This window comes from Pseudomonas mosselii, from assembly GCF_005796105.1.
Lineage (GTDB): Bacteria > Pseudomonadota > Gammaproteobacteria > Pseudomonadales > Pseudomonadaceae > Aquipseudomonas > Aquipseudomonas mosselii_C.
This window is the reverse complement of the sequence record NZ_VAUO01000002.1, coordinates 455117-512660: the sequence shown is the minus strand read 5'-3', so window position 1 is coordinate 512660 and position 57544 is coordinate 455117. Positions and strand designations below refer to the sequence as shown.

48 protein-coding genes and 2 pseudogenes (2 of these 50 cut by a window edge) are annotated in these 57544 nt (G+C 63.3%); 34 read left to right on the top strand and 16 right to left on the bottom strand.

Annotated elements, in window-relative coordinates:
• The 4 genes and pseudogenes from guaB to FEM01_RS07300 form a co-directional block, all read left to right on the top strand.
• A protein-coding gene (gene guaB / locus FEM01_RS07310; RefSeq protein WP_138218759.1) for an IMP dehydrogenase crosses the window boundary here: on the top strand, nucleotides 1-1300 show its 3' portion. Its footprint begins 170 nt before the window's first position; only the last 1300 of its 1470 coding nucleotides appear in the window; its start codon lies off the left edge, out of view; the stop codon is at nucleotides 1298-1300.
• Between the two features lie 127 nt (nucleotides 1301-1427).
• A complete protein-coding gene (gene guaA, locus FEM01_RS07305) occupies nucleotides 1428-3005 on the top strand; it encodes a glutamine-hydrolyzing GMP synthase (protein WP_138218757.1) in 1578 nt (525 codons plus the stop codon).
• 350 nt (nucleotides 3006-3355) lie between these two features.
• Nucleotides 3356-3829, top strand: a pseudogene (locus FEM01_RS24690) (MCP four helix bundle domain-containing protein); the annotation flags it as partial.
• A gap of 36 nt (nucleotides 3830-3865) precedes the next feature.
• Nucleotides 3866-4996: pseudogene (locus tag FEM01_RS07300) on the top strand (methyl-accepting chemotaxis protein); the annotation flags it as partial.
• A gap of 63 nt (nucleotides 4997-5059) precedes the next feature.
• On the opposite strand, the gene FEM01_RS07295 reads toward FEM01_RS07300, so the two are convergent.
• On the bottom strand, nucleotides 5060-6922 hold the full coding sequence (locus FEM01_RS07295) for an LTA synthase family protein (protein ID WP_138218753.1): 1863 nt from the start codon (nucleotides 6920-6922) through the stop codon (nucleotides 5060-5062).
• A 207-nt stretch (nucleotides 6923-7129) separates the two neighbouring features.
• On the opposite strand from FEM01_RS07295, the gene FEM01_RS07290 reads away from it, so the two are divergent.
• Both FEM01_RS07290 and tadA read left to right on the top strand, forming a co-directional pair.
• A complete protein-coding gene (locus FEM01_RS07290; RefSeq protein WP_138218751.1) occupies nucleotides 7130-8512 on the top strand; it encodes a multicopper oxidase family protein in 1383 nt (460 codons plus the stop codon).
• The gene (gene tadA / locus FEM01_RS07285) at nucleotides 8512-8991 is read left to right on the top strand and encodes a tRNA adenosine(34) deaminase TadA (RefSeq protein WP_138218749.1); all 480 of its coding nucleotides are present in this window, start codon (nucleotides 8512-8514) and stop codon (nucleotides 8989-8991) included. The genes FEM01_RS07290 and tadA overlap by 1 nt, the downstream gene beginning before the upstream one ends.
• A gap of 8 nt (nucleotides 8992-8999) precedes the next feature.
• Here the strand turns inward: tadA and FEM01_RS07280 are convergent, their stop codons facing one another.
• A complete protein-coding gene (locus tag FEM01_RS07280) occupies nucleotides 9000-11978 on the bottom strand; it encodes a membrane-targeted effector domain-containing toxin (RefSeq protein WP_138218747.1) in 2979 nt (992 codons plus the stop codon).
• A 164-nt stretch (nucleotides 11979-12142) separates the two neighbouring features.
• Nucleotides 12143-13600, bottom strand: a complete 1458-nt coding sequence (mltF, locus tag FEM01_RS07275; protein WP_138218745.1) for a membrane-bound lytic murein transglycosylase MltF — start codon at nucleotides 13598-13600, stop codon at nucleotides 12143-12145.
• Nucleotides 13601-13889: 289 nt separating this feature from the next.
• Between mltF and purL the strand changes: the two genes are divergently transcribed.
• Both purL and FEM01_RS07265 read left to right on the top strand, forming a co-directional pair.
• Nucleotides 13890-17789, top strand: a complete 3900-nt coding sequence (gene purL / locus FEM01_RS07270; protein WP_138218743.1) for a phosphoribosylformylglycinamidine synthase — start codon at nucleotides 13890-13892, stop codon at nucleotides 17787-17789.
• 3 nt (nucleotides 17790-17792) lie between these two features.
• Nucleotides 17793-18104, top strand: coding sequence for a YqfO family protein (locus FEM01_RS07265; RefSeq protein ID WP_138218741.1), 312 nt, complete (start codon nucleotides 17793-17795; stop codon nucleotides 18102-18104).
• Between the two features lie 257 nt (nucleotides 18105-18361).
• Here FEM01_RS07265 and FEM01_RS07260 read toward each other — a convergent pair whose 3' ends face one another.
• From FEM01_RS07260 to FEM01_RS07250, 3 genes are all read right to left on the bottom strand, one after another.
• On the bottom strand, nucleotides 18362-20386 hold the full coding sequence (locus tag FEM01_RS07260) for a PhoX family protein (protein WP_138218739.1): 2025 nt from the start codon (nucleotides 20384-20386) through the stop codon (nucleotides 18362-18364).
• Nucleotides 20387-20667: 281 nt separating this feature from the next.
• Complete coding sequence (locus FEM01_RS07255; RefSeq protein WP_138218737.1) at nucleotides 20668-21231, bottom strand: L,D-transpeptidase family protein; 564 nt, start codon at nucleotides 21229-21231, stop codon at nucleotides 20668-20670.
• Nucleotides 21232-21250: 19 nt separating this feature from the next.
• Nucleotides 21251-21805, bottom strand: coding sequence for an NUDIX hydrolase (locus FEM01_RS07250; RefSeq protein ID WP_138218735.1), 555 nt, complete (start codon nucleotides 21803-21805; stop codon nucleotides 21251-21253).
• A 127-nt stretch (nucleotides 21806-21932) separates the two neighbouring features.
• Between FEM01_RS07250 and FEM01_RS07245 the strand changes: the two genes are divergently transcribed.
• The 5 genes from FEM01_RS07245 to purT all read left to right on the top strand — a co-directional run bounded on the left by FEM01_RS07245 (nucleotide 21933) and on the right by purT (nucleotide 25285).
• On the top strand, nucleotides 21933-22532 hold the full coding sequence (locus FEM01_RS07245) for a CoA pyrophosphatase (RefSeq protein WP_138218733.1): 600 nt from the start codon (nucleotides 21933-21935) through the stop codon (nucleotides 22530-22532).
• A 46-nt stretch (nucleotides 22533-22578) separates the two neighbouring features.
• Nucleotides 22579-23103: a gamma carbonic anhydrase family protein gene (locus FEM01_RS07240; RefSeq protein ID WP_138218731.1), complete on the top strand. Its 525-nt coding sequence runs from the start codon at nucleotides 22579-22581 to the stop codon at nucleotides 23101-23103.
• The gene (locus tag FEM01_RS07235) at nucleotides 23096-23302 is read left to right on the top strand and encodes a DUF1289 domain-containing protein (protein WP_138218729.1); all 207 of its coding nucleotides are present in this window, start codon (nucleotides 23096-23098) and stop codon (nucleotides 23300-23302) included. The genes FEM01_RS07240 and FEM01_RS07235 overlap by 8 nt, the downstream gene beginning before the upstream one ends.
• 217 nt (nucleotides 23303-23519) lie before the next feature.
• Nucleotides 23520-23990, top strand: coding sequence for a VUT family protein (locus tag FEM01_RS07230; protein WP_138218727.1), 471 nt, complete (start codon nucleotides 23520-23522; stop codon nucleotides 23988-23990).
• A 113-nt stretch (nucleotides 23991-24103) separates the two neighbouring features.
• Nucleotides 24104-25285 (top strand): formate-dependent phosphoribosylglycinamide formyltransferase, encoded by a 1182-nt coding sequence (gene purT, locus FEM01_RS07225; protein ID WP_138218725.1) that lies wholly within the window; start codon nucleotides 24104-24106, stop codon nucleotides 25283-25285.
• A 75-nt stretch (nucleotides 25286-25360) separates the two neighbouring features.
• Here purT and FEM01_RS07220 read toward each other — a convergent pair whose 3' ends face one another.
• The 3 genes from FEM01_RS07220 to FEM01_RS07210 all read right to left on the bottom strand — a co-directional run bounded on the left by FEM01_RS07220 (nucleotide 25361) and on the right by FEM01_RS07210 (nucleotide 28912).
• A complete protein-coding gene (locus FEM01_RS07220; protein ID WP_138218723.1) occupies nucleotides 25361-26665 on the bottom strand; it encodes an MFS transporter in 1305 nt (434 codons plus the stop codon).
• A gap of 240 nt (nucleotides 26666-26905) precedes the next feature.
• The gene (locus FEM01_RS07215) at nucleotides 26906-28093 is read right to left on the bottom strand and encodes a transporter associated domain-containing protein (RefSeq protein ID WP_138218721.1); all 1188 of its coding nucleotides are present in this window, start codon (nucleotides 28091-28093) and stop codon (nucleotides 26906-26908) included.
• A gap of 9 nt (nucleotides 28094-28102) precedes the next feature.
• Nucleotides 28103-28912, bottom strand: a complete 810-nt coding sequence (locus FEM01_RS07210) for a cytochrome C assembly family protein (RefSeq protein ID WP_138218719.1) — start codon at nucleotides 28910-28912, stop codon at nucleotides 28103-28105.
• Nucleotides 28913-29276: 364 nt separating this feature from the next.
• On the opposite strand from FEM01_RS07210, the gene ffh reads away from it, so the two are divergent.
• The 12 genes from ffh to FEM01_RS07150 all read left to right on the top strand — a co-directional run bounded on the left by ffh (nucleotide 29277) and on the right by FEM01_RS07150 (nucleotide 39250).
• Nucleotides 29277-30653: a signal recognition particle protein gene (ffh, locus tag FEM01_RS07205; protein ID WP_138218717.1), complete on the top strand. Its 1377-nt coding sequence runs from the start codon at nucleotides 29277-29279 to the stop codon at nucleotides 30651-30653.
• A gap of 232 nt (nucleotides 30654-30885) precedes the next feature.
• On the top strand, nucleotides 30886-31137 hold the full coding sequence (rpsP, locus tag FEM01_RS07200; RefSeq protein WP_008094480.1) for a 30S ribosomal protein S16: 252 nt from the start codon (nucleotides 30886-30888) through the stop codon (nucleotides 31135-31137).
• A gap of 5 nt (nucleotides 31138-31142) precedes the next feature.
• Entirely contained in the window at nucleotides 31143-31679 is a 537-nt protein-coding gene (rimM, locus tag FEM01_RS07195) for a ribosome maturation factor RimM (RefSeq protein ID WP_138218715.1), read from the top strand.
• A 2-nt stretch (nucleotides 31680-31681) separates the two neighbouring features.
• Nucleotides 31682-32434 carry a tRNA (guanosine(37)-N1)-methyltransferase TrmD gene (gene trmD / locus FEM01_RS07190; protein ID WP_054895625.1) on the top strand — a complete coding sequence of 251 codons (753 nt, stop codon included), beginning with the start codon at nucleotides 31682-31684 and terminating at the stop codon, nucleotides 32432-32434.
• Nucleotides 32435-32476: 42 nt separating this feature from the next.
• Nucleotides 32477-32827: a 50S ribosomal protein L19 gene (rplS, locus tag FEM01_RS07185; RefSeq protein ID WP_011535315.1), complete on the top strand. Its 351-nt coding sequence runs from the start codon at nucleotides 32477-32479 to the stop codon at nucleotides 32825-32827.
• Nucleotides 32828-32971: 144 nt separating this feature from the next.
• Nucleotides 32972-33379: an acyl-CoA thioesterase gene (locus tag FEM01_RS07180; RefSeq protein WP_138218713.1), complete on the top strand. Its 408-nt coding sequence runs from the start codon at nucleotides 32972-32974 to the stop codon at nucleotides 33377-33379.
• Nucleotides 33380-33431: 52 nt separating this feature from the next.
• Nucleotides 33432-34328: a site-specific tyrosine recombinase XerD gene (gene xerD, locus FEM01_RS07175; RefSeq protein ID WP_138218711.1), complete on the top strand. Its 897-nt coding sequence runs from the start codon at nucleotides 33432-33434 to the stop codon at nucleotides 34326-34328.
• 153 nt (nucleotides 34329-34481) lie between these two features.
• The gene (locus tag FEM01_RS07170; protein WP_138218709.1) at nucleotides 34482-35231 is read left to right on the top strand and encodes a DsbC family protein; all 750 of its coding nucleotides are present in this window, start codon (nucleotides 34482-34484) and stop codon (nucleotides 35229-35231) included.
• Between the two features lie 82 nt (nucleotides 35232-35313).
• Entirely contained in the window at nucleotides 35314-36618 is a 1305-nt protein-coding gene (locus tag FEM01_RS07165; RefSeq protein WP_138218707.1) for a homoserine dehydrogenase, read from the top strand.
• Nucleotides 36619-36780: 162 nt separating this feature from the next.
• On the top strand, nucleotides 36781-38190 hold the full coding sequence (gene thrC, locus FEM01_RS07160; RefSeq protein ID WP_138218705.1) for a threonine synthase: 1410 nt from the start codon (nucleotides 36781-36783) through the stop codon (nucleotides 38188-38190).
• 264 nt (nucleotides 38191-38454) lie between these two features.
• Nucleotides 38455-38829 (top strand): histidine kinase, encoded by a 375-nt coding sequence (locus tag FEM01_RS07155; RefSeq protein WP_138218703.1) that lies wholly within the window; start codon nucleotides 38455-38457, stop codon nucleotides 38827-38829.
• A 133-nt stretch (nucleotides 38830-38962) separates the two neighbouring features.
• Nucleotides 38963-39250 (top strand): DUF3509 domain-containing protein, encoded by a 288-nt coding sequence (locus FEM01_RS07150; protein WP_138218701.1) that lies wholly within the window; start codon nucleotides 38963-38965, stop codon nucleotides 39248-39250.
• Between the two features lie 134 nt (nucleotides 39251-39384).
• Here the strand turns inward: FEM01_RS07150 and FEM01_RS07145 are convergent, their stop codons facing one another.
• The gene (locus FEM01_RS07145; RefSeq protein WP_138218699.1) at nucleotides 39385-40272 is read right to left on the bottom strand and encodes a TIGR02285 family protein; all 888 of its coding nucleotides are present in this window, start codon (nucleotides 40270-40272) and stop codon (nucleotides 39385-39387) included.
• Between the two features lie 19 nt (nucleotides 40273-40291).
• Complete coding sequence (locus FEM01_RS07140) at nucleotides 40292-41491, bottom strand: CaiB/BaiF CoA transferase family protein (RefSeq protein ID WP_138218697.1); 1200 nt, start codon at nucleotides 41489-41491, stop codon at nucleotides 40292-40294.
• 151 nt (nucleotides 41492-41642) lie between these two features.
• Between FEM01_RS07140 and FEM01_RS07135 the strand changes: the two genes are divergently transcribed.
• The 3 genes from FEM01_RS07135 to FEM01_RS07125 all read left to right on the top strand — a co-directional run bounded on the left by FEM01_RS07135 (nucleotide 41643) and on the right by FEM01_RS07125 (nucleotide 45240).
• Nucleotides 41643-42185: a YaeQ family protein gene (locus tag FEM01_RS07135; RefSeq protein WP_138218695.1), complete on the top strand. Its 543-nt coding sequence runs from the start codon at nucleotides 41643-41645 to the stop codon at nucleotides 42183-42185.
• Between the two features lie 30 nt (nucleotides 42186-42215).
• Complete coding sequence (recJ, locus tag FEM01_RS07130; RefSeq protein WP_138218693.1) at nucleotides 42216-43925, top strand: single-stranded-DNA-specific exonuclease RecJ; 1710 nt, start codon at nucleotides 42216-42218, stop codon at nucleotides 43923-43925.
• Between the two features lie 208 nt (nucleotides 43926-44133).
• Nucleotides 44134-45240 carry an NADH:flavin oxidoreductase/NADH oxidase gene (locus tag FEM01_RS07125; RefSeq protein WP_138218691.1) on the top strand — a complete coding sequence of 369 codons (1107 nt, stop codon included), beginning with the start codon at nucleotides 44134-44136 and terminating at the stop codon, nucleotides 45238-45240.
• A 116-nt stretch (nucleotides 45241-45356) separates the two neighbouring features.
• Here the strand turns inward: FEM01_RS07125 and FEM01_RS07120 are convergent, their stop codons facing one another.
• The 5 genes from FEM01_RS07120 to ydcS form a co-directional block, all read right to left on the bottom strand.
• Nucleotides 45357-46781: a gamma-aminobutyraldehyde dehydrogenase gene (locus FEM01_RS07120; RefSeq protein ID WP_138218689.1), complete on the bottom strand. Its 1425-nt coding sequence runs from the start codon at nucleotides 46779-46781 to the stop codon at nucleotides 45357-45359.
• A gap of 17 nt (nucleotides 46782-46798) precedes the next feature.
• Complete coding sequence (locus tag FEM01_RS07115; protein ID WP_138218687.1) at nucleotides 46799-47605, bottom strand: ABC transporter permease; 807 nt, start codon at nucleotides 47603-47605, stop codon at nucleotides 46799-46801.
• The gene (locus FEM01_RS07110; protein ID WP_138218685.1) at nucleotides 47595-48539 is read right to left on the bottom strand and encodes an ABC transporter permease; all 945 of its coding nucleotides are present in this window, start codon (nucleotides 48537-48539) and stop codon (nucleotides 47595-47597) included. Before FEM01_RS07110 ends, FEM01_RS07115 begins: the two co-directional genes overlap by 11 nt.
• Nucleotides 48536-49561, bottom strand: a complete 1026-nt coding sequence (locus tag FEM01_RS07105) for an ABC transporter ATP-binding protein (RefSeq protein WP_138218683.1) — start codon at nucleotides 49559-49561, stop codon at nucleotides 48536-48538. Before FEM01_RS07105 ends, FEM01_RS07110 begins: the two co-directional genes overlap by 4 nt.
• 187 nt (nucleotides 49562-49748) lie before the next feature.
• On the bottom strand, nucleotides 49749-50888 hold the full coding sequence (ydcS, locus tag FEM01_RS07100; RefSeq protein ID WP_138218681.1) for a putative ABC transporter substrate-binding protein YdcS: 1140 nt from the start codon (nucleotides 50886-50888) through the stop codon (nucleotides 49749-49751).
• A 203-nt stretch (nucleotides 50889-51091) separates the two neighbouring features.
• Between ydcS and FEM01_RS07095 the strand changes: the two genes are divergently transcribed.
• The 6 genes from FEM01_RS07095 to FEM01_RS07070 form a co-directional block, all read left to right on the top strand.
• Nucleotides 51092-51775 (top strand): tellurite resistance TerB family protein, encoded by a 684-nt coding sequence (locus FEM01_RS07095; RefSeq protein WP_138218679.1) that lies wholly within the window; start codon nucleotides 51092-51094, stop codon nucleotides 51773-51775.
• Nucleotides 51776-51903: 128 nt separating this feature from the next.
• Entirely contained in the window at nucleotides 51904-53526 is a 1623-nt protein-coding gene (locus FEM01_RS07090) for a methyl-accepting chemotaxis protein (protein WP_138218677.1), read from the top strand.
• Nucleotides 53527-53531: 5 nt separating this feature from the next.
• Nucleotides 53532-54047 (top strand): chemotaxis protein CheW, encoded by a 516-nt coding sequence (locus tag FEM01_RS07085; RefSeq protein WP_138218675.1) that lies wholly within the window; start codon nucleotides 53532-53534, stop codon nucleotides 54045-54047.
• The gene (locus FEM01_RS07080; RefSeq protein WP_138218673.1) at nucleotides 54044-55282 is read left to right on the top strand and encodes a CheR family methyltransferase; all 1239 of its coding nucleotides are present in this window, start codon (nucleotides 54044-54046) and stop codon (nucleotides 55280-55282) included. The genes FEM01_RS07085 and FEM01_RS07080 overlap by 4 nt, the downstream gene beginning before the upstream one ends.
• Entirely contained in the window at nucleotides 55279-55947 is a 669-nt protein-coding gene (locus FEM01_RS07075; protein ID WP_138218671.1) for a chemotaxis protein CheW, read from the top strand. Before FEM01_RS07080 ends, FEM01_RS07075 begins: the two co-directional genes overlap by 4 nt.
• Nucleotides 55944-57544, top strand: partial view of a hybrid sensor histidine kinase/response regulator gene (locus tag FEM01_RS07070; protein WP_138218669.1) — the 5' portion only. It continues 682 nt past the right edge of the window; 1601 of the gene's 2283 nt are visible here — the first part of the coding sequence; it begins with the start codon at nucleotides 55944-55946; the stop codon falls past the right edge of the window. The genes FEM01_RS07075 and FEM01_RS07070 overlap by 4 nt, the downstream gene beginning before the upstream one ends.

Below are 57544 nucleotides of genomic sequence, written 5' to 3'. Positions count from 1 at the left end.
GGCCATCGCCATGGCCCAGGAAGGCGGTATTGGCATCATCCACAAGAACATGACCATCGAGCAGCAGGCCGGCGAAGTTCGCAAGGTCAAGAAGTTCGAGGCTGGCGTGGTCAAGGATCCGATCACCATCGACGCCGACGCCACCGTGCGCGACCTGTTCGACCTGACCCGCCTGAACAATATCTCGGGTGTTCCAGTACTGGCCAACGGCGACCTGGTCGGCATCGTCACCTCGCGTGATGTGCGCTTCGAAAGCCGCCTGGACGCCAAGGTCCGCGACGTGATGACGCCTAAAGAGCGTCTGGTCACCGTTCGCGAAGGCGCCAACAAGAACGAAGTCCGCGAGCTGCTGCACAAGCACCGTCTGGAAAAAGTCCTGATCGTCGACGACAAGTTCGCCCTCAAGGGCATGATGACCGTCAAGGACATCGAAAAGGCCAAGGCCTACCCGCTGGCCAGCAAGGACGACCAAGGTCGTCTGCGCGTCGGCGCTGCGGTCGGCACTGGCAAGGACACCGGCGAGCGCGTTGCCGCCCTGGTTGCAGCCGGCGTTGACGTGGTGGTGGTCGACACCGCCCACGGTCACTCCAAAGGCGTGATCGACCGCGTTCGCTGGGTCAAGGAAAACTACCCGCACGTGCAGGTGATCGGCGGCAACATCGCCACTGGCGCTGCTGCCAAGGCCCTGGCCGAAGCTGGTGCTGACGCCGTCAAGGTCGGTATCGGCCCAGGCTCGATCTGCACCACCCGCATCGTCGCCGGTGTCGGCGTGCCGCAGATCAGCGCCATCGCCAACGTCGCCGCCGCCCTTGAAGGCACTGGCGTGCCACTGATTGCCGACGGCGGTATCCGCTTCTCCGGTGACCTGTCCAAGGCCATCGTCGCGGGCGCCTCGTGCGTGATGATGGGTTCGATGTTCGCCGGTACCGAAGAAGCGCCGGGCGAAGTCGAGCTGTTCCAGGGCCGCTCGTACAAGGCCTACCGCGGCATGGGCTCGCTGGGCGCCATGGCGCAGGCCCAGGGCTCGTCCGACCGTTACTTCCAGGACTCCTCGGCCGGTGCCGAGAAGCTGGTGCCGGAAGGTATCGAAGGCCGCGTGCCCTACAAAGGCGCCCTGTCGGCGATCATCCACCAGCTGATGGGTGGCCTGCGTTCGTCCATGGGCTACACCGGCAGCGCGACCATCGAAGAGATGCGTACCAAGCCTGAGTTCGTGCGTATCACCGGTGCTGGCATGGCCGAGTCCCACGTGCACGACGTACAGATCACCAAAGAAGCCCCTAACTACCGGGTTGGCTAACGCCTCCAGCGGTCAGTTACAAGCTTCTAGCTTCAAGCGGTAGCTGCCCAGCAGCAGCTACCGCGTTTCCCCCCGATCAACTTGCAGCTTGCGGCTCGAAGCTCGCAACTGCATCAGAGATTGAGTCATGGCCCTCGACATTCACGCTCACCGCATCCTGATCCTCGATTTCGGTTCCCAGTACACCCAACTGATCGCCCGCCGCGTGCGCGAGATCGGCGTGTACTGCGAACTGCACCCGTTCGACATGGACGATGAAGCGATCCGCGCCTTCAACCCACGCGGCATCATCCTGGCCGGTGGTCCCGAGTCGGTCCACGAAGCCAACAGCCCGCGCGCGCCGCAGGCGGTGTTCGACCTGAATGTCCCGGTCCTGGGCATCTGCTACGGCATGCAGACCATGGCCGAGCAGATGGGCGGCAAGGTCGAAGGTTCCGAGCTGCGTGAGTTCGGTTACGCGCGTGTCGACGTGGTCGGCAAGAGCCGCCTGCTCGATGGCATCGAAGACCACGTCGACGACGACGGCGTGCTGGGCCTGGACGTGTGGATGAGCCACGGTGACAAGGTCACCCAGATGCCGGGCAACTTCAACGTGCTGGCCAGCACTCCGAGCTGCCCGATTGCCGGGATGTACGACGATGCGCGCGGCTACTACGGCGTGCAGTTCCACCCGGAAGTGACCCACACCAAGCAAGGCGGTCGCATCCTGTCGCGCTTCATCCAGGACATCTGTGGCTGCGAAGCGCTGTGGACGCCGTCCAACATCGTCGAAGACGCGATTGCCCAGGTGCGCGAGCAAGTGGGTTCGGCCAACGTCCTGCTGGGCCTGTCCGGCGGCGTCGACAGCTCGGTGGTCGCTGCGCTGCTGCACCGCGCTATCGGCGACCAATTGACCTGCGTATTCGTCGACAACGGCCTGCTGCGCCTGCACGAGGGCGACCAGGTGATGGCCATGTTCAAGGAGAACATGGGCGTCAAGGTGATCCGCGCCGACGCTGAAAAGCAGTTCCTCGACAACCTGGCCGGCGAAGCCGACCCGGAGAAGAAGCGCAAGATCATCGGTCGCACCTTCATCGATGTCTTCGATGCCGAGGCCAGCAAGCTGGAAAATATCCAGTTCCTCGCCCAGGGCACCATTTACCCTGACGTGATTGAGTCGGCTGGCGCCAAGAGCGGCAAGGCCCACGTGATCAAGTCGCACCACAACGTCGGTGGCCTGCCGGAGGAGATGAACCTCAAGCTGGTCGAGCCGCTGCGTGAGCTGTTCAAGGACGAGGTGCGCAAGATCGGTCTGGAGCTGGGCCTGCCGTACGACATGGTCTATCGCCACCCGTTCCCAGGCCCGGGCCTGGGCGTGCGTATCCTGGGTGAAGTGAAGAAGGAATACGCCGACCTGCTGCGTCGTGCCGACCACATCTTCATCGAAGAGCTGCGCAAGGCCGACTGGTACCACAAGACCAGCCAGGCCTTCGTGGTGTTCCAGCCGGTCAAGTCCGTGGGTGTCGTCGGCGATGGCCGCCGCTACGCCTGGGTCGTGGCACTGCGCGCCGTCGAGACCGTAGACTTCATGACCGCACGCTGGGCGCACCTGCCGTACGAACTGCTTGAGACCGTCAGCGGGCGTATCATCAACGAAATCGAAGGCATTTCGCGGGTGACCTACGACGTATCGAGCAAGCCGCCTGCCACTATCGAGTGGGAATGATCCCGTGTCCGGCATAGACCGGCAGCGAGTGGCAAGAAACACCCCGGAAGCCCGCATCATTGCGGGCTTTCGGCTTTTCGGGCCATGCAAACCATTGGGGTGTCGTGCAGCGCCCTGTACGGTCACCACGTCATACCAATGCCAAGTGCCGCTGGTACCTTGCAGGTAGCGCGTCAGCCAATGACGAATCAAGTACCTGTACAGACATGTACGGGGCTCCTTGCCCTGTTGGATGGCTGCCCTGAAATATTTTCCCCGCGCCCTTAAGGCCGCGTTACCTCAGTCGATAACGCGAAGGCGCACACTCGTTCGGTGGGGCGCCAACTCCTTCTTTCGGTGCAGGCCCGTCTATGAATTGGTTCTACGATGCAAAGCTTTCGACCAAGTTGTACCTTGCGTTCGCGCTTTGCGCTTTCATCACATTGATCGTCGGGATGCTGGGTAGCCAAGGCATCAGTTCGTTGTCGTCGAGCTTGCAGTCGGTGTTTGCTAACAACCTTGTGTCGGTGGCCAAGACCGCCGATGCTCGTAGCAATGCCATTTCGCAAAGCCGAGATCTCTACCGCTTGCTCGCCGCCGCGAGCGCAGGCGCCGATGCTGCTGAACGCAACACCATCCTCACCTCGCTGAAAGACAATCGCCAGGCCAGTGAGCGCGCTTTCGCCCTTTACCGCACCACCCCGTTGGCTGACGACGAGCGGGTCGCTGGCGACCGTATGGAAAAAGACTGGCCGCTCTATCAGGCGATCATCGACCGTACCATCGCCGCTATCGAGCGTGGCGATTTGGTCGCTGCCAAGCAGTTGATGTCCGGTGAGCTGCACGAAGCCTACCGCACCATCATGGGCGAGTTGGACATCATGGTGCAATCTAACAACCGGCAGATCGGCGAAGGTGCCGAGGACGCTCGTACGACCGAGGCCGCTGCCAAGCTCAATCTGTATATCGGTATCGGTGTAGCCTTCGTCGCAGCGCTGCTGCTGGGTATGTTCATCAGCCGGGCGATCAGTACGCCGATCGCGTTGGCGGTGCGCAACGCCGAGCGTATTGCCGGGGGTGATCTGACCAAATCCATCGAACGCGGCCACGCCGATGAAGCCGGCCAGTTGCTGACAGCGCTTGGGGCTATGCAAAACGGTCTCAAGAGCACCATCCAGCAGATTGCCAGCGCCGCCGACCAACTGGCGTCGGCTGCCGAAGAACTCAATTCGGTCACCGAAGAAAGCAGTCGTGGGTTGACTCGTCAGAACGATGAGATCCAGTTCGCGGCAACGGCCGTCACCGAAATGACTGCGGCTGTGGAAGAAGTGGCACGCAACGCCACCTCGACCTCCGAAGCCTCTCGCCATACCAGCAAAGAAGCGGCCAATGGCCGTGATCAGGCGCGAGAGGCGGTCAAGGCGATCTCCAGCGTGAACGATGAGATTGGCCAGTCGACCGTGATTGTCGATGAATTGGCGGGCAGCGTGCGCGATATCGCCCAGGTCCTAGACGTGATTCGAGGCATCGCCGAGCAGACCAACCTGCTGGCGCTCAACGCCGCCATCGAAGCGGCACGTGCGGGTGAGCAGGGCCGTGGTTTTGCCGTGGTGGCCGATGAGGTAAGAGCCCTGGCAGCTCGTACCCAAGCCTCGACCGGGGAAATCGAGGCGATGATTGCCAGTGTGCAATCGCGCGCCGATGAAGCGGTCAAGGCCATGGGCAACAGCCGCACCCTGGCTAACAGCACTCAGGAACTTGCCCAGGCCACCGGTGAGTCCCTTGAGCGCATTGCGCTGAACATCGCCGAGATCAACGACCGTAACATGCTGATCGCGACGGCTTCCGAAGAGCAGGCCAGCGTCGCACGTGAGGTCGATCGCAACCTGATCAATATCCAGGATCTTTCCACGCAGACCGCTGCCGGTGCGCACCAGACCAGCGCGTCTAGCCAGGAGTTGTCGCGCCTGGCGGTATCGTTCAACAACTTGGTCAGCACCTTCAAGCTTTAAGCATCCACGCGCATCGCGCAGGGCGGATCCCCATCCGGCCTGCCGCGAAGTGCGCGTTTCGCATCATTCCGCGCGCTCGGGCCTGTGCTCGAACCAGTCCCGCTGGTAGCGGTCGTACGACAGCAGCCGGTGCTTGGTCGCCGTGAATTCGTCGCCGGAGACTGTCTGCGGATCGCGCTCCTGCGGGTCTTCGGCAAGGTTATATTTGACCAAGGTGTCCGAGCTGTATTCGTACACGTACTTGTGCGGGTATTCCACCAAGGCCGAGGCCAGGTGGTCGAAGAACGTCGACATGAAGAACGCCCGTTTGCCATGTGGTCTGAGCAAACTGACGCCTTGCACCTCGATTGCCGCATCGCTTAATCCGAAGAAGTCGGCAAGTGTCGGGGCAATGTCGGTCTGCTGACTGAGGGTCGATTGCAGTTTGGGCAGCGGCGTACCCTTGGCCCAGAAAATCAGCGGGACACTCACTTCCTCCTCGTGCATGGACGAGTTGTGGATGAATAGGCCATGCTCGCCGAACGACTCGCCATGGTCGCCCACCAACACGAACAGCGTCGAATCGAGCAGGCCGGCCTTGTCGAAGCCCTGTAGCATCTGTCCGATCAGCGCGTCGGTGGATTCGATGCAGCTTTCGTACTTGTCCAGCTCCGAGGTGGGCACCGTGCTGCCTGGGCAGTCGTAGGGGTAGTGAGCCGCACTGGGGAAGTACAGGGCGATGAAGCCCTTGCCCGACTGCTGGATGGCTTGCAGCGTAGGGATGCTGGGCAGGAACAGGTGCTCGTCGTTGGTGCCGAAGCTGCTGCCTTGTGTGGCCGATAGCGTGTCGGCGACCGCGTAGGTCTTGTCCACCCCGATGGAGCGCAAGAAACCATCCAGGTTCTCGAATTGCAGGAACAGCGAGCTGAACGCCACGGCCTGCATGTTGCGCTGCTGCTTCAGGGCATGAATCACGCTGGGTTGTTGCAAGGGCATGGCTTCTTTGATTTCCACCCCCGGGTATGCGTGCAGGCCGGTGAAGATCGAGAAGTACCCCTTGGACGAATGGGGCACGCTGACGTACGCCTTGGACAGCCAGCCTTCCTCGGCGAGCCTGGCCAGGGTCGGGTAACGTTGTACGGTGTCCACGCCGGGACCGAAGGTGCTGTTCCAGCGCACCGACTCCATAACGATGTACACCAGGTTCTTCACGCCAGGCATCGGGTTGGGGCGGCTGCTGTCGGGCAGGCGCGACAGCGAATAGGCGGGTTGCTCGAAGGGCAGCAGGTTTTGCGGTGTAGCCTGGCCGCCCAGGCCTGCGCTGCGTAGCGCCGTGACCAGTGTGCCAGCCACGATGTTCTGGTTCAGGTTATAGCGGGCGTCCTGGGTCAGTGCCGCGGCGCCGAGCAACCCTATCAGCAGCACCCCGGGTCCGAGCAGGCTGGCACGGCTCGGGGCGGCGTAGGGGCGATGGTGCGCGCGGTACGTCGCCACGCCCAACAGTGTCCAGCTGGCCATCCACGCCAGCCCCATGAGCAATACGATGAAGCGAAAGGTCAGGCCAAAACCGGCCAACTGATTGAAAAACACCGGTGCGCCGGAGGCCAGGTCGCCGGCATGTCGCAGGCTGTATTGCACCAGGGCCCAGTCCAGTGGCTTAAGCCACAACTGACGCACGCGCATGTCGATCAGCAGCATCAGCAGCAAGGTGCCGGTCAGCAGGCCGAGCGTGACGAAACTGGCGCGGTAGCGCGGTAGCAGGGCCCTTGCGATCAGGTAGAGCGCCGTGGCCAGCAGCAGGTCTTGCAGTAGGTAGCGTGCAAGGCTTGCCGGGTCGGTGTCGATCCAGCGGCTAGCGAAATACTGGATCAGGATGATCTTCGGGATCAGCAACAGTGCGACGGCCAGCACCAGGCTGGCCGTCAGTAAACGATTGTTTGGCTGCATGGTGCTGCGCCTCCCCCGAGTCCTTGGCACCTGACTGGCTCACTTAAGCAGCGACTGAGCGTTTGGGCAAGCATGTCGTCGTGCCAGGCCCTAAGGGCTGCGGCAAGACTTCACTTAATATTTCGCAAATGCAGGTGTATCGTATTCGCCCTTCATCGCCAGCCGCTGCTGGCAGACTGATTGCGCGAAAACGAGGTACCCGCACCGATGTCCTTTACCCGTCGACAAATGCTCAAGGGCCTGACCGGCCTGGTGGTGGTAGGCCTGGGCGCCGGAGGCGCGGCGCGTTACTGGCTGGGCAAGGTCGAGGACGAGAACGCCGGGCATGACTACGAGCTGATCGCCGCCCCGTTGGACGTTGAACTGGTCCCCGGCTTCAAGACCCAGGCCTGGGCTTTCGGCCCGTCGGCACCGGGTACTGAGTTGCGGGTGCGCCAGGGTACCTGGCTGCGGGTACGCTTCATCAATCACCTGCCGGTAGAAACCACCATCCACTGGCATGGCATCCGCCTGCCATTGGAAATGGACGGCGTGCCCTACGTATCGCAATTGCCCGTCAAACCGGGCGAATACTTCGACTACAAGTTCCGCGTGCCGGATGCCGGCAGCTACTGGTATCACCCGCATGTGAGCAGTTCCGAGGAGCTGGGCCGTGGCCTGGTGGGGCCGTTGATCGTCGAGGAGCGCGAGCCGACCGGCTTCCAGCATGAGCGCACCTTGAGCCTGAAGAACTGGCACGTGGATGAGCAAGGCGCCTGGCTGCCGTTCAGCATCCCGCGCGAGGCGGCGCGCAACGGCACGGCAGGCCGATTGATCACCATCAACGGCCAGGCCGATGCAGTCACTGAACTGCCAGCCGGGCAGGTGGTGCGCGTACGCCTGCTGAACCTGGACAACACCTGGACCTACCGCCTCAACCTCAAAGGCAACTGCGAGGCGATGATCTACGCCCTGGACGGCAATCCCGTGACGCCGCGTGCACTGGATGACGAATATTGGCTAGGCCCTGGCATGCGCATCTGCCTGGCGATCCGCATCCCCGAGGCGGGCGAGGAGATCTCCCTGCGTGATGGTTTCGTGCGCCTGGGTACGCTGCGCGCGGTGGCCAGCAACCAAGCGCCTGGCGACTGGCCCAAGCGACTGCCGGCCAACCCGATTGCCGAACCGGATCTGGAGAAGGCCGAGAAGCTCAACTTCAATTTCGAGTGGGTCGGCAAAGTGTCGGTGAACACCGACAATGGTAAGCCGCCGAGCCTGTGGCAGATCAACGGTCAGGCCTGGGACATCACCGACAAGACCTGCGCCGACCGCCCCATCGCCACGTTGAAACAGGGTAATAGCTACATCTTCGAGTTGAAGAACATGACCCAGTATCAGCATCCGATCCACCTGCATGGCATGAGTTTCAAGGTAATCGCCTCCAATCGCCGCAAGATCGTCGAGCCTTGGTTCACCGACACCTACCTGTTGGGCAAGAACGAACGCGCCCAGGTGGCGCTGGTGGCCGATAACCCAGGCACCTGGATGTTCCACTGCCATGTCATCGACCATATGGAAACCGGTCTGATGGCCGCGATCGCGGTGGTGTGATGCGCCCGCAGATCATTGATCGCAGCCGCGACCAGGAATTCATGCGCTTGGCCCTGGATCTCGCCGCCCAAGGGGCGGCGCTGGGTGAGGTGCCGGTGGGCGCGGTGTTGGTGCAGCATGGCCAGGTGCTGGGCCAGGGCTTCAACCGGCCGATCCTGGACAGCGACCCCAGCGCCCACGCCGAAATGGTCGCCATCCGTGCCGCTGCGGCGGCGGCGAGTAACTACCGGCTGCCGGGTAGCACCCTGTACGTGACGCTTGAGCCATGCAGCATGTGCGCGGGACTGATCGTGCATGCGCGGGTGGCACGCGTGGTGTTTGGCGCCCTGGAGCCCAAAGCGGGTATCGTGCAGAGCCAGGGGCAGTTTTTCGGCCAAGGCTTTCTCAACCATCGAGTCATGGTGGAGGGGGGCGTGTTGGCCGAGGCGTGCGGGGCGATCCTCAGCGAGTTTTTCAAGGCGCGGCGGGCCAAGCGCTGACGCGCACGTTAGAGTCTCACGTAGTTCAGGCCGTGTTGCTGCATCATGTTGCGCAGCTCCGCCAGGTTGCGCAGGCGGCGTTCGCTGATCCATGGCCAACTCGGCCTGTAGATGTAGAACCGCGGGCCCTCCCTGAGAATCGGGGTGTACAGCAACTCGCCGGTGTTGCTGCGGTGGATCAGGCACGGTTCATTTTCGCGAACATCGATCGTGAAGTTGCCGCGGCGCCAGAGTGCGGCCTCCAGGTCAGCCCCCAGCGGCGGGTGCGTACGGACTGGCACTTGCAGGCGCAGATCGCTTTTTACCTGGCGTAGCGACATGTCGTTGTCGAGCGTGGTGAACCCCGGATCGACCTCGATGCTGGCGGCTTGGCCGATGAGAATGTCCTGTACACGCAAACCGATGGCGCCTTCGAGTTCGCTTACCCCCAGCACGCCTTCGAAGGTATTGGCGTGGGAATTGCCGACCAGCGCGATCCAGCGCCCCGGCGCTCGCGCCTGATCGGCCGCGATCACCTCATGGGCATAGAAATTCATCATCTGCTGGCGGATCACCGGTGAAGGCGCCGGGTCCCAAGCCTGCCTGTAGCTGGCCATGCAGTCGATGGCTTGCACGCGGATACCATTGCGCTGCGCTTCGATCAGCACGTTTTCGAAGGTGTAGCGACCAGTGCGATCCAAGCCGAACCCAGCGTCCAGATTCCGGGCGTAAGCCCTCAAGTCGGCGGGCATCCTCCCGGTACGGTTGAATACATCGAGATCTGCCTGATGGAAATCGGTCATGAAGTGTTCCAGATAGAGCACCTTGACCTTCTCTCGACGTAGCAGCTTCATATTGTCGATCAGTAACTGCTTGCTACCGAGCTGTGAATGCCCTTCGCCGATCACCACGCCGTCACTGTTCTCCAGCAGCGCACGCAGGACCTGCTTGGGCGGTGCATCGCTCGGCAGTTCGGGGAGCGCAGGCCTGGCAGGAGGTTGCGCGGCGTCGAGAAACGCCTGGGCATCGCTGGCCAGTTTGTCACGCAGGCTGCGAAACGTGGCGTAGCTGTTTTCGATCTGCTCATCCAGGCTGGCCAGACCGCCGCTCAGTGCCAAATCCTGATGTGGCGAGTTGGCCGCAGCCTTGAGTGTGGGGCGCATCTCGAGGGGAATTTCGTAAGCGTTGGCCGCAAGTGGTGCCGGTAGGCCACGGGGCGCCACCCGGCCCCAGAGGTTCAGTAGCTTGCGCGGTATCATGCCGCCTTTGAGGGCTGCGCGTTCAAGGGGTTGCCACTGCCCTTGCGCGTTCATCGCGATCGGGATATGGCGGTAGAAAGACCAAGGGTTTTCCGGGTCAACCACCACCCAGGTTTGCATCTCCTTGACATAGCGTACTTGGTAAGGCTGTTGGTCGATCAGCGCATAGAAGTCGCCGCCCTGCAGGTAGATGCCTAGCTCGCCACCACTGTCTGGCGAGGCGCTGAGGATCACATTGGTTTGGTACGGGACCAGCACTGTTTGTGGAGGTTCGGGCCTGAACGGGGAAGGGACCCAGGATTCGATCTCCGCGTGGCTAGCCGGTTCGTCTTCGCGGGCATCGTACTGCGCATCGGTGGTGTCATCCTCAGTGGGTATCGGCTCCAGCGGCGCCGGTTCATCGGCAGGCACTTCGAGCCCCGGCTCACGCACAGATTCGACATCGACCGTGGCTGCCGCGTTGGCGAGCATGGCGGCATTGAACAGGGTGTCGATGGCCGCGAAGATCGCCTGGGTGACGCCATGCTTGCGCTCGCCAGTGGTGTGGCCGTTGACCGCCTGGTCGATGCTCAAGCCCATGTCGGCAATCCCGGCCCCCACCGCGGCGAGTGCGACGGGCCAGTCTAGTGCTGCCAGTGGCCCGCTGATGCTGGCGAAGGCTTCCAGGTAACCGATCCAAAGCTGTTTGCGCAAGTCGCCGTTCGAGCGCAGGGCAAAGTGCGCATCATCGCGCATGCGCTGTTGGGCCGCGTCGCGCAGGTGGCTGAAGGCGTCTGTCTCGACGGTGGTGTCGAGCTGGTTCAGGCACTGATGATCATGGCCGCCCCAGTTGAAGAACAGCAGGTCGATCATGTGGTTGAGCTGGGTGTTCGGCGCTGAATTGTCGTTGGCCGATAACGGGAAGTGGCTCATGAAGCGCGTGCGGTTGTCGGCGTAGTTGGTGTGGTTGAGCACCCACCAATACAGCTCGTGGGTGCCTGCGAACAGTTGCAGCGCGGTCTCCTCGCCCGGCGTGTACAGCAACTGGCGGCCGTCCTGCATTTCGATGCGCAGCCAATCGCTGGCCACGTAGCCGGCGATGTCCAGGGTGCAGACCCGATAACCGGCATCGGCGATCTTGAGCTGGTGTAACTGTTCGAGGGTGGGGGCTTGCAGGTTCAGTCCGGTGAGTGCCGTGGCGACCTCTCGGGCACAGTGGGCCAAGGCACTGTCAGGCGCGGCGGCGCAAACCTCGACGACCTTGGCGAGAAAGTTCACTTTGGCTAGCAGGCGGTAGCTGTCGCTGCTGCGCTGCCAGAACGTCTCGAGCTGCTCGTGGAACAGGCGGCTGAAGTCGATCTGCCAGAAGTCCTCGAGTACATCCTTGGGCTGGATGGGTATCTCGTTGTGTTCGTCATAGACGTCCCGGCCCGGCCCATCCTTGTAGAACCCGGCCAGGTAGCTGAGCAAGTCGCTGTTGTCCTGATCTTGGACATCGAAACGGTGCATCACCAGTTGCGGCAGCGTGAACGACTGGATCGGCGCGTCGTGGTGCTCCCAGCCACTGAAGGTTCTCGGGCTGCTCTGCGCCGTCTGGAAGCGATTGAGGTGGACATGGTCGGGGTTCAGCGCTGGCTGCCCGTGCTTGTGCAGGATAGCGATGGCGGTGTCACGCGCCATTTGACGCATGTCCGGACACGCCGTGATCAGTGATTGGGCCAGTTCACGCAGGTGCTGTTGGACCTCGGACATCGGTAGTTGCAAACCCATGGCAGTGCTCTCGTGGTTCTTGGGTTCGCGAGGTTGGCCGAGGTGCCGGGAGGGTAGGTGGTAGTTATGTCATGCCTGGCGCTCAGGTGGTCACATGGCCTGGCGCTCAAAGTGAAGGGAAAGCACGGACCGGGCGTAGCGCCGAGGCGCTCGCCTTAGCATGTTTACATCGACGGCGCCTGCTCTGCCGGCTTGTCCTTGTTCACCCCAGGCACATGCAGATTGCCCTCGGCGACCTGGCCTTCGAGCTGCGGCTGGGTTACCCAGGTAAGGATGTCGTAGTAGCGGCGGATGTTGGCCACGAAATGCACCGGTTCGCCGCCGCGGGCGTAGCCGTATTTGGTCTTGCTGTACCACTGCTTCTGCGCCAGGCGCGGTAGCATCTTCTTCACGTCGAGCCACTTGTTCGGGTTCAGACCCTCGCGCTTGGCCAGCGTGCGGGCGTCTTCGAGGTGGCCACTGCCGACGTTGTAGGCAGCCAGTGCGAACCAGGTACGGTCGGGCTCCTGGATGCTGTCGTCAAGCTGGTCCTTGACCAGCATGTAGTACTTGGCGCCACCCTGAATACTCTGTCTTGGGTCCAGTCGGTTGGACACCCCCATGGCCTGGGCGGTGCGCTGCGTCAGCATCATCAGGCCGCGTACGCCTGTCTTGGAGGTAACTTCGGGCTGCCACATCGACTCCTGATAGCCAATGGCTGCCAACAGCCGCCAGTCGACCTGCTCGACCTTGGCGCTGGACTTGAAGTGCTTCTCGTACTTGGGCAGGCGCTGTTGCAGGTGCTGGGCGAAGGTGTAGGCACCGACGTAGCCGAGTACGTCGACATGGCCGTAGTAGCGGTCCTTGAGCCGTTGCAGGGTGCCGTTCTTCTGTGATTTGTCGAGGAACTCGTTGACCTCGTTGAGCAAGCTATTGTCATCGCCAGGGGCCACCGCCCAGCGTTGATCGCGCGAGTCGCCCAGGTCGAAGGCTACGCGCACGTTGGGGAAATACACCTGGTTCATCGCCAGTTCGTTGGAGTCCACCAGGGTGAGGTCGATCTGGCCCTCGTCGACCATGCGCAGCAGGTCGACCACCTCGACCGCGTCGGATTCTTCGTACTCGATCTCGGGGTACTGCTTTTTCAGCTCGGCCAACTGGTCGGCGTGGCTGCTGCCCTTGAGCACCATGATTTTCTTGCCGACCAGCCCCTTGGGTTCGGTCGGGCGCGAGCGGCCGTTGCGGTAGATGACCTGCGGGGTGACTTCCAGGTAGGGATGGGAGAACCTTGCCTGGGCCGCGCGCCGCTCGCTGCTGACAAGGCCGGCAGCGGCCAGCACCGGGCCCGACGGCTTGCCCAACTGGTTGAAGATGTCGTCGAGGTTGTCGGCGGTCTCGATCTGCAACTTGACGCCTAGATCGTCGGCGAAACGCTTGACCAGCTCGTATTCGAAGCCGGTTTCGCCGTTGCGGTCCTGGAAGTAGGTCGCCGGGCTGTTGCGGGTAATTACGCGCAATACGCCGTCCTCCTTGACGCGTTCGAGGGTGCTGGGTTTTTCAACACAGGCACCGAGCATCAGGAAGAGTCCGGTTGCGAAGAGCCATTTGGCGCAACGCTGGCGCAAAGCAGTGTGGGCGAGCATGGGTGCAGTATACGCAAAGGACCGCCCCCGCCATATCTCGACAATGGTTGGCAGGTCTGCTAGTTGACCTGAGCTGCAAGCGACGAGCTGCAAGCTGCAAGCAAAAACAGGGCGTGCAACCTCGCTTTTTTCTTGTCGCTTCAAGCTTGCAGCTTACAACTGCTTTTTTGACCCCAAGGTCCGGTTCCACCGCCCGGCAGCATTGGCGTAGAGCGGGTGCCGAAAGCCTGCGATTTAGGCTAGAATGCACGGCCTCTAAGCACACCCCTTCCCTGAGGCTGTCCCGACGATGTTGATCCTGCGCGGCGCTCCTGCCCTTTCTGCCTTTCGCCACGGTAAATTACTCGAGCAACTGAGCCAGAAAGTCCCCGCTGTTACTGGTTTGTATGCCGAATTCGCCCATTTCGCCGACGTCGACGGCGAGCTGACCGCTGACCAGCAGCAGGTGCTGGGCCGTCTGCTCAAGTACGGCCCGAGCGTGCCGGTGCAGGCGCCTACCGGTCGCCTGTTCCTGGTCGTGCCGCGCCTGGGCACCATCTCGCCGTGGGCATCCAAGGCCAGCGACATCGCCCATAACTGCGGCTTGCAGTCGATCCAGCGTCTGGAACGCGGCATCGCCTACTATGTTGCCGGCAACCTGTCCGACGCCGACGCTCAGCTGATCGCCGCCGAGTTGCACGACCGCATGACCCAGCGCGTACTGGCCAAGCTTGAAGACGCCGCTGACCTGTTCAGCCACGCCCAGCCCAAGCCAATGACCTCGGTGGACGTGCTCGGCGGTGGCCGCGCGGCGCTGGCGCAAGCCAACATCGACCTGGGCCTGGCCCTGGCCGAGGACGAGATCGACTATCTGGTCAACGCCTTCCAGGGCCTTGCGCGCAACCCGAACGACATCGAACTGATGATGTTCGCCCAGGCCAACTCCGAGCACTGCCGCCACAAGATCTTCAACGCCAGCTGGGACATCGACGGCCAGGCGCAAGAGAAGAGCCTGTTCGGCATGATCAAGAACACCTACCAGATGCACAGCGAAGGCGTGCTGTCCGCCTACAAGGACAACGCTTCGGTGATCGTCGGTAGCGTCGCTGGCCGCTTCTTCCCGAACCCTGAGACCCGCCAGTACGGCGCGGTGCAGGAGCCGGTGCACATTCTGATGAAGGTCGAGACCCACAACCACCCGACTGCCATCGCCCCGTTCTCCGGCGCCTCCACCGGCTCCGGCGGCGAGATCCGCGACGAAGGCGCTACCGGCCGTGGCGCCAAGCCAAAGGCCGGCCTGACCGGCTTCACGGTCTCCAACCTGCGTATCCCTGGCTTCGAACAGCCGTGGGAGCAGGCCTACGGCAAGCCTGAACGCATCGTCGATGCCCTGGACATCATGGTCGAAGGCCCGCTCGGTGGCGCGGCGTTCAACAACGAGTTCGGGCGCCCGGCGCTGACCGGCTACTTCCGTACCTTCGAGCAAAGCATCAACACCCCTCGTGGTGAGGAAGTGCGCGGCTACCACAAGCCGATCATGCTCGCAGGCGGCATGGGTAACATCCGTGAAGACCACGTGCAAAAAGGCGAAATCACCGTGGGCGCCAAGCTGATCGTGCTCGGTGGCCCGGCCATGCTGATCGGCCTGGGTGGCGGCGCGGCGTCGTCGGTGGCTACCGGTGCCAGCTCGGCTGACCTGGACTTCGCCTCGGTACAGCGCGAAAACCCAGAAATGGAGCGCCGTTGCCAAGAGGTCATCGACCGTTGCTGGCAACTGGGTGACAAGAACCCGATCGCGTTCATCCACGACGTCGGCGCCGGCGGTATCTCCAACGCCTTCCCGGAGCTGGTCAACGACGGTGGTCGTGGCGGCCGCTTCGAGCTGCGCAACGTGCCCAATGACGAGCCGGGCATGGCCCCGCACGAAATCTGGAGCAACGAGTCGCAGGAGCGTTACGTGCTGGCTGTCAGCGCCGAGGACTTCGAGCGTTTCCAGGCCATCTGCGAACGCGAGCGCTGCCCATTCGCGGTCGTTGGCGAGGCCACAGCCGAGCCGCACCTGACCGTGACTGACAGCCACTTCGACAACACCCCGGTGGACATGCCGCTGGACGTGCTGCTCGGCAAGCCGCCACGCATGCACCGTTCGGTCACCCGCGAAGCCGAGCTTGGCGATGACTTCGACCCGAGCCAGCTGGACCTGGACCAGGCGGTGCAGCGCGTGCTGAACCACCCTGCTGTGGCCAGCAAGAGCTTCCTGATCACCATCGGCGACCGTACCATCACCGGTCTGGTTGCCCGCGACCAGATGGTCGGTCCTTGGCAGGTACCGGTGGCCGACTGCGCCGTCACCGCCACCAGCTTCGATGTCTACACCGGCGAAGCCATGGCCATGGGCGAGCGCACTCCGCTTGCACTGCTCGATGCCCCGGCGTCCGGGCGCATGGCCATCGGCGAAGTGCTGACCAACATGGCTGGCGCACGCATCGAAAAACTCTCCGACATCAAGCTGTCGGCCAACTGGATGTCCGCCGCCGGGCACCCCGGTGAAGACGCGCGTCTGTACGACACCGTCAAGGCTGTCGGCATGGAACTGTGCCCGGAGCTGGGCCTGACCATTCCGGTGGGCAAGGACTCCATGTCGATGAAGACCAAGTGGAGCGAGGACGGCGTCGACAAGAGCGTCACCGCGCCGATGTCGCTGATCGTCAGCGGCTTCGCCCCGGTCACCGATATTCGCGACACCCTGACCCCGCAACTGCGCATGGACAAGGGCGAAACCGACCTGATCCTGATCGACCTGGGCCGTGGCAAGAACCGCATGGGTGCCTCGATCCTCGCGCAGACCTACGGCAAGCTGGCTGCCCAGGCACCGGACGTCGACGATGCCGAAGACCTCAAGGCCTTCTTCGCCGTGATCCAGGGCCTGAACGCCGATGGTCACCTGCTGGCCTACCATGACCGTTCCGACGGCGGTCTGCTGACCACCGTGCTGGAAATGGCTTTCGCCGGTCATTGCGGCCTCGACCTGCAACTGGACCCGCTTACCGACAGCAAGAGCGATGTCCCGGCCATCTTGTTCAACGAAGAGCTGGGGGCGGTGATCCAGGTTCGCCAGGACGCCACCCCGGACGTGCTGGCCCAGTTCAGCGCCGCCGGTCTGGGCGAAGGTTGCGTGTCGGTGATCGGCAAGCCGGTCAACAACGCCGAGGTGTCCATCAGCCTGAACGGTGAAGTGCTGTTCGACGATGACCGTCGCATGCTACAGCGCCAGTGGGCCGAGACCAGCTACCAGATCCAGCGCCTGCGTGACAACGCCGAATGCGCCGACCAGGAATTCGAGCTGCTGCTCGAGGAAGAAAACCCAGGCTTGTCGGTCAAGCTGGGCTTCGACATCAACGACGACATCGCGGCGCCCTACATCAAGACGGGCGTGCGTCCGCAAGTGGCGATCCTGCGTGAGCAGGGCGTCAACGGCCAGGTCGAGATGGCTGCGGCCTTCGACCGCGCAGGCTTCGCTGCCATCGACGTGCACATGAGCGACATCCTCGCAGGTCGCGTCGACTTCGAAGCGTTCAAGGGCCTGGTGGCCTGTGGTGGCTTCTCCTACGGCGACGTGCTGGGTGCTGGTGAGGGCTGGGCCAAGTCGGCACTGTTCAACGCCCGTGCCCGCGATGCTTTCCAGGCCTTCTTCGAGCGCAACGACAGCTTCGCCCTGGGCGTGTGCAACGGTTGCCAGATGATGTCCAACCTGCACGAGCTAATCCCTGGCACCGAGTACTGGCCGCACTTCGTACGCAACCGCTCGGAGCAGTTCGAGGCGCGCGTGGCTATGGTCGAGGTGCAGAAGTCCAACTCGATCTTCCTGCAAGGCATGGCCGGTTCGCGCATGCCGATCGCCATCGCCCACGGTGAAGGTCATGCCGAGTTCGCCAGCGAAGAGGCGCTGCTGGAGGCCGACCTGTCCGGCACCGTGGCACTGCGCTACGTCGACAACCACGGCAAGGTCACCGAAGCCTATCCGGCCAACCCGAACGGCTCGCCGCGCGGTATCACCGGTCTCACCAGCCGTGACGGCCGTGTGACCATCATGATGCCGCACCCGGAGCGTATGTTCCGTGCCGTGCAGAACTCCTGGCGCCCGGACGAGTGGCAGGAAGACGCACCGCTGATGCGCATGTTCCGCAATGCGCGGGTGTGGGTGAACTAAGGCGTGTACAAGCTCGCCTTCTTCGTCCCCGACAGCCATGTCGAGGTGGTCAAGGCTGCTGTGTTCGCCGCTGGCGGCGGGCGCATCGGCGCTTATGACCACTGTGCGTGGCAGGTGCTGGGCCAGGGCCAGTTCCGCCCGTTGGACGGCAGCCAGCCGTTCACTGGGCAAACTGGCCAGGTTGAGAGGGTCGAGGAGTGGAAGGTGGAGTTGGTGGTGGCTGACCAGCTGATCGTTCAGGTGGTTGCAGCGCTCAAGCAGAGCCATCCCTATGAAACACCGGCCTATGAGGTCTGGCCACTGGCCGATTTCTAAGGTTCATCGCACTGCCCATCGCGGGGCAAGCCGCAGCGACGTTTCGTTGCTGTGGCTTGCCCCGCGATGCGTTTCAGGTGGAATAGCACAGGTGCAGCGCTGGATTCGGGCTTTGCACAATCCTGTGGGCGCGGGTTTGCCGGAGGGCCGGACCACCGCAAAACAGGCGACGCGGTGGATGGCACCGGCTACGCCGGTGTTCGCGGCACAAGGCCGCTCCTACAGGTGCTGCGTTGGGTTCAATCCAGCGATATTGCTCAAGCAGTGCCTATCTCGCCGCCATCCAGGCGTTGGATCGCCACGGTCGATGAGCGCGGCCGCAGCTTGGTGCCCGCTGGTGTGACATCGGTCGCCACGTCGGTGGATGGCCAGTTCTCCGGGTGCTGGATATTGATGAACAGCGTCTTGTTGTCTGGCGTGAAGGTGATCCCCGTGACCTCACAGCCATTGGGCCCAACGAAGAAGCGTCGCAGGTCTGTCTGGTTCTGCGCGTTGATCGGCAGCTGTTTGCCGTTGCTGTCCACCAGGTCCGTGGGGATCACTGCCAGCAACTGGTCGTTGGTGTAGCGTGTCACGCTCTCTTCGCCATTGTCGGTTTCGAACCAGAGGATGCCGCGGCTATCGAAACTCATGCCATCGGGGCTGGCGAACTGGTTCATCTCGGTCAGCCCGGAACGGTTGATCTCGGCTGCGCCATCGGCGTTGGCACCGAACACGAAGATGTCCCAGGCAAAATGCCGGTGATCCTCGCTGTCGTGCCAGCGGATGATGTGCCCGTGACGGTTGGGGCCGCGCGGGTTGGCCTTGTCGGTCTTGTCGGCGCTGCGGGCACTGTTGTTGGTCAGCGTCAGGTAGGCATCGCCGTTGAGCGGGTTGACCGCCGTCCACTCGGGGCGGTCCATGGGCGTGGCACCCACGGCGTCGGCGGCGCCGCGCGTGTTGATGATGATGCCTGGCAGGTCGCCGAACAGCGCACCCAGGGTGCTGCCATCGCGGGTCGCGGTAGCGGTGTCGAGCAGCAGCCAGTCGCCGCTGCCATCGTCGTTGAAGCGGGCGACGTACAGCTTGCCCTTGTCCATGTACTTGGCGCCGATGTTCAGGCGGTCCTGGGCCTTGGCGTCGGCCGGGTCCCACAGCGCATCAGAAACGAACTTGTACAGGTACTCGTTGTTGGAGTCGTCACCGGTGTACCAGACCAACGGCTTGCCTGCTACCGCCAGGCCTGGGCAACAGCCCTCATGGCGCAAACGCCCGAGCGCGGTGCGTTTCACGGCGCGCGTGGCGCTGTTGTACGGGTCGATCTCGACGATATAGCCGAACGTGCTGGCTTCGTTGCGGTAGTCGTCAGTGGCGCTGGCGCCCTTTGGGGTCACGTCGAAACGCGCGAACTCGTCGTCCACCTCGCTGGCATCGCCTGCTGCGCTTTCCCAACGGTATTGCCCGGCGTTGGCGGCAACGCCGATACGCACCTGGTCGGCTGGGCGGCTGGCGGTGTTGACGAAGATCCCTGGCCAGTTTTCTTCACAGGTCAGGTACGTGCCCCACGGGGTATAGCCGTTGCCGCAATTGTTGTTGGTGCCGCGGCACTCGACCCCGGCAGGGGAGAAGCGGGTGCGCACGTGCGCGGTGCCGCGCAGGGGGCCGGCGATGTCCATCACCGTGGCGGTGGTGAAGCGGCGGTTGAGTGGGTCGTTATCCACCACCTGCCAGCGCCCGTTGGTCTTGCGGATGCGTACCACCCCGGCGCCGTGGGCGTTGATCTCCTTGCGCACTTCTTCGGCGGGGCGTTGGCCGCTGATCGCGTTGGTCGGGCCATGCGGGTGCAGGGCTGCGGTGTCGATGTATTCGAAGTTGATTGCCAGCAGACCGTCTTCGGAGCTGCCGTCGATGGGGAAGAAGCGCATGCCGTCGTGGTGCATGCCCATGGCGTTGGCCTGGTCGCTGGCGCTGTTGCTGCCGTCGGCTTGCCAGGGTTTGCCGCTGCTGTTGATCGGTGTGCCCCACGGCGCCAGCACTTGTGCGCTATAACCGGGCGCGACGGCGCAGGCATCGAGGCGCGAACCCTTGATGGACTGGAAGCCGAGCTTGGGCTTTGCCGGTTGTGGCGAGGGTGTGGTGCCATCGAAGCAGGCCGTGAGGCCAGTGCCGGCGATCATCGCGATCGCAGCGCCCAGGCTGCCACGCAGCACGCTGCGGCGGCTGAGGTAGGCGTCCATGACGCTGGTCATTGGCAGGTTGCCAGCGTGGTTACGGTCCAGGTTGTCGCCGCTGTCTCGACTCATCGGGTGTCCTTTTTGGTCTGGGATGACGCAGAAGGCCGACTTTAGAACCTCAATGTGATGATTTTCTTGCAGGCGTGTTACCGCCTGTCCAAAGGCATTCGGCGCTTTGGGCGGCCTTGCAAAGCAGCGTGCGACCCAGGCTCTCGATGAGGTGAGTGAATGACCGCACAGGCTTGGCTGGATGCGGCGCCGTGCTTGGCTTTGTGTCAGGCAAAGGCCAGTTTTGCCTAGGGGGTTTCTGTTCGCAAAGACGTTGGCTTAGCGTTTGCACAGGGCCGGACTCAAGGCCGGATTTCGATCAGCGTACCGTCCTTGACCAGGTTCCAGACTTCGCGCATGTCGGCGTTGCGCATGGCGATGCAGCCTTCGGTCCAGTCGAGGGTGTGGAAGTACCACTCGGGGTATTCCTCGTCGATCGGGGTGCCATGGATCATGATCATGCTGCCGGCACTCACCCCGTCACGGCGCGCCTTGGCCGCATCGCTGATGTTCGGGTAGGAGATGTGCATGGCCAGGTTGTAGCGGTCGCTCACTTTGCGCCAGTCGAGCCAGTACAGACCTTCGGGGGTCTTCTTGTCGCCTTCGCGCTCCTTGGCGCCCTTGGGCTGCTTGCCCAGCGAGATGCGGTAGGTCTTGAGCGGTTCGCCACGGCTGATCAGTTGCAGGCGGCGTTCGGACTTGAGCACCAGCACCTTGTCGATCATCTGCCCCTCTGCCGTGGGCGCGGCTTGCACTGGGGCTGGCACGCTGCTGGTCGACGCAGGCTTGCGGATGATGGTTTCGGTGAAGGCCGCTTGCGACACCGAGGCGACACTGAAGCAGAAGAGGGCAAGCAACCAGCGCATGAAACCGTATCCCTGAAAACTATGAGGTGGACGACGAAACGTTCATCGGCGGCAGGTATTCGTGGCCTATGGGGTAGTGCTGCCTGATGCGGTCGCGATAGTAGCATTCTAGTGTGCGTGCGACGGTGCGAAAAGCCAGCTCCGTCCACGGGATTTCGTGTTCCTCGAACAAGCGCACCTCCAGGCTTTCGACGCCAGTGGCAAAGTCCAGGTCGCTCAGTTCGGCGCGGAAGAACACATGCACCTGATTGATGTGTGGCAAGTCGAACAACTGGTAGAGGCTGGTTTGCCCGACCCGGGCACAGGCTTCCTCGACGGTTTCGCGACGAGCGGCTTGATCCAGCGTCTCGCCGTTCTCCATGAAACCGGCGGGCAGGGTCCAAAAGCCCCGGCGCGGCTCGATGGCGCGTCGGCACAACAGCACCTGTGTGCCCCAGGTGGGCAGTACGCCGGCGACGATGTTGGGATTCTGATAGTGGATGGTCTGGCAGTGCTCGCACATATAACGCAGGCGGCTGTCGCCGTCCGGGATTCGCTGGATGACCGACTGGCCGCACGCGCTGCAGAATTTCATGCTTTTATTCCTTGAGGGTCAGGCTATCTTTGCGCGTCTGGCCTGCTCACCGCAAGCGGGCAGGGCTTGGGTGCCTCGCGGCTTTTGGTGCATCATGCACGGCAGGCTTTGGACACGAGAGTGCGTAATGCTGGACGAGCTTCTTCGCCGAATGAGCAATCATACCCCTGCCTCGCTGGAGGTGGATCGCCGCTTCCCGGAAGCTGCGGTACTGCTGCCCATTACCCGCAGCGAGGAGCCGGAGCTGGTGTTGACGCTACGCGCCAAGGGCTTGTCGACCCACGGTGGCGAAGTAGCCTTCCCCGGGGGGCGGCGCGACCCGGAGGACCCGGATCTGGTGTTCACCGCCCTGCGCGAGGCCGAGGAAGAAATCGGCCTGCCGCCAGGGCTGGTCGAAGTCATCGGCCCGCTTAGCCCGCTGATTTCGCTACATGGCTTGAAAGTGACCCCGTTTGTCGGGCTGATCCCCGATTATGTCGAGTACCGCGCCAACGATGCCGAGATCGCGGCCGTTTTCACCGTACCGCTGGAGTTCTTCCGCCAGGATCCGCGCGACCACACTCACCGCATCGACTATCAAGGGCGTAGCTGGTACGTGCCCAGCTACCGCTACGGCGACTACAAGATCTGGGGGCTCTCGGCGATCATGATCGTCGAGCTGGTCAACCTGTTGTATGACGCCGGGATCAGCCTGCACCAGCCGCCAGAGCGTTTCATCCAGAACTGAGCAGGGCTCACCCTGCCGAGCTGCCTTCAACCGTGAGGAGCGTTACATGAAATACCGCCTGGGCGACCTGCGCGTCGAGACCCACCCCACCAGCTGGACCGCACCCACTGCCACGCTGATCGGCAAGGTGCGCCTGCAGGCCCGCGCCAGCGTATGGTTTGGCGCCGTGTTGCGCGGCGACAACGAGCTGATCGACATCGGCGAGGACAGTAACGTTCAGGATGGCAGCGTGATGCACACCGATATGGGCGCGCCACTTACCCTGGGCAAGGGCGTGACCGTCGGTCATAACGCGATGCTGCATGGCTGCACGGTAGGCGACTACAGCCTGATTGGCATCAACGCGGTGATCCTCAACGGTGCGCGCATTGGCAAGCACTGCATCATCGGCGCCAATGCGCTGATCCCCGAAGGCAAGGAAATCCCTGACGGTTCACTGGTGATGGGGTCACCGGGCAAGGTGGTGCGCGAGCTGACCGAGCAGCAGATGCGCATGCTCGAAGCCAGTGCCGCGCATTATGTGCACAACGCCCAGCGCTATGCCCGTGACCTGGTGGCCGAGGATGAATGAGGCAACGCCGCGCGAGCGGCCGGTGGCTTCGCCGTGCGTCAGTGTCTGTGCGCTGGATGAGCAGGACATCTGCACCGGCTGCCAGCGCACGGTGGACGAGATCACTCGTTGGGGGCGGATGGACAATGACCAGCGCCGCGCGGTGCTCAAGCTGTGCCATGAGCGTGCGGTGGCTTCGGGGCTGGTGATCGGCCTGTAGGTTTTTGCTGCGTTGCCGGGCCACCGCGAACACCGGCGAAGCCGGTGCTATACACCGAGTCGCCTGCTTCGCGGGTAAACCCGCTCCCACAGGGCGCAGCCCGGTCGGGCTGGGTGAACTCCCACAGGTCGGCAAGCCCGCTGCGGGTTTACCCGTGAATAGGCGCTGATTGCGAATTCACGTATTCTGTGCCGCTTGCCCTGCATACTGTCGGATCATGTTCTACCTCATCGCCTATATCAGCAGCGTGGTGCTGATCAACTACGCCTTCTCCAGCGCTCCGCACCTGGATGTCATCTGGTCCGCCTGGGGTGGCCTGGTGTTCATTCTGCGCGACATGGTGCAAACCCGCTACGGTCACGGTGCGCTGCTGGCGATGCTGGTGGCGCTGGTGCTGTCGTATGTCACCTCCGAGCCGGCCATTGCCCTGGCCAGTGCTACGGCGTTCTTCATCTCCGAGCTGATCGACTGGCTGGTGTTCAGCGTCACCCGTCGCCCTCTACGCGACCGCCTCTGGCTCAGCTCGGCACTGAGTATCCCGGTAGACACCTTCATTTTCTTCGGCATGATCGGCGCGCTGACGCCGGCGGTGGTTGGCACGGCGCTGGCCTCCAAGTTCGCCGGGGTGACGGCGGTATGGCTGATCATGGCCTGGCGTGCCCGGCGCCTGGCGCTGGCTGGCGGATAGGCCGCTGTACGGTGCATCGCGACACGAGGCCGCTCGCACAGGTAGAATACTGGTCCTTTTTCAGCGGGCAGCGCCACCCGTAGCGCCGCCCCGGACGCCTTCGAGGACCTGAAATGACCCGTATCGGAACCCCATTGTCGCCCACCGCGACCCGTGTACTGCTCTGCGGCTGCGGCGAGCTGGGCAAGGAAGTGGTGATCGAGCTGCAGCGCCTGGGCGTCGAAGTGATCGCCGTGGACCGCTACGCCAATGCCCCGGCCATGCAGGTCGCGCACCGCAGCCATGTGATCAACATGCTCGACGGTGTTGCCCTGCGTGCGGTGATCGAGGCCGAGAAGCCGCATTACATCGTCCCGGAGATCGAAGCCATCGCAACCGCCACCCTGGTCGAGCTGGAAAGCGAAGGTTTCAACGTGGTGCCCACCGCGCGCGCCACCCAGTTGACCATGAACCGTGAGGGCATCCGTCGCTTGGCCGCCGAGGAACTCGACCTGCCGACCTCGCCGTACCACTTCGCCGACACCTTTGAGGACTACAGCAAGGCGGTCGCCGACCTGGGCTATCCGTGCGTGGTCAAGCCGGTGATGAGTTCCTCGGGCAAGGGCCAGAGCCTGCTGCGCAGCGCCGATGACCTGCAGAAGTCCTGGGATTACGCCCAGGAAGGCGGGCGTGCCGGCAAGGGCCGGGTGATCATCGAAGGCTTCATCGACTTCGAGTACGAAATCACCCTGCTGACCGTGCGTCACGTCGGCGGCACCACCTTCCTTGCCCCGGTCGGCCACCGTCAGGAGAAGGGCGACTATCAGGAGTCCTGGCAGCCCCAGGCCATGAGCCCGAAGGCTCTGGCCGAATCGCAGCGTGTGGCGCAGGCGGTCACCGACGCGCTGGGCGGGCGTGGCCTGTTCGGTGTGGAGTTGTTCGTCAAGGGTGATCAGGTGTGGTTCAGCGAAGTCTCGCCGCGTCCGCACGATACTGGCCTGGTGACCTTGATTTCCCAGGACCTGTCGCAGTTCGCCTTGCACGCGCGGGCGATTCTCGGCCTGCCGATCCCGACCGTGCGTCAGTTCGGCCCGTCGGCTTCGGCGGTGATCCTGCCTGAGGGCCAGTCGCAGCAGACCAGCTTCGCCAATCTGGGCGCCGCCCTGAGCGAGCCGGACACGGCCATTCGTCTGTTTGGCAAACCGGAAATCAACGGCACCCGCCGCATGGGCGTATGCCTGGCGCGTGACGAGTCGATCGAGGCCGCGCGAGCCAAGGCGACCCGTGCCTCGCAGGCGGTCAAGGTCGAATTCTAAGCTACAAGCTACAAGCTACAAGAAAGAGCGGAGCCGCGTGCGGTCTGCTTTCTCTTGTAGCTTGCCGCTTGCCGCTCAGAGCTGCGTATCACGCGTCTCTTTCAGGCACAGCACGGCAATCAGGCTGATCACTGCCGCCGCCGACACGTAGCCGCCCACCCAGCTCAACCCACCCATGCTCACCAGTTGCTGGGCGAAGAAAGGTGCCGCCGAGGCGCCGACGATGCCGCCCAGGTTGTAGGCCGCCGAGGCGCCGGTGTAGCGCACGTGGGTCGGGAACAGCTCTGGCAGCAGCGCGCCCATCGGAGCGAAGGTCACCCCCATCAGGAACAGCTCAATGCTCAGGAACAGGGCCACCCCGGTCGTGGAGCCTGAGGTGAGCAGTGGCTCCATGGCAAAGCCCGACGCTACCGCCAGCAAGCCATCGACGATCAGCACCGGCTTGCGCCCGTAGCGGTCGCTCAGCCAGGCCGACAGCGGCGTGGCCAGGGCCATGAAGACTACGGCGAAGCACAGCATGCCGAGGAAGCTCTCGCGGCTGTACCCTAGGGTCGAGACGCCGTAGCTCAGCGAGAACACCGTGGAGATGTAGAACAGCGCGTAACACACCACCATCGCCGCAGCGCCCAGCAGGGTCGGCAGCCAGTATTGGCTGAACAGGTCCACCACTGGCAGTTTCACGCGTTCGTGACGTGCCACGGCTTGGGCGAACACGGGGCTTTCTTCGAGCTTCAGGCGCACGTACAGGCCCACGATCACCAGGGCGGCGCTGAGCAGGAACGGAATGCGCCAGCCCCACTCGCGGAACTGCTGGTCGTCCAGCACCAGTGCCAGGGTCAGGAACAGGCCATTGGCGGCCAGGAAGCCGATCGATGGGCCCAGTTGCGGGAACATGCCGAACCACGCGCGCTTGCCCTGCGGTGCGTTCTCGGTGGCCAGCAGTGCCGCGCCGCCCCATTCACCGCCCAGTCCCAGGCCCTGGCCGAAGCGCAGCACGCACAGAATGATCGGGGCCCAGATACCGATGCTGTCATAGCCGGGCAGCACGCCGATCAGCGTGGTCGACACGCCCATCAGCAGTAGCGACGCGACCAGTGTCGACTTGCGTCCGATGCGGTCGCCGAAGTGGCCGAACAGTGCCGAGCCCAACGGGCGCGCGAGGAAGGCGATGCCAAAGGTGAGGAAGGCGGCGAGCATCTGCACGGTGCCGGAGCCCGAGGGGAAGAATATGGGGCCGATCACCAGCGCAGCGGCGGTGGCGTAGACGTAGAAATCGTAGAATTCGATGGCGGTGCCGATGAAGCTGGCGGTGGCCACCCGGGCAGGGGAGTTGACCGGGGTTGCCGGGGCAGGCTCGGCGTAAGTGCTGCTGGATGTCATTGCATAGGTCCCTGACAGTCGATGCTCCATGGGCGCGGCCATACGGCGGGCGCAAGGCGGCGGGAGCGTATTGTTATGGTTCGCGCGGCTGACGATGGCCCAGGGGTAAGAGCAGGGGCGGGCTGATTCGGGGTACTGAAGCAGGACCGCGGGGCGTGTCAGTGGTGCGGACTGGCCATCGGGCGCCGGGTGCGGATAGCAGGCGTGAGGGCAGGGCTGGATAAGCTCGACCGAGTATAGCTAGCGGGTCACGGTCCAGGCCAGTACCTTGCTGGCGCAATTGTCCTCGGTTGCGAGGATTTCCAGGCGGTAGCGGCCGATCTTCAGGCACACCGCGCTGGCTGGAATGCTCTCCAGCGCTTCGGTGACCAGCCCGTTGAGGGTCTTCGGGCCGCCGTCGCTGGGCAGGTGCCAGCCCAGCGTGCGGTTGATCTCGCGCAGCGACGCAGCGCCTTCGATGATGAAGCGCCCGTCCGCTTGGGGGTGGACATGGGGGTTGTCGAGGCTGTGCTCGTCCTCGAACTCGCCGACGATCTCCTCGAGGATGTCTTCCAGGGTGACGATGCCCAGCACTTCGCCGTATTCATCCACCACCACGCCCATGCGCCGCTGCTGTTTGTGGAAGTTCAGCAACTGCATGTGCAAGGGCGTGCTTTCGGGAATGAAGTAGGGTTCGTAGCAGGCGGCCTGGAGCTTTTCCAGCGTCAGCTCGGCACGTGGCAGCAGGTGGCTGATCAGCTTGGTGTTGAGCACCGCTTCGACCTGGTTGATGTCGTTGTGGTACACCGGCAGGCGGGTGTGCCGGCTGACGATCAGTTGCTCGATGATATGCTCGATGGGCTCGTCGAGGTTGACCCCATCGACGTCATTGCGTGGTACCAGGATGTCGTTGACGGTGATTTTGTCTAGTGCCTGCAAGCCCTCGAACAGGCCATGCTGGGGCTGCTCGGGGACGTCTGCCTGGTCGAAGTCGTCTGGCGCCTGTGGGTGCAGCGCCACCGCAGTGCCTTGCACGCGAAACGGCCGCAGGATCAGCCGGGCGATACCGTCGAGCAGGCGCGCTGGCGGTTGCAATATGGCCAAGGGCAACTTGAGCAGGCTTGCGCCGAGGCTGAGGAAGGCTTGCGGGTTGCGCCGTGCCAGGCGCCGCGGGAGGAACTCGGCGAACACCAACAGGGCCGCTGACGCGCCGAGGCCGGCGAGCCAGAAACCATGCTCGCCGTTGTAGCGCTGGCCGACCAGGCAGGCCAGGCCCATGACCAGCAGTTTGCCAAGGCTGGCGCACAGCACCAGGGCCTGGGCTGGCAGGGAAGGTTCGGCGTGGCCGTTGAGCTGTTGGCGAGCGCTGTCCACTGCGCTAAACAGCGCCGACCACAACAGGGCCAGTGCGAGGGTGCCGAGCAGCGGGGCGTACGGCAAGGTGTCCATGGGCGGTCGTCAGATATGCAGGATGAATTCGCGGACCAGCTTGCTGCCGAAATAGGCCAGCATCAGCAGGCAGAAACCGGCCAGGGTCCAGCGGATGGCCTTGTGGCCGCGCCAGCCCAGGCGTGTACGCCCCCACAGCAGCACGCTGAATACGACCCAGGCCACGCAGGCCAGCAGGGTCTTGTGTACCAGGTGCTGGGCGAACAGATTTTCGAGGAACAGCCAGCCCGAGAGCAGCGACAGCGATAGCAGAATCCAGCCGGCCCAGAGGAAGCCGAACAGCAGGCTTTCCATGGTTTGCAGCGGCGGGAAGTTGCGGATCAGCCCGGACGGGTGCTTGTTTTTCAGCTGGCGGTCCTGCAGCAGCAGCAACAGCGCCTGGAACACCGCGATGGTGAACAGGCCGTAGGCCAGGATCGACAGCAGGATGTGGGCGAGGATGCCGGGCTCTTCATTGATCAGCGGCACGGTGCCCGGAGGCGCGAACTGCGACAGCAGCGCGGTCACCGCACCTAGCGGGAACAGCAGCACCAGCAGGTTTTCCACGGGAATGCTCAGGCAGGCGAGCAGGGTCAGGGCGATCACGGCGGCAGCGATCAGGCTGGCGGCGCTGAAGAAGTCCAGGCTCAGCCCCAGGGGCGTGATCAGCTGGAACAGCAGGGCGCTGCCCTGGGCGAGTACCGCCAGCACGCCAAGTACGCCGAGCAGCCGTTTGTCGGCCCGGGCGCCACGGGCAAGGCCCATGGCCTGGTAGACGGTCGCCGCCACGTAGAGCAGGGCAGCGAGCAGATTCGGGATGAGGCTGGGGGAAGAGAACATAAGTCCTGGCAGGCAAGCCCTAAAGGGACGGAGTTTGGCATAGAACCCGCAGCTCTAGGAAGACTGGGTGCGCGCTTCAAGTTGCAAGCTGCACGTGGCAAGTAAAAGCAGGGGGGGCCTGATGCCTGTCCGCTAAGCCAATTGGGGCGCCAGAGCAGCCTCAATCAAGTAGCAGCGAAAGGTTAACTGACTGGCATCAGGGGGTGGCCTATCGCGCTTTTTCTTGAAGCTTGCCGCTTGCCGCTCCAAGGTGTGCGCAGGTGGCAGTCTTCGCTATAATCGCCGCCTTGTTGTGCCCGGCCTCCACCCCGCGTGTCCCGGGCGCCTGAAAAACCTCGGCTTCACTGGGCCTGAAAGGATCACCATGTTCGAAAACCTGACCGACCGCCTGTCACAGACGCTGCGCCATGTCACCGGCAAGGCCAAGCTGACCGAAGACAATATCAAGGACACGCTGCGCGAAGTGCGCATGGCCCTGCTTGAGGCCGACGTCGCCCTGCCGGTGGTCAAGGATTTCGTCAACAGCGTCAAGGAGCGTGCGGTCGGCACCGAGGTGTCGCGCAGTCTGACCCCAGGCCAGGCCTTCGTGAAGATCGTCCAGGCTGAGCTGGAAAGCCTGATGGGCGCCGCCAACGAAGAGCTCGCGCTCAACGCCGCGCCGCCCGCCGTGGTGCTGATGGCCGGTTTGCAGGGCGCGGGTAAGACCACCACCGCCGGCAAGCTGGCTCGCCACCTTAAGGAACGCAAGAAGAAGACCGTGATGGTGGTGTCGGCCGACGTCTATCGTCCGGCAGCGATCAAGCAGCTTGAAACCCTGGCCAATGACATCGGCGTGACCTTCTTCCCGTCCGATATCAGCCAGAAGCCGGTGGCCATTGCCGAAGCGGCGATTCGCGAAGCCAAGCTCAAGTTCATCGACGTGGTGATCGTCGATACCGCTGGTCGCCTGCATGTCGACGCCGACATGATGGACGAGATCAAGGCCCTGCACGCCGCAGTCAAGCCGATCGAGACGCTGTTCGTGGTCGACGCCATGACCGGTCAGGACGCCGCCAACACCGCCAAGGCCTTCGGCGATGCCCTGCCGCTGACCGGCGTGGTGCTGACCAAGGTCGACGGTGATGCGCGTGGCGGTGCCGCGCTGTCGGTGCGCGCGATCACCGGCAAGCCGATCAAGTTCATCGGTATGGGCGAGAAGACCGAGGCGCTGGAGCCGTTCCACCCAGACCGCATCGCCTCGCGCATCCTCGGCATGGGCGATGTGCTCAGCCTCATCGAGCAGGCCGAGCAGAACATCGACAAGGCCAAGGCCGACAAGCTCGCCAAGAAACTGAAGAAGGGCAAGGGCTTCGACCTCGAAGACTTCCGCGACCAACTGCAACAGATGAAGAACATGGGCGGCCTTGGCGGCCTGATGGACAAGCTGCCGAGCATCGGCGGCGTCAACCTGTCGCAGATGGGCAACGCCCAGGGTGCGGCCGAGAAGCAGTTCAAGCAAATGGAGGCGATCATCAACTCCATGACCCCGGCAGAGCGTCGCGACCCTGAACTGATCAGCGGCTCGCGCAAGCGCCGTATCGCACTGGGCTCCGGTACCCAGGTGCAGGACATCGGCCGGCTGATCAAGCAGCACAAGCAGATGCAGAAAATGATGAAGAAATTCTCCGCCAAAGGCGGCATGGCCAAGATGATGCGTGGCCTGGGTGGGATGCTGCCGGGTGGCGGCATGCCGAAACTGTAAGCGAATCCGGCGGGCTTCCTTGATATCAGGTGGCCCGCCAGACCCCGCTTCGGCGGGGGCATGGCCGTCTTGAGGCGGCTCTAACCAGCAAGGCTGAGCGGCGGGGCATGCACCTGCCGAAAAAGGCATTTGCAAATGTCCGTGTATTCCCTGAGAATATGCGGCCTTTTGGGCACCCGTGTGCCCATTGGGCATTCAGTTTTGCAGCACCGACTATAGGAACGATGTTCACATGGTAACCATCCGTCTTGCCCGTGGCGGCTCCAAGAAGCGCCCTTTCTACCACCTGACCGTGACCAACTCGCGTAACGCCCGTGACGGCCGTTTCGTTGAGCGCGTTGGCTTCTTCAACCCGATCGCATCGGGCGCCGAAGTCAAGCTGTCGGTCAACCAGGAACGCGTCACCTACTGGCTGAGCCAGGGCGCGCAGCCGTCTGAGCGTGTTGCTCAGCTGCTGAAGGACGCTGCCAAGGCCGCAGCCTGAGCAGTATGAACGCGACGCCAGAGAAGGCTGACGACCTCATCGTCGTTGGCAAGATTTTTTCGGTTCACGGCGTTCGCGGCGAGGTGAAGGTGTATTCCTTTACCGATCCGATTGAAAACCTGCTGGATTACCCGCGCTGGACGCTTCGGCACGAAGGCAAGGTAAAGCAGGTCGAGCTGGTCAACGGTCGTGGCTCCCAGAAGGGCCTGGTCGTCAAGTTGAAAGGCCTCGATGATCGTGATGAAGCCCGTCTTCTGAGCGGTTACGAAATCTGCGTTCCACGCAGCCTTTTGCCCAACCTGGCCGCTGACGAGTACTACTGGTACCAGTTGGTGGGTCTGAAAGTCATCAACCAGGACGAACAACTGTTCGGCAAGGTCGATCACTTGTTGGAGACCGGTGCAAACGATGTATTGGTGGTCAAGCCTTGCGCAGGCAGCCTGGATGATCGCGAGCGTCTATTGCCCTATACGGCGCAATGCGTGCTTGCCGTCGACCTGGAAGCAGGTGTGATGCGTGTCGAATGGGACGCGGATTTCTGACGATGGGCAACCTTCGCGTAGAAGTCGTCACGTTGTTCCCCGAGATGTTCTCGGCCATCACGGAGTACGGCATTACCAGCCGTGCGGTGAAACAGGGGTTGCTCCAAGTGACCTGCTGGAACCCGCGGGACTACACCACTGATCGCCATCATACGGTGGATGATCGTCCGTTTGGCGGTGGTCCGGGCATGGTGATGAAGATCAAGCCTCTGGAAGACGCCCTGGCCAGTGCCAGGCAGGCGACCGGAGCATCGGCAAAGGTGATCTACCTTTCGCCACAAGGCCGCAAGCTGACGCAGCAGGCGGTCAAAGGCCTGGCCGAACAGGAATCGTTGATCCTGATCGCCGGTCGTTATGAAGGCATCGACGAGCGCTTTATCGAGGCTCATGTCGATGAGGAGTGGTCGATTGGTGACTATGTGCTTTCCGGTGGCGAGCTGCCGGCCATGGTACTGATCGATGCGGTTACGCGGCTGCTGCCCGGAGCTTTAGGGCATGTGGACTCGGCGGAGGAAGACTCTTTCACCGACGGTCTGCTGGATTGCCCGCACTACACCCGACCTGAGGTGTATGCGGATCAGCGTGTACCCGACGTGTTGCTAAGTGGCAACCATGCACATATCCGGCGTTGGCGGATGAAGCAGTCCCTTGGTAGGACCTTCGAACGACGCGCCGATCTTCTGGAAAGTCGCTCGCTTTCTGGAGAAGAGAAGAAGCTGCTCGAGGAATACCTCCGCGAGCGGGACGATAGTTAAACGTATCGATGGTGGATCGCGTATCCATCTTAGGAGCACAGCATGACCAACAAGATCATCCAGCAGCTCGAAGCCGAGCAGATGAGCAAAGAGATCCCGACCTTCGCACCCGGCGACACCGTTGTCGTCCAGGTTAAAGTGAAGGAAGGCGACCGCTCGCGTCTGCAGGCGTTCGAAGGCGTCGTTATCGCCAAGCGTAACCGCGGTCTGAACAGCGCCTTCACCGTGCGCAAGATCTCCAGCGGCGTTGGCGTAGAGCGTACCTTCCAGACCTACAGCCCGCAGATCGACAGCCTGGCCGTGAAACGTCGTGGTGACGTGCGTAAAGCCAAGCTGTACTACCTGCGCGACCTGTCCGGCAAAGCCGCTCGCATCAAGGAAAAACTGTCCTGAGTACAGTTTGCCCGGTGGCCGAGGCCGCCTAGCGAGAAAAAAGCAGCCTTCGGGCTGCTTTTTTGCTTTCTGCGTCCTGCGTCGATGGATCTACCCCAAGCAGCAGGCGCCACTGTCCTCAACCCCCTTAGACGTGAGTTGCCCATGACCCCGCGCGAGCAGGAAATCCAGCGCCGCACCGAGCTGTCGGTCACCCGTGTGACCAAGGCGGTGTTCCCCAATACCACCAACCACCACAACACCTTGTTCGGCGGTACCGCCTTGGCCTGGATGGACGAAGTGTCGTTCATCGCCGCCACGCGTTTTTGTCGCCTGCCCCTGGTGACCGTGCCCACCGACCGGATCGACTTCAAGCACCCGATTCCAGCGGGCACCATCGTCGAGTTGGTCGGTACGGTGGTGAAAGTCGGCAACACCAGCTTGCAGGTGCAGGTGGATGTGTTCGTCGAGAACATGTACCTCGACGGCCGCGAGCGGGCGATCCATGGTGTGTTCAGCTTCGTTGCCATCGATGAAGACAAGCGTCCGGTGCCGGTATTGCCGCAGGTTTGAGGCAAGCGGTAATCTGCTTTAAGACATTTGGCGACTTGACTCTCTGGTACCCATGGCTGCCCTCGACCACCCCCTGATCGGCCAGTTCCTCGATGCCCTTTGGCTGGAAAAAGGCCTGTCCGATAACACCCGCACCTCGTACCGCAGCGACTTGGCCCTGTTCAACGGCTGGTTGCAGGACAAAGGCGTGGCCTTGCCCGACGCTGGGCGCGAGCTGATCCTCGATCACCTGGCCTGGCGTTTCGATCAGGCCTACAAGCCTCGTTCGACGGCGCGCTTTCTGTCCGGCGTACGTGGTTTCTACCGGTATTTGTTGCGCGAACGACTGATTGGCGTCGATCCGACGTTGCAGGTGGACATGCCGCAGTTGGGACGTCCGCTGCCCAAGTCGCTGTCCGAAGCCGATGTCGAAGCGTTGCTGCAAGCACCCGAGCGCAGCGAAGCCATCGGCCAGCGCGACCGGGCCATGCTTGAAGTGCTGTATGCCTGTGGTTTGCGTGTGACCGAACTGGTCAGCCTCACCCTGGATCAGGTCAACCTGCGCCAGGGTGTGTTGCGGGTGATGGGCAAGGGGAGCAAGGAGCGCCTGGTGCCGATGGGCGAGGAGGCGGTGTTGTGGGTCGAGCGTTACTTGCGCGATGGCCGCGCCGAACTGCTCAATGGACGCCCCAGCGACGTGTTGTTTCCTAGCCAGCGCGGCGAGCAGATGACGCGCCAGACCTTCTGGCACCGGATCAAACATCACGCCCAGGTGGCAGGCATCGACAAACCGCTGTCGCCGCACACCTTGCGGCATGCTTTCGCCACTCACCTGCTCAACCACGGCGCCGACCTGCGCGTGGTGCAGATGCTACTGGGCCACAGTGATTTGTCGACCACGCAGATCTACACCCACGTGGCCAAGGCACGCCTGCAACAGCTGCATGCCCAGCATCATCCGCGCGGATGAATGATTTTCATGTTCCGCCGACCGGTGCTTGAGAGGACATTCCGAAGGCGTCTGTTGTGGTAGGCTTGGACGGTTTGTTGCAAGGGCCGCACGAACGCCGCATTTCCAGCCGCAGGCGTGTTTCATCGGCCCCGTCCGCCCTCAGGAGTTCCCATGCGCGTGACCCAGCTTTTTGCCGCCGCCGCCCTGGCGCTGGCCAGCACCTTTGCCGCCGCCGCGGCGACTGATAGCAATGCCAGCGCCGAGCAGGCGATCCGCAAGTCGTTGCAGAACCTTTCGCTTGAAGTGCCGGTCGAGAGCGTTGCCAGCAGCCCACTCAATGGCCTGTACGAAGTCAAGCTGCAAGGTGGCCGTGTGCTGTACGCCAGTGCCGATGGCCAGTTCGTGATGCAGGGCTACCTGTTCCAGATCCAGGATGGCAAGCCGGTCAACCTCACCGAGAAAACCGAGCGTCAAGGCATCGCCAAGCTGATCAATGGCATTCCGACCGCCGAAATGGTCGTGTACCCGGCCAAGGGCGAAACCAAGTCGCACATCACCGTGTTCACCGACACCACCTGCCCTTACTGCCACAAGCTGCACGCCGAAATCCCCGAACTGAACAAGCGCGGTATCGAAGTGCGCTACGTCGCCTTCCCGCGCCAGGGCCTGGGCTCGGCGGGTGACGAACAGTTGCAGGCCGTGTGGTGCTCCAGCGACCGCCGCGCGGCAATGGACAAGATGGTCGATGGCAAAGAAATCAAGGCCGCCAAGTGCGAGAACCCGGTTGGCAAGCAGTTTGCCCTGGGGCAGTCGATTGGCGTCAACGGCACGCCGGCGATCGTGCTGCAGAGCGGCCAGGTGATTCCGGGCTACCAGCCGGCACCACAAGTGGCCAAGTTGGCCTTGGCCGCTAGCAAGTAATCAATTCAGTACGCCGTCGTCATGGGGTGACGGCATGTTTCACGGTCGGCGCAGGTGCCGGCCGTTCAATGGGGAGTTCACAGTGAAACCGGTCAAAGTAGGCATCTGTGGGTTGGGGACCGTCGGTGGCGGTACCTTCAATGTACTTCAGCGCAACGCCGAGGAGATTGCCCGCCGTGCCGGGCGCGGTATTGAAGTGGCACAGATTGCCATGCGCTCGCAGAACCCGAACTGCCAGATTACCGGTACCCCCATTACCGCTGACGTGTTCGAAGTTGCCAGCAACCCCGAGATCGATATCGTCATCGAGCTGATCGGCGGCTATACCATCGCCCGTGACCTGGTACTCAAGGCCATCGACAACGGCAAGCACGTTGTCACTGCCAACAAGGCGTTGATCGCCGTGCACGGCAACGAGATTTTCGCCAAGGCACGCGAGAAGGGCGTCATCGTTGCCTTCGAAGCGGCGGTAGCCGGTGGCATCCCGGTGATCAAGGCAATCCGCGAAGGCCTGTCGGCCAACCGCATCAACTGGCTGGCCGGGATCATCAACGGCACCGGCAACTTCATCCTCACCGAAATGCGCGAGAAAGGCCGCGCTTTCCCGGACGTGCTGGCCGAAGCCCAGGCGCTGGGTTACGCCGAAGCCGACCCAACGTTCGACGTCGAGGGCATCGATGCGGCGCACAAGCTGACCATCCTGGCATCCATCGCCTTTGGCATCCCGCTGCAATTCGACAAAGCCTACACCGAAGGCATCACCCAGCTGACCACCGCTGATGTCAATTACGCCGAGGCCCTGGGCTATCGCATCAAGCACCTGGGCGTGGCGCGCCGCACCCAGGCCGGTATCGAGCTGCGCGTACACCCGACGCTGATCCCAAGCGACCGTCTGATCGCCAACGTCAATGGCGTGATGAACGCGGTGATGGTCAACGGCGATGCCGCAGGCTCCACGCTGTACTACGGCGCCGGCGCCGGCATGGAACCGACCGCTTCGTCGGTGGTGGCCGACCTGGTGGATGTGGTGCGTGCCATGACCTCGGACCCAGAGAACCGCGTCCCGCACCTGGCCTTCCAGCCCGATTCGCTGTCGGACCACCCGATCCTGCCAATTGATGCGTGCGAGAGCGCCTACTACCTGCGGATCCAGGCCAAGGATCATCCCGGTGTCCTGGCCCAGGTGGCGAGCATCCTCTCCGAGCGTGGCATTAACATCGAGTCGATCATGCAGAAGGAAGCCGAGGAACAGGACGGCCTGGTGCCGATGATCCTGCTGACCCATCGTGTGGTCGAGCAGCGCATCGATGACGCCATCGTTGCTCTTGAGGCGCTCCAGGATGTGGTCGGCAATGTCGTGCGCATCCGCGTCGAACAGCTCAACTAAGCGGTAAGCCCCACGCTACAAGCTGCAAGCAGCTCGTGTTGGGGCTCTGAATGATTACATTTGCGGCAAAGTAGGGGCATCCTGCGCAAGAGCATCGCCGATCGGCTTTTTTCTTGTAGCTTGCAGCTCGCGACTTGCCGCTCAAACCGAAGGTTTGCACCCATGCGTTATATCAGTACCCGCGGCCAGGCTCCGGCCCTGAACTTCGAAGACGTGCTGTTGGCCGGCCTTGCCACCGATGGCGGCCTGTACGTTCCTGAAAACCTGCCACGCTTCACCCAGGAAGAGATCGCCTCCTGGGCTGGCCTGCCGTACCACGAGCTGGCCTTCCGGGTGATGCGCCCGTTCGTCGAAGGCAGCATCGCTGACGCCGACTTCAAGAAAATCCTCGAAGAAACCTACGGCAACTTCGCTCACGCCGCGGTGGCGCCGCTGCGCCAGCTCAATGGCAACGAGTGGGTGATGGAGCTGTTCCATGGCCCGACGCTCGCGTTCAAGGATTTCGCCCTGCAACTGCTCGGCCGCCTGCTTGACCACGTGCTGCTCAAGCGCGGCGAACGCGTGGTGATCGTCGGTGCCACCAGTGGTGATACCGGCTCGGCCGCCATCGAAGGCTGCCGCCGCTGCGATAACGTCGACATCTTCATCCTGCACCCGCACCAGCGCGTGTCGGAAGTGCAGCGCCGCCAGATGACCACCATCCTCGGCGAGAACATCCACAACATCGCCATCGAGGGCAACTTCGACGACTGCCAGGAGATGGTCAAGGCCAGCTTCGCCGACCAGTCGTTCCTCAAAGGCACGCGTTTGGTGGCGGTCAACTCGATCAACTGGGCGCGGATCATGGCCCAGATCGTCTACTACTTCCACGCCGCCTTGCAGCTCGGTGGCCCGGCTCGTTCGGTCGCGTTCTCGGTGCCGACCGGCAACTTCGGCGACATCTTCGCCGGCTACCTGGCACGCAACATGGGCCTGCCGATCAGCCAGCTGGTGGTCGCCACCAACCGCAACGACATCCTGCACCGCTTCATGAGCGGCAATCAGTACGTCAAGGATGCCCTGCACCCGACCCTGTCGCCGTCGATGGACATCATGGTCTCGTCCAACTTTGAGCGCTTGCTGTTCGACCTGCACGGTCGCAACGGTGCAGCGGTCGCCCAACTGATGGACACCTTCAAGCAAGGTGGCGGCTTCAGCGTCGAGCAGGACCGCTGGACCGAGGCGCGCAAGCTGTTCGATTCGCTGGCAGTGACCGACGAGCAGACCTGCGAAACCATCGCCGAGGTGTTCCAGAGCACCGGTGAGGTCCTCGACCCGCACACTGCCATTGGCGTCAAGGCGGCCCGTGAGTGCCGCCGCAGCCTGGACACCCCGATGGTGGTGCTGGGCACTGCGCACCCGGTCAAGTTCCCAGAGGCGGTCGAGAAGGCCGGTGTCGGCAAGGCACTGGAGCTGCCGGCGCACCTGAGCGACCTGTTCAGCCGCGAAGAGCGCTGCACGGTGCTGGCCAACGACCTGAAGACCGTTCAGGCGTTCGTCAGCCAGCATGGGAATCGTGGTAAGCCGCTGTAAGGTATCGCCCTTCGAGAAGAGCCCATCCTTTAGATGTAATGCTGTTCACTTAAGATCGTCGGGGCCGCTTTGCGGCCCTTTCCGGCCGGTCCGGCGCCGCGGCAAGGCTGCTCCTACAGAGCCCTAAGTGAACAGCACTACATCCTTTGGATGGGCTTTTTCTTATGTGGGAAAAAGCATCGGTCAACTTAGGAAGTTTCCTATAGGTTCGTGGTATGCGGGACACTTAGAGTGCGGCTCTTCAATTTCGTAGCGAGCCGCCCCGTGCACAGCCTTCGTGTTCTTATCCACCAGGCCAGGCCCTTCCATCAGATCTTCCTGCACCAGGCTTTCAACGCCCAAGGCGTGTTCCATGTGTGCGTAAGTGACGACTTGTGCGACACCCGCGCCTGGTTGGGGCGTGAGCAGGGTGTCGATGTGTTGGTGCTCGACCACAGGATGCCTGAGCCCTGTGCACGTTCGTTGTTCCAGTGTCTGCACAAGGGCGGCGCCCCGCGAGCGTTGCTGTTCGTCGGAGGGGTGGGCGAAAGGTCTCTCGACCTGGCCCAGGACGCCCGCACACAGGGGTTTCGCGTGGTTGGCGAGTTACCGTGGCCTATGTCGACGGTCGCCCTGCAACAGGCACTGGCACAGCTCTGAAGCCTTCGCTGGCGCATCGCCTGCAAACTGTCACATTGCCTGCGCATGCTCGACAAGGCGGGCCTGTGGGGCGAACTTTCCGATGGGCTCGACGGTCAGTTCCAGTATGTCCAACAGCCAACGAGTGATCCGGATGGAAAGAATCTGCAGACTGCTCAACGATGCCCTTGCCCCTTACCACGCCAGCCTCGGTAGCCTCGACGCCGATGGCGGTCGCCAACTGACACTGCATGACGAACACGGCACGCTCATCCTCCAGCGCAAGGTAGCTGCGTGTCAGTTACGCGAGCAGCGTCTGCTGGTCGACGTGGTCGATGGCCTGCATCGCGATCTACAGATCGCCGAAGGGCGTCTGCAACCCTGTGTGATCGCCGCGCTGCGACACCAGCATCAACCTCAGACCCAGGGAACCTTTGCCTGATTGGCCTATCTGAATGAGCAAGGGCAGGGTGACGGTGCTTAGCTCCGGTGCCGTTACGCTGTCGCGCGAAGCCTTCAGGGCTTGCACTTGACCCCGGTCGTCGACCCCAGCGACCGGGGTTTCTTTTGCCTAGTTCAGGGCTGTGGGGGGATATCGACAGCGGCATCCTCGAACAACTGCCTTGCCTGTTCCAGGTACTCGGCGCGCAGCGCCGGGTCCAGCCATTGGGTATACAGGCTGGGGAGCGTGTCGCGACGCAGTTGCAGCAGCAAGCGGTCGATGTGGTTTACCGCTTCGCGGCCCTGTGCAGTGTCGGTGCAGCCTACGCGCAAGAGCTGAAAGTGATCGACGCCTTCGATTGGATAGAACACATAGTCCTGCGCCGACCTGCCCTGTTGCTGTAGCAGATAGCGGAATTCGTGCCAGTAACCCAGTACCGCTTGCAGCCGGCCGAGCTGCTGCATCTGCAACAGGCTGGAGGTGGCGTCGCTGCCATAGTGCCGGGTCAACGCGCTGTCGGGAAACTGCTGGAGCATCGCGTCGACCTGGGCGCTGTAGCTGCGTTCGGCAACGATACCCAGCTTGAGCCGGGCGTCGCTCATCAGGTGGCGCAGGTTGACTTGGTGGCCATTGACGTAGGCTGCCAGCAGCCCTTGGTCCTGTTTGCGAACCACCAGTCCTCCGCTGAGCACCGCCAGCGAGGGTCTGGAAAAGTGCGCGTACTTGTCACGCTCGGGCGTCCACAGCAGCGTGGGGTCGCAGGTGAGCGCCGTGCCCTGGAGCATCTGGATGCCGCGGGCACGGTTGACCCTGAGGATGCTGTGGTCGTACTCGGGCATCTGCGCGATTAACAGCGGCAGCATCTGGTCGATCACGCCCTGGCCTTTGGCTGGGCCCTCGAAGATGGTGAATGGAGGCAGGTCGCGCACCAGCCATAGCAAATGTTCGCGAGGCGCTTGCGCCTGCGCGCTTAAGGCGCTCATCAGCAGGCAGAAAACCAGCGTCAGGCGAAGGTTGCACATGGGCCGGGTGCCTGGCGTATCAGACCGCGCCGCTCTGGCGCAGGCGGGCGATGGCGGCGGCATCGTAGCCAAGCCCGCCCAGCACCGTGTCGGTGTGTTCGCCCAGCTGCGGGCCTACCCAGTCGGCAGAGCCTGGGGTGTCGGACAGCTTGGGCACGATCCCCGGCATTCGGAACGGCTTGCCGTCCGGCAGCTTGGCCTGCAGGAACATCTCGCGGGCCAGGTACTGTGGGTCGTCGAACATATCCTGGGCCGAGTAGATGCGACTGGCGGGCACCTCGGCGTCGTTGAGTACCTGCATCACCTGGTTCAGCGGCAGGCTGTTGGCCCAACGGTCGATCACCCCGTACAGTTCGTCGCGGCGCGCATCACGGCCATCGTTGCTGGCCAGCGACGTGTCCTCGGCCAGGTCGTTGCGACCGATGGCCTGCATGAAGCGCTTGAAGATCGCATCGCCATTGGCACCAATCTGCACATGGCGACCGTCGGCAGTGGTATGGATGCTGGAGGGGGTGATGCCAGGCATGATGTTGCCGGTGCGCTCGCGGATGAAACCGAACACGTCGAATTCCGGGACCATGCTTTCCATCATGGCAAAGATCGCTTCGTACAAGGCCACGTCCACCACCTGGCCCTGACCGCCGTTTACCTCGCGATGACGCAAGGCCATCAGTGCGCCGATCACGCCCCACAGTGCGGCGATCGAGTCACCGATGGAAATCCCCGTGCGCACTGGCGGACGGTCCTCGAAACCGGTGATGTAGCGCAGCCCGCCCATCGACTCGCCGACCGCGCCGAAGCCTGGCTGGTCTTTCATCGGGCCGGTCTGGCCAAAGCCGGACAGGCGCACCATGACCAGGCGCGGATTGAGCGCATGTAGCACGTCCCAGCCCAAGCCGAGCTTTTCCAGCACGCCAGGGCGGAAATTCTCGATCAGGATGTCGGCCTCGGCGAGTAGCTGCTTGAGCACCTCGCGCCCTTCGGGGTGCTTGAGGTTGAGGGTGAGCGACTGTTTGTTGCGGGCCTGCACGAACCACCACAGCGAGGTGCCTTCGTAGAGCTTGCGCCATTTGCGCAGCGGATCGCCGCCATCGGGGGATTCGACCTTGATCACCTCGGCACCGAACTCGGCGCAGATACGCGAGGCGAACGGGCCGGCGATCAGGGTGCCAAGCTCGATGACTTTGAGGCCGGCGAGGGGTTTGCTGGGCGTAGACATGGGGCATCCGTGGCGAATGGCGTGGTGCGGTGGTTTTATCACAGCTCGACGGTGTCAGGTACTGCCGTCGCACCCATGCCAATGCGCAGCCGACCTCGGGCGCCAGATCGGGTAGACTGTCGCCCTTTCTTTTTCAACGAAGCCCCCGCCCATGGCCCAGCCGTCCACCACCTACAAGTTCGAACTGAATCTGACCGACCTCGACCGCGGCGTATACGAAAGCGTTCGCCAGACCATCGCCCGGCACCCGTCCGAAACCGAGGAGCGCATGGCTGTGCGCTTGTTGGCATATGCCCTCTGGTACAACGAGAGCCTGTCGTTCGGCCGTGGTCTGTCGGATGTCGATGAAGCCGCGTTGTGGGAAAAGAGCCTGGATGACCGCATCCTGCACTGGATCGAAGTCGGCCAGCCCGATGCTGAGCGCCTGACCTGGTGTTCGCGTCGCACCGAGCGCACCAGCCTGCTGGCCTACGGCAGTCTGCGTGTATGGCAGAACAAAGTGCTGGATGCGGTCAAGGGCCTGAAGAACCTGAGTATTGCCGCAGTGCCTCAGGAGGTGCTGGAAACCCTGGCCACTGACATGCCGCGCACCATCAAGTGGGACGTGATGATCAGCGAAGGCACTGTATTCGTCACCGACGACCGTGGTCAGCATGAAGTGCAGCTGGAGTGGCTGCTTGGCGAGCGCGGTTGAACTGGCCTCCACCTGACGATTGAAGACCCCATGCGTATCGAACCCCGTCCTCTGCCCCCGACATTGCCCCTGCTGGGCAACCTGCCACCGTTGCTGACTCGCCTATATGCCGCCCGTGGCGTGCAGTCCGAGACTGAACTGGACAAGAGCCTGGCGCGGTTACTGCCGTACCAGCAGCTCAAGGGGATCGACGCGGCAGTGGACGTGTTGCTGCAGGCACTGGATCAACGCCAGCGTATCCTCATCGTCGGTGACTTCGATGCTGACGGCGCCACCGCCAGTACCGTCGGGGTCCTGGGTCTGCGCCTGCTGGGCGCTGCGCATGTCGATTACCTGGTGCCGAATCGTTTCGAGTACGGTTATGGCCTGACCCCCGAGATTGTCGAGGTGGCGCTGCAGCGTCAGCCCCAGTTGCTGATCACGGTGGATAACGGTATCTCCAGCGTAGAAGGGGTGGCGGCCGCCAAGGCGGCCGGCCTCACGGTGCTGGTGACCGACCACCATTTGCCGGGCGAGCAGTTGCCGGCGGCCGACGCCATCGTCAATCCCAACCAACCGGGTTGCGCATTCCCGAGCAAAGCGTTGGCAGGGGTCGGGGTGATCTTCTACGTGCTGATGGCCCTACGTGCACGTTTGCGCAGTCTTGGGCGCTACGAGCAGCAACCGCAGCCGAACATCGGCGAGCTGCTGGACTTGGTGGCGCTGGGCAGTGTCGCCGACGTGGTGCCGCTGGATGCCAACAACCGCATCCTGGTGCACCAGGGACTGGAGCGTATCCGTGCCGGTCGCGCCCGGCCAGGGCTCAAGGCGATTCTCGAAGTGGCTCGGCGCGATCACCGGCGCATCACCTCTACCGATCTTGGCTTCATCCTGGGGCCACGGCTCAACGCGGCTGGCCGTCTGGACGACATGAGCCTGGGTATCGAGTGCCTGCTGTGCGATGACGCGGCGTTGGCATTGGACATGGCGCAGCAACTCGATGGCTTGAACCAGGATCGCAAGTCCATCGAGCAGGGCATGCAGCGCGAGGCTTTGGCCCAACTCAAGGACCTGCCGCTTGAGTCCATGCCTTATGGCCTGTGCCTGTTCGACGCGGATTGGCACCAGGGCGTGATCGGAATCCTCGCTTCACGCTTGAAGGAGCGCTACCACCGACCGACCATCGCGTTCGCCGACGCGGGCGAGGGCGTGCTCAAGGGCTCTGCACGCTCTGTGCCGGGCTTTCACATTCGCGATGCGCTGGATGCCATCGCCGCGCGCCAGCCGCAGTTGATCAGCAAGTTCGGCGGCCACGCCATGGCGGCGGGGTTGTCGCTGCCGGAGGGTAATTTCCCGGCATTCGCCCAGGCTTTCGATGAAGAAGTGCGGCGTCACCTGGGTGAAGACGATTTGACTGGCCGGTTGTTGTCTGATGGCAGCCTGGCAGTCGAGGAGTTCCATCTCGACCTGGCCAAGGCGCTGCGCAACGCCGGGCCTTGGGGGCAGCACTTTCCCGAGCCGTTGTTCCATGGGGTGTTCCAGTTGGTGGAGCAGCGTGTGGTGGGTGAGCGGCATTTGAAGGTGGTGCTCAAGAGCGAGTGCGGTGCGGTACGCCTGGACGGTATCGCCTTTGGCATTGACCGCGACGTATGGCCGAACCCCACGGTGCGTTGGGTGGAGTTGGCGTACAAGCTGGACGTGAACGAGTTTCGTGGCAACGAAAGCGTGCAGTTGATGATTGCCCACATGGAGCCGCGCTGAGGGCTTGAACGCGGGCCTGGCAGCCTTTCAATTGACATTTGGCAGGGCCGCTTGCGGCCCGTTCGCGGCAGCCCAAACGCAAGCAATGAGTCCGAGAAATCCGAACCCCACCCCCATGGTCTAGTCTGAATCAAACCGGTACCGGCCCCACCCCTACAATGACCCTCCGGACCGGAACAAACCATTGGAGTCCCTGGGAGGTGCCGTCATGAGCCTGCTGCTTGAGCCCTACACCCTACGCCAACTCACCCTGCCCAACCGCATTGCCGTATCCCCCATGTGCCAGTATTCCGCCGCCGACGGCCTGGCCAACGACTGGCATCTGGTGCATCTGGGCAGCCGCGCGGTAGGTGGCGCGGGCCTGGTGATCACCGAAGCCGTTGCGGTCACCGCCGATGGTCGCATTACGGCCGATGACCTTGGCCTGTGGAGCGATCAACAGATCGCCCCGTTGCAACGCATCACCCGTTTCATCACTGCCCAGGGTGCCGTACCAGGCATCCAGCTTGCTCACGCCGGACGCAAGGCGAGCACCTATCGCCCCTGGCTTGGCAAGCATGGCAGCGTCAAGCCTGAAGAGGGCGGCTGGCAACCGGTAGGGCCGTCGAAGATTGCCTTCGACCCCGAACACACCCCGCCACGGGAGTTGAGCAAGGAGGACATCCAGCAGATCATCGATGCGTTCGTCAGCGCCACCGAGCGGGCACTGGAGGCCGGCTTCAAGGTGGTCGAGATCCATGCCGCGCATGGCTATTTGCTGCACCAGTTCCTCTCGCCACTGAGCAACCAGCGCCGTGACGAGTACGGCAGTTGCTTCGAAAACCGCATCCGCCTCACTTTGCAAGTGACCGAGGCGGTGCGCAAGGTCTGGCCACAGGAGCTGCCGTTGTTCGTGCGCGTCTCAGCCACCGACTGGGTAGAAGACGGCTGGAACCCCGATGAAACCGTCGAGCTGGCCCGCCGCCTGCGCGTCTTGGGCGTTGACCTGATCGACGTGTCATCCGGCGGCACTTCGGTCAATGCCGAGATCCCCACCGGCCCCGGTTACCAGACACGCTTTGCCGAACGCGTGCGCAAGGAGTCGGAAATCGCGACTGGCACAGTTGGCATGATCACCGAGCCTGCGCAGGCCGAACACATCCTGCGTACCGGCCAGGCCGATGTGATTTTTCTTGCTCGTGAACTGCTGCGCGATCCTTACTGGCCGCTGCATGCCGACGACGACCTGGGCGGCAACAAGGCCACGTGGCCTGCCCAATATCAGCGCGCTACCAGTCGGGCCAATCCGATCCACGAGTCGGACCTGAGGGATTAGTGTTTGACTCTTCGCGGGCAAGCCCGCTCCCGCAGATACTGCGCTTAGCCTGAGGCAGGCGCGGTACCTGTGGGAGCGGGCTTGCCCGCGAAGAGGACGGTAGCTTCAACAAAGCATCAATGCTTGAACATCACATGCCGCACGCAGGTGTAGTCCTCCAGCCCATACATCGACATGTCTTTGCCGTACCCCGAGTGCTTCTGCCCGCCATGGGGCATTTCGCTGACCAGCATGAAGTGCGTGTTCACCCAGGTGCAGCCATATTGCAGGCGTGCCGCCAGGCGGTGGGCACGCCCGGTGTCGCGGGTCCAGACCGATGAGGCCAGGCCGTACTCGGAGTCGTTGGCCCATTCCAGCGCCTGCGCTTCGTCGGTGAAGCGGGTAACCGACACCACCGGACCGAATACTTCGTGGCGTACGATCTCATCATCCTGCTGGGCATCGGCCAGCACGGTCGGCTCGAAGAAGAAACCGTCGCCTGGTATGGCTTTGCCACCGGTCACCAGGCGGATGTGCGGCAGGGCGATGGCGCGTTGCACCAAGCCTGCGACTTTGTCGCGGTGTTGGGCACTGATCAGCGGGCCGAGTTCAGTACCCTCGGCGTCCTGCAGGCCGGGTTTGATACTGGCCACTGCTGCGCCAAGGCGTTCGACGAACTGCTCGTAGATGCCATCTTGCACATACAGCCGGCAGGCGGCCGTACAGTCCTGGCCTGCGTTGTAGAAGCCAAAGGTACGGATGCCGTCGATGGCCGCGTCGATGTCGGCATCGTCGAACACCAGCACCGGCGCCTTGCCGCCCAGTTCCATGTGCATGCGTTTCACGCTGTTGGCGGTGGCTCCGATGATGTGCGCGCCGGTGGGGATGGAGCCGGTCAGCGAAACCATGCGCACTTTGGCGTGGGTGACCAGTGGGTTGCCGACGCTCTGGCCGCGTCCGAACAGAATGTTGAGCACCCCAGCCGGCAGCAGTGCCTGGGCCAGCTCGCCCAGACGCAGGGCGGTCAGTGGGGTGAGTTCCGAGGGCTTGATCACCACCGTGTTGCCGGCAGCCAAGGCCGGAGCGATTTTCCACGCCAGCATCATCAGTGGGTAGTTCCAGGGTGCGATGGAGGCCACCACGCCCAGTGGGTCGCGGCGGATCATCGAGGTATGCCCCGGCAGGTATTCACCAGCCGCCGAACCGCCCAAGCAGCGTGCAGCTCCGGCGAAATAACGGAACACATCGGCGATGGCCGGGATCTCGTCGCCCAGCGCGGCGGGGTAGGGCTTGCCGCAGTTCTGCGATTCGAGCCGGGCCAGTTCCTCGGCGTGCGCTTCGATCACATCGGCGATGGCCAACAGGGCTGCCGAGCGCTCCTTGGGCGTGGTCTGTGACCAACCGTCGAACGCCTGCTCGGCGGCGCGCACGGCGGTGTCTACCTGGGCCTCGGTGGCCTCGTTGATTTGCGCCAGGGCAGTACCCGTGGCCGGGTCGAGTACCGTCCAGGCCGGGCCTTCGCCATTGACCAGGCGGCCGTTGATCAACATTCGGGTTTGCATCGTGAACTCCTTGTGGGTCATTTGCCGCTGCCCGCCACGCTTTCACCGCCGCGGGTCAGGTAATAGGCGCCGAGAATCGGCAGCATGGTCACCATCATCACCAGCATGGCGACCACATTGGTCACCGGCACGTCCCTTGGGCGATTGAGCTGGTTGAGCAGCCAGATCGGCAGGGTGCGCTCGTTGCCGGCGGTGAAGGTGGTGACGATGATTTCGTCGAACGACAGGGCGAAGGCCAGCATGCCTCCGGCCAACAAGGCTGAACCGAGGTTGGGCAGGATGATGTAGCGGAAGGTCTGCCAGCCGTCGGCGCCCAAGTCCATCGAGGCTTCGATCAAGCTTTGCGAGGTGCGCCGCAAGCGGGCGATGACGTTGTTGTAGACGATCACTACGCAGAACGTCGCGTGGCCGACCACGATGGTGAACAACCCAGGCTCCACGCCAAGCGCCTTGAATGCCGAGAGCAGGGCGATACCGGTGATGATGCCGGGCAGCGCGATGGGCAGGATCAGCATCAGTGAGATGCTTTCCTTGCCGAAGAAATCGCGTCGGTACAGCGCTACCGAGGCCAAAGTGCCCAGCACCAGGGCAATTGCCGTAGCCAGGCATGCCACCTGTAGCGACAGCGTGATCGCCTCCAGGACATCGGCTCGGGCGAAGGCCACGGCGAACCAGTTCAGGGTGAATCCCTGGGGCGGAAAACTGAACGCGGCATCCTCGGTATTGAAGGCGTACAGCAGGATGATCAGGATCGGGAAGTGCAGGAACACCAGCCCGCCCCAAGCCGCCAGGCGCAGGCCCCATGAGGCGTTCTCAGAGTGCATCGAAGGCCCCCAGGCGTTTGACGATGGACAGGTAGATGGCGATCAGCACAATCGGCACCAGGGTGAAGGCCGCCGCCATGGGCATGTTGCCGATCGCCCCTTGCTGGGCGTAGACCATGCTGCCGATGAAGTAGCCGGGCGGGCCGATCAGTTGCGGCACGATGAAGTCGCCCAAGGTCAGCGAGAAGGTGAAGATCGAACCCGCAGCGATGCCCGGCACTGATAGTGGCAGTACCACCTGCATGAAGGTTTGCCGAGGGCGCGCGCCGAGGTCTGCCGAGGCTTGCAGCAGCGACGGCGGCAGGCGTTCCAGCGCGGCCTGGATCGGCAGGATCATGAACGGCAGCCAGATGTACACGAACACCAGAAAGCGCCCCAGGTGCGAGGTGGACAGCGTACTGCCGCCCACGCCTGGGATGCCCAGCACCCACTGCAACACGCCTTCCAGGTGCAACTGCTGGATGAACCACTGCGCCACCCCGCCTTTGGCCAGCAGCAAGGTCCAGGCGTAGGTCTTGACGATGTAGCTGGCCCACATCGGCATCATCACCGCGATGTAGAAGAACGCCTTGGTCCGGCCACGGGTGTACCGGGCCATGTAGTAGGCGATGGGGAAGGCCAGGGCGGCGCTGGCCAGCGACACGGCCACGGCCATGCTCAAGGTGCGCAGGATGATGTCGAAGTTCGACGGGCTGAACAGCGCGGTGAAGTTGGCCAGGGTCAGTTCCGGCGTCACCGTCATGGAGAAGTCGTCGAAGGTGTAGAAGCCCTGCCAGAGCAGGTTCAGCAGCGAACCCAGGTAGATCGCGCCGAACCATAGTAAAGGCGGAATCAGCAGCATCAGCAGGTACAGGTTCGGGCGCCGGTACAGTAGGTTGCTCAGGCGCCGTAGCGGCGCGGCCTGCGCCTGCGCCGCTGGCACGGCCAGGCTCATGGCTGGGTTTCCTGCAGCGCGGTCATCGCCTCGCGTGGCCAGCTGGCCTGCACGCGCTGGCCGGTTTGCCACAGCGGCGGATGTTCCAGCCACTGGTCGTTGGCCTGGCTCACGGCGAGTATCTGGCCGCTGTCGAGCCTGAGTTCGAAGCGCGTGGCGCTGCCTTGGTACTGGATGTCATGCAGCTCGCCGTCCACCTGCACCTCATGGGCGCTTGTACTGCCACCCAGCCGGATGTGTTCGGGGCGGATCGAGAACGGCTGTGTGCTACCACTGAGCTGCTGCGCCAGTGCGCCGCGCAGTACGTTGGAGGTGCCGACGAACTCGGCCACGAACGTGGTGGCCGGCTTCATGTAGAGGTTGCGCGGGGTATCGACTTGCTCGATACGCCCGTGGTTGAACACCGCCACCCGGTCGGACATCGACAGTGCTTCGGTCTGATCATGGGTGACGAAGATGAAGGTGATGCCCAGTTGGCGCTGAAGCTTTTTCAACTCGCCCTGCATCTGCTCGCGTAGTTTCAAATCCAGCGCGCCCAAGGGCTCGTCGAGCAGCAGCACACGCGGACGGTTGACCAGCGCGCGGGCCAGCGCCACCCGCTGACGCTGGCCGCCAGACAGCTGCGCGGGTTTGCGATCACCGTAACCGTCCAGGGCGACCATGCCCAAGGCTTCGTTGGCGCGGGCGTGCCGCTCGGCTTTGGCCACGCCTTTGACCTTCAGGCCATAGGCCACGTTGTCACGTACATTCATGTGCGGGAACAGGGCGTAGTCCTGGAACACGGTGTTGACGTCGCGTTGGTAAGGCGGCAGGCCCGCTGCCTCGCTGCCGTGAATGCGGATCGAGCCGCTGCTGGGCTGCTCGAAACCGGCGATCAGGCGCAGGCAGGTGGTCTTGCCCGAACCGGAGGGGCCGAGCATGGAGAAGAACTCGCCATCCTGGATGTCGATGCTGACTTGGTCGACTGCCCTGACTTCGCCGAAGGTGCGGCAAACCTGGGTGAACTGGACTGCTGGGGGCATTCGGTAGCTCCGGCTTTGGTCGCGTGTCAACAGGTTCAGCGCTTAACTCAAGGTATGCGCGGTCCCTGTAGGAGCGGGTTTACCCGCGAACACCGGCCTTTAGGCCGGTGCCATTCACTGAGCTGCATGCTTGGCGGGTGACCCCGCTCCAACAGGGGGGCGGGACACCTGGCAAAATTGCTTCCTGTTACCGTCCACCCATGATCGCGATGTAATCCTGGGTCCAGCGGCTGTAGGGCACGAACTTACCGCCTTCGGACTGTGGGGTCTTCCAGAAGGCGATCTTGTCAAAGTTGTCGAAGCCGTTGGTCTTGCAGCCCTCGGCTCCGAGCAGCTCGCTGCCGGTGCAGGCGGCGGGCACTGCCGGTAACGACCCGAACCAGGCGGCTACGTCACCTTGCACTTTGGGCTGCAATGACCAATCCATCCACTGGTAGGCGCAGTTCGGGTGCTTGGCTTCGGCGTGCAGCATGGTGGTGTCGGCCCAGCCGGTAGCGCCTTCTTTGGGCACCACCGAGGCGACGGGCTGTTTATCGGCTTGCAAGCCATTGACCATGTAGCCCCAGGAGCTGGTGGCGACCACGCCCTCGTTCTTCACATCGCTCATCTGCACGGTCGCGTCGTGCCAGTAGCGGTGGATCAGTGGCTGCTGCTGGCGCAGCAGGTCAAGCACGGCCTTGTATTGTGCCTCGGTGAGTTCGTAGGGGCTCTGGATCCCGAGTTCAGGCTTGGCCGACTTGAGGTAGAGCGCTGCGTCGGCGATGTAGATCGGCCCGTCGTAGGCTTGTACACGGCCCTTGTTAGGCTTGCCGTCGGGCAGGTTCTGCGGCTCGAACACCACCCCCCAGCTGGTGGGCGGAGTCTTGAACACGTTGGTGTTGTACAGCAGCACGTTTGGGCCCCACTGATAGGGCGTGCCATAGACCTGATCCTTGACCACGTACCAAGCACCCCCTTGCAGGCGCGGGTCGAGGTTCTTCCAGTTGGGGATCAGCGCGGTGTTGATCGGTTGCACGCGCTTGCCTGCAATCAGCCGCAACGAGGCATCCCCCGAGGCGGTCACCAGGTCGTAGCCACCCTTGCTCATCAAGCTGACCATCTCGTCGGAGGTGGCGGCGGTCTTGACGTTGACCTTGCAGCCCGTCTGCTTCTCGAAGCCGCTCACCCAGTCGTAGGCCTTGTCGCTGTCACCGCGCTCGATATAGCCGGGCCAGGCGATGATATCCAGCTGTCCTTCGCTGGCACCGAGCTTTTGTGGCAGGCCAGCGGCGTGGACGCCGGCGCTGGCCAGCAGGGCACCGAGCAAAACGGTCTTTTGCACTGACATGATGTTCCCTCTTGTTGGATGTCGTGAGCGCGACAGTGAGCGAGCCAGCCGGTTGAAACACCGGTTGTGCAAGGATGGCCAGAACGAGTCTAGTCCGCTTTTGCCGATGCTCGGTGCAACATCTGGAAGCATTTGTTCAGGTGGCTAACGGCGGGCGTCGCCCTACTCTGGTGGCCTGTTTTTCATCGCGTGGAGAGACGCACATGAATACCCGCGGTCTGCTCGATCAATTACTCAAGTCCGGCCAGCAACTGCTGGCTGACAAAGCCGGTAAGGGAACCGCCAAACCGTCTGCCGGAGGCCTCGGCAACCTGCTCTCCGGCGCCGGTGGTGGTGCCCTGGCGGCGGGGGCGATGGGCTTGCTGATGGGCAACAAGAAAGCCCGCAAGTATGGCGGCAAGGTGCTCACCTACGGCGGCCTGGCCGCACTCGGGGTATTGGCCTACAAAGCCTACGGCAACTGGCAGGCGCGCCAGGGAAGCACCATTCACGAGCCGCAGACCCTTGACCGCCTGCCGCCTGCCCAGGCCGAGCAGCACAGCCAGGCGGTGTTGCGCGCGCTGGTGGCCGCAGCCAAGTCAGATGGCCATATCGATGAGCGCGAGCGGGCCTTGATCGAGGGCGAGTTCACCCGTCTGGACAGCGACCGTGAATTGCAGCACTGGCTGCATGCCGAGCTGAACAAGCCTCTCGACCCTGCCGAAGTCGCGCGTGCGGCGCAGACGCCGGAAATGGCCGCCGAAATGTATTTGGCCAGCGTGATGATGGTCGATCAGGAAAACTTCATGGAACGTGCCTACCTCGACGAGTTGGCCCGCCAACTGCGCCTTGAGCCGACGCTGCGTCAGGAGCTGGAGAGCCAGGTTCGGCTTGCGGCCGGTCAGTAGCAGGCATTTTGCTATCAATCTTGCAGCGCAGGCCTGAATAACGCTGTATTCAGCCACATAAGCGCAGGGCGCCTGGGCTATACTTCGGCAATTTTTCCCCGCTTGTGACGAATTCCTGAGGGCTGAATGTGAAGAACTGGACCTTGCGCCAACGGATCCTGGCAAGTTTCGCTGTGATCATTGCCATCATGTTGCTGATGATCGTGGCCGCCTACTCGCGGCTAGACGCTATCGAGTCCAGTGAAGCACAAGTCGGCTCCGACAGCATTCCCGGGGTCTACTACAGCTCGATGATTCGCAGCGCCTGGGTCGACAGCTACGTCACCAGTCAGCAACTGGTAGGGCTGTCGAACCGCCGCGAGATCACCTCGGCCGACCTCGAGTTGTTCAAAAGCTTCGAGGATCGGCTCAAGGAGCAGATGGCCAATTACCAGGCCACCATCCGCACCGCAGAGGACCAGACGGCTTTCGACCTGTTCACCCAACAGGAGCAGGACTACCTCAAGATCATCACCCAGGTGCTCGATGCCTACCGCAGCCACGATTACAACGAGGCCCAGCGCCTGATCGGCGACGTGCTCACGCCAGCCTGGGTGGAGGGGCGCAAGCACCTGAACACGGTGATTGAGCGCAACCGCCAGTCGGCCGACGCGGCCACCAACGAGATCGTCAGCGCGGTGTCCACGGCCAAGGTCAGCATGATCGTGTCGCTGGCGTTGGCGATCATCGCCGCCGGCGTCTGTGGGCTGTTGCTGATGCGTGCGATCAGCTCGCCCATGCAGCGCATCGTCCACGCCCTTGACCGGTTGCGCTCGGGCGACCTGAGCATGCGCCTGAGCCTGGATCGCAGGGATGAGTTTGGCGCCATCGAAAGTGGCTTCAACGAAATGGCTGAATCCCTGGCGGGGCTGGTGGCCCAGGCGCAGCGTTCGTCGGTGCAGGTGACCACCTCGGTTACCGAGATCGCGGCCACCTCCAAGCAGCAACAGGCCACCGCCACCGAGACCGCCGCCACTACCACCGAAATCGGCGCCACCTCGCGCGAAATCGCCGCCACCTCGCGTGACTTGGTGCGCACCATGACCGAGGTCACCAGCGCCGCCGACCAGGCCTCGAGCCTGGCCGGCTCCGGTCAGCAAGGGCTGGCCCGCATGGAAGAGACCATGCACCAGGTCATGGGCGCCGCCGACCTGGTCAACGCCAAGCTGGGCATTCTTAACGAGAAAGCCAGCAACATCACTCAGATGGTAGTGACCATCGTCAAGGTGGCCGACCAGACCAACCTGCTGTCGCTCAACGCCGCCATCGAGGCGGAAAAGGCGGGTGAGTACGGTCGCGGCTTCTCCGTGGTAGCCACCGAGGTGCGCCGCCTGGCCGATCAGACCGCTGTGGCGACCTACGACATCGAACAGATGGTGCGCGAGATCCAGTCGGCGGTGTCGGCTGGGGTGATGGGCATGGACAAGTTCTCTGAAGAGGTGCGCCGTGGCATGTTCGAGGTGCAGCAGGTCGGCGAGCAACTGAGCCAGATCATCCATCAGGTGCAGGCGCTGGCGCCGCGTGTACTGATGGTCAACGAAGGCATGCAGGCCCAGGCCACCGGTGCCGAGCAGATCAACCAGGCCTTGGCGCAATTGAGCGATGCCAGCACTCAGACCGTCGAGTCACTGCGCCAGGCGAGTTTCGCCATCGATGAGCTGAGCCAGGTGGCTTCTGGTCTGCGCGGCGGTGTCTCGCGCTTCAAAGTCTGACGACGATGAACCATTCGCATCCCCACGAGGACCGCACGGCCAAGGGCATGCTGTACCTGCAATTTCGTATCAGGGCGCAGCGCTTTGCCCTGGATGTGCGCGAGGTGCTCGAGGTGCTGCCGCGTCGGCCACTCAAGCCCATCGCCCAGGCCCCGGCCTGGGTCGCCGGGGTGCTCGCCCACCGTGGTGAACTGGTGCCGGTGATCGATGTGTCGGCGCTGAGTTTCGGTGTGCAGGCGGCCGCGCGTAGCAGCACGCGCCTGGTGTTGGTGCGTTACCACGGCGATCCGTTGCGCCCGGCGCTGCCGCTGGGGCTGATCCTCGAACAAGCCACCGAGACGGTGCGTTGTCACCCTGATGAGTTCAAGCCGTACGGCCTGGACAACGGCGCGGCGCCTTACCTGGGCCCGGTGCGCGAGGATGCTGCTGGCTTGTTGCAGCGTATCTGCGTGGACGACTTGTTGCCCGAAGCGGTGCGCCAGTTGCTGTATCCGAATGCGCCCGGGCAGGTGCCGGCATGAGCAAACAACGGTTCTTCCGCTTCTTGCAAGAGCGCATCGGGCTGGATGTGGAGTCGGTCGGTGTGTCGATGGTCGAGCGCGCCTTGCAGCAACGCTGCAGTGTGCTGCAGGCCGTCGATCTTGACGACTATTGGCTGCGCTTGCGCCAGTCGGCCGCCGAGCAGCAGGCGCTGATCGAGGCGGTGATCGTGCCTGAAACCTGGTTCTTTCGTTACCCCGAGTCGTTCACGGCACTTGCGGGGCTGGCGCAAAAACGGGCGGCGGAACTGGCGGGAAGTCGGCCGCTGCGTATCCTCAGCCTGCCCTGTTCGACTGGCGAAGAGCCCTATTCGATCGCCATGGCCTTGCTCGACGCCGGGTTCTGCCCTGGAACGTTCCGCATCGACGGCATCGACATCAGCCCCAACTCCGTGGCCAAGGGGCAGCAGGCCGAGTATGGGCGCAACTCGTTTCGTGGCAGCGATCTGGCCTACCGCACGCGGCACTTCAGCGAGACTGGAACCGAGGATATCTACTGCCTGAGTCCGCAGGTGCGGCAAACGGTCGAGCTTCAGGTAGGCAACGTGCTGGACCCTGCGCTCAGCCGTCGCGACGGGCTGTACGATTTCGTGTTCTGCCGCAACCTGCTGATCTATTTCGATGTGCCCACCCAGCAGCGCGTGTTCGAGGTACTCAAGCGCCTGGCCGACCGTCAAGGCGTGCTGTTCATCGGGCCGGCTGAGGGTAGCCTGTTGGCACGTATGGGCATGCGTGCGTTGGGGATCGCCCAGTCGTTCGCCTACGTGCGCCAGGACGAGGCCCCAGCGCCGCTGCCGGTCAAGGCCAGCCATCCGCCCGTGCCGCCGCCGCTACCCAGCATGCCCCGCCCAGCCCCACGCCCCGCGCGCGCGGCACCACTGCCGGTGGCCCCGCGCGAGAGCGAGGGGCAGTTGCTGGCGGCCATCGCCCAGGCAGCCAACGGCGGCGACAGCCGTCAGGCCCGACGCGACTGCGAGCGCTACTTGCAGCAGTTCGCACCCAAGGCCCAGGTGTATTACTGGTTGGGCCTGCTTAGCGACACTGAAGGCGATGCGGCACAGGCCATCATCCACTACCGCAAGGCCCTGTACCTGGACCCCCAGCATCCCGAGGCGCTGATGCACCTGGCTGCGCTGCTGGCCTCGCAGGGCGACCAGAGCGGTGCCCGGCGCTTGCAGGCGCGAGCGGCGCGGGTCGGCAGGGAGTCTGAACGATGAGCGTTGACTACGACATGCAGGTGATCGCCCAGGATGACGAGGCCATCGACGATTGCTGGAACCGCATCGGCGTGCACGGCAACAAGCAGTGCCCACTGTTGCAACGGCATATTCATTGCCGCAACTGTGAGGTCTACGCCGCCGCAGCCTCGCGCTTGCTGGACCGCTACGCGCAGCTTGAGCACGACGGTGACGATGCGTCGGTAGCGCTCGAACAGGCCAATAGCGGGCGTTCGATGCTGCTGTTCCGGTTGGGCGATGAGTGGCTGGCGTTGTCCACGGCCAGCTTGAGCGAGATCGCGCCGTTGCAGCCAGTGCACTCGTTGCCGCACCAGCGGTCGCGGGTATTGCAAGGGGTGGCCAATGTACGCGGGGCGCTGGTCCCGTGCCTGTCGTTGGCCGATCTGCTCGGGGTGGCGGTCGAGGCCCAGGCCCCGCGTAGCGGGCGGAGCATGCCGCGCATGCTGATCCTTGCCGCCGAGGGTGGGCCGGTGGTGGTGCCGGTGGATGAGATCGACGGTATTCATCGACTCGACCCCGAGCACCTGGAGCAGGGTCGCGACACCGCTCATTTCACTGCAGCGGTGCTGCAATGGCGCAGCCGTAGCGTGCGGGTACTGGACGAACAACATCTACTGCAAGCTGTGAAGCGGAGCCTGTCATGACCCCCGAGCAAATGCGCGATGCTTCGTTGCTCGAACTTTTCAGCCTGGAGGCCGAGGCGCAGACCCAGGTGCTCAGTGCCGGCCTGATGGCCCTGGAACGCAACCCGGCGCAGCCCGATCAGCTCGAAGCCTGCATGCGCGCGGCCCACTCGCTCAAGGGCGCTGCGCGGATCGTCGGTATCGACGCCGGGGTCAGCGTCGCGCATGTCATGGAGGATTGCCTGGTCGCCGCGCAGGAAGGTCGTCTGCAACTGCGCCCCGAGCATATCGACGCCCTGCTGCAAGGCACCGACTTGTTGATGCGCATCGCCACGCCGGGTGACAAGGGCGGCGAGGCCGCAGTGCCGGTGTTCCTGGTGCAGATGGCGGGCCTGCTGGACCCGTCGGCGGCGCTGCCGATGCCCGCGGTGCCAGCCGTTGTCGCGCCTGCGCAGTTTGAGCCGCTCGCTGTCCGCGAGCCCGACCCAGCCCCTGATGCAGAGCCGGAACCAGAACCTGCGACGCCCCGCAAGGCAGGCAAGCGCGATGCGGCTGAGCGGGTCCTGCGGGTCACGGCTGACCGTCTCAACAGCCTGCTCGATCTGTCGAGCAAGTCGCTGGTCGAGACCCAGCGGCTCAAGCCCTACCTGGCCACGCTGCAGCGTCTCAAGCGCATGCACGGCCAGGGCATGCGTGCGCTCGACGGCCTCAAGACCCAGCTCGAGGGTAGCGGCCAGGGCCCCGAAGTGCTTGACGCCCTGGCCCAGACTCAGCAGTTGCTGGCCGAAACCCAGCAAATCCTGTTGCAACAGGCCACCGACCTTGACGAGTTCGGCTGGCAGGCCAGCCAGCGCGCGCAATTGCTCTACGACACCGCCCTGGCCTGCCGCATGCGCCCGTTCGCCGATGTCTTGACCGGGCAGAGCCGCATGGTTCGAGACTTGGGGCGCTCCCTGGACAAACCGGTGCGACTGGTCGTGGAGGGCGAGAAGACCCAGGTCGATCGCGATGTCCTGGAAAAGCTCGAAGCGCCGCTGACGCACCTGCTACGCAACGCGGTCGATCATGGTATCGAACTGCCCGAGCGGCGCTTGTTGGCCGGCAAGCCTGCCGAAGGCACAGTACGCCTGCGTGCCTCGCACCAGGCCGGGTTGTTGGTGCTGGAACTGTCCGACGATGGCGCCGGTGTCGACCTCGAGCGCTTGCGCCGCAACATCGTCGCGCGTGGCCTATCGCCGGCCGAGACAGTGGCGCAGATGAGCGAGGCCGAGCTGTTGACCTTCCTGTTCCTGCCAGGCTTCAGCCTGCGCGACACGGTGACCGAGGTGTCCGGTCGCGGTGTGGGTTTGGATGCGGTGCAGCACATGGTCCGCGAGCTGCGCGGCGCCATCGAGCTGACCCAGACGGCGGGCCAGGGCTGCTGCTTCCACCTAGAGGTGCCGCTGACCCTGTCGGTGGTACGCAGCCTGGTGGTGGAGGAGGGGGGCGAGGCGTATGCCTTCCCGTTGGCCCATATCGAGCGGACTTTGGATGTACCTGCCGAGGCCATCGTGCAGATCGAAGGGCGCCAGCACTTCTGGCACGAGGACCGGCATATCGGACTGGTGGCTGCCAGCCA

Coding starts and splice junctions, on each gene's coding strand:
- guaA (WP_138218757.1), top strand. CDS start 1,428: ATGGCCCTCGACATTCACGCTCACCGCATCCTGATCCTCGATTTCGGT.
- FEM01_RS07295 (WP_138218753.1), bottom strand. CDS start 6,922: ATGCAGCCAAACAATCGTTTACTGACGGCCAGCCTGGTGCTGGCCGTC.
- FEM01_RS07290 (WP_138218751.1), top strand. CDS start 7,130: ATGTCCTTTACCCGTCGACAAATGCTCAAGGGCCTGACCGGCCTGGTG.
- tadA (WP_138218749.1), top strand. CDS start 8,512: ATGCGCCCGCAGATCATTGATCGCAGCCGCGACCAGGAATTCATGCGC.
- FEM01_RS07280 (WP_138218747.1), bottom strand. CDS start 11,978: ATGGGTTTGCAACTACCGATGTCCGAGGTCCAACAGCACCTGCGTGAA.
- mltF (WP_138218745.1), bottom strand. CDS start 13,600: ATGCTCGCCCACACTGCTTTGCGCCAGCGTTGCGCCAAATGGCTCTTC.
- purL (WP_138218743.1), top strand. CDS start 13,890: ATGTTGATCCTGCGCGGCGCTCCTGCCCTTTCTGCCTTTCGCCACGGT.
- FEM01_RS07260 (WP_138218739.1), bottom strand. CDS start 20,386: ATGAGTCGAGACAGCGGCGACAACCTGGACCGTAACCACGCTGGCAAC.
- FEM01_RS07255 (WP_138218737.1), bottom strand. CDS start 21,231: ATGCGCTGGTTGCTTGCCCTCTTCTGCTTCAGTGTCGCCTCGGTGTCG.
- FEM01_RS07250 (WP_138218735.1), bottom strand. CDS start 21,805: ATGAAATTCTGCAGCGCGTGCGGCCAGTCGGTCATCCAGCGAATCCCG.
- FEM01_RS07245 (WP_138218733.1), top strand. CDS start 21,933: ATGCTGGACGAGCTTCTTCGCCGAATGAGCAATCATACCCCTGCCTCG.
- FEM01_RS07240 (WP_138218731.1), top strand. CDS start 22,579: ATGAAATACCGCCTGGGCGACCTGCGCGTCGAGACCCACCCCACCAGC.
- FEM01_RS07235 (WP_138218729.1), top strand. CDS start 23,096: ATGAATGAGGCAACGCCGCGCGAGCGGCCGGTGGCTTCGCCGTGCGTC.
- FEM01_RS07230 (WP_138218727.1), top strand. CDS start 23,520: ATGTTCTACCTCATCGCCTATATCAGCAGCGTGGTGCTGATCAACTAC.
- purT (WP_138218725.1), top strand. CDS start 24,104: ATGACCCGTATCGGAACCCCATTGTCGCCCACCGCGACCCGTGTACTG.
- FEM01_RS07220 (WP_138218723.1), bottom strand. CDS start 26,665: ATGACATCCAGCAGCACTTACGCCGAGCCTGCCCCGGCAACCCCGGTC.
- FEM01_RS07215 (WP_138218721.1), bottom strand. CDS start 28,093: ATGGACACCTTGCCGTACGCCCCGCTGCTCGGCACCCTCGCACTGGCC.
- FEM01_RS07210 (WP_138218719.1), bottom strand. CDS start 28,912: ATGTTCTCTTCCCCCAGCCTCATCCCGAATCTGCTCGCTGCCCTGCTC.
- ffh (WP_138218717.1), top strand. CDS start 29,277: ATGTTCGAAAACCTGACCGACCGCCTGTCACAGACGCTGCGCCATGTC.
- rpsP (WP_008094480.1), top strand. CDS start 30,886: ATGGTAACCATCCGTCTTGCCCGTGGCGGCTCCAAGAAGCGCCCTTTC.
- rimM (WP_138218715.1), top strand. CDS start 31,143: ATGAACGCGACGCCAGAGAAGGCTGACGACCTCATCGTCGTTGGCAAG.
- trmD (WP_054895625.1), top strand. CDS start 31,682: ATGGGCAACCTTCGCGTAGAAGTCGTCACGTTGTTCCCCGAGATGTTC.
- rplS (WP_011535315.1), top strand. CDS start 32,477: ATGACCAACAAGATCATCCAGCAGCTCGAAGCCGAGCAGATGAGCAAA.
- FEM01_RS07180 (WP_138218713.1), top strand. CDS start 32,972: ATGACCCCGCGCGAGCAGGAAATCCAGCGCCGCACCGAGCTGTCGGTC.
- xerD (WP_138218711.1), top strand. CDS start 33,432: ATGGCTGCCCTCGACCACCCCCTGATCGGCCAGTTCCTCGATGCCCTT.
- FEM01_RS07170 (WP_138218709.1), top strand. CDS start 34,482: ATGCGCGTGACCCAGCTTTTTGCCGCCGCCGCCCTGGCGCTGGCCAGC.
- thrC (WP_138218705.1), top strand. CDS start 36,781: ATGCGTTATATCAGTACCCGCGGCCAGGCTCCGGCCCTGAACTTCGAA.
- FEM01_RS07150 (WP_138218701.1), top strand. CDS start 38,963: ATGGAAAGAATCTGCAGACTGCTCAACGATGCCCTTGCCCCTTACCAC.
- FEM01_RS07145 (WP_138218699.1), bottom strand. CDS start 40,272: ATGTGCAACCTTCGCCTGACGCTGGTTTTCTGCCTGCTGATGAGCGCC.
- FEM01_RS07140 (WP_138218697.1), bottom strand. CDS start 41,491: ATGTCTACGCCCAGCAAACCCCTCGCCGGCCTCAAAGTCATCGAGCTT.
- FEM01_RS07135 (WP_138218695.1), top strand. CDS start 41,643: ATGGCCCAGCCGTCCACCACCTACAAGTTCGAACTGAATCTGACCGAC.
- recJ (WP_138218693.1), top strand. CDS start 42,216: ATGCGTATCGAACCCCGTCCTCTGCCCCCGACATTGCCCCTGCTGGGC.
- FEM01_RS07125 (WP_138218691.1), top strand. CDS start 44,134: ATGAGCCTGCTGCTTGAGCCCTACACCCTACGCCAACTCACCCTGCCC.
- FEM01_RS07120 (WP_138218689.1), bottom strand. CDS start 46,781: ATGCAAACCCGAATGTTGATCAACGGCCGCCTGGTCAATGGCGAAGGC.
- FEM01_RS07115 (WP_138218687.1), bottom strand. CDS start 47,605: ATGCACTCTGAGAACGCCTCATGGGGCCTGCGCCTGGCGGCTTGGGGC.
- FEM01_RS07110 (WP_138218685.1), bottom strand. CDS start 48,539: ATGAGCCTGGCCGTGCCAGCGGCGCAGGCGCAGGCCGCGCCGCTACGG.
- FEM01_RS07105 (WP_138218683.1), bottom strand. CDS start 49,561: ATGCCCCCAGCAGTCCAGTTCACCCAGGTTTGCCGCACCTTCGGCGAA.
- ydcS (WP_138218681.1), bottom strand. CDS start 50,888: ATGTCAGTGCAAAAGACCGTTTTGCTCGGTGCCCTGCTGGCCAGCGCC.
- FEM01_RS07095 (WP_138218679.1), top strand. CDS start 51,092: ATGAATACCCGCGGTCTGCTCGATCAATTACTCAAGTCCGGCCAGCAA.
- FEM01_RS07085 (WP_138218675.1), top strand. CDS start 53,532: ATGAACCATTCGCATCCCCACGAGGACCGCACGGCCAAGGGCATGCTG.
- FEM01_RS07080 (WP_138218673.1), top strand. CDS start 54,044: ATGAGCAAACAACGGTTCTTCCGCTTCTTGCAAGAGCGCATCGGGCTG.
- FEM01_RS07075 (WP_138218671.1), top strand. CDS start 55,279: ATGAGCGTTGACTACGACATGCAGGTGATCGCCCAGGATGACGAGGCC.